This window comes from Marinifilum sp. N1E240 (genome assembly GCF_009295825.1).
GTDB lineage: Bacteria > Bacteroidota > Bacteroidia > Bacteroidales > Marinifilaceae > Marinifilum_A > Marinifilum_A sediminis.
The window spans coordinates 1-57671 of record NZ_WHKF01000009.1; the positions used below are offsets into that span (position 1 = coordinate 1).

46 protein-coding genes, 1 rRNA gene and 1 riboswitch (1 of these 48 running past the window's edge) are annotated in these 57671 nt (G+C 33.8%); of the genes, 30 read left to right on the top strand and 17 right to left on the bottom strand.

The features are described 5' to 3' along the window. The 3 genes from rrf to GCQ56_RS17090 form a co-directional block, all read left to right on the top strand. Positions 1–82: ribosomal RNA gene (gene rrf, locus GCQ56_RS17080) — 5S ribosomal RNA — on the top strand; the annotation flags it as partial. 182 nt (positions 83–264) lie between these two features. After that, positions 265–2229, top strand: coding sequence for a putative porin (locus GCQ56_RS17085; protein ID WP_152735755.1), 1965 nt, complete (start codon positions 265–267; stop codon positions 2227–2229). A 90-nt stretch (positions 2230–2319) separates the two neighbouring features. After that, positions 2320–3744: a transglycosylase SLT domain-containing protein gene (locus GCQ56_RS17090; protein WP_152735756.1), complete on the top strand. Its 1425-nt coding sequence runs from the start codon at positions 2320–2322 to the stop codon at positions 3742–3744. Here the strand turns inward: GCQ56_RS17090 and GCQ56_RS17095 are convergent. From GCQ56_RS17095 to gdhA, 7 genes are all read right to left on the bottom strand, one after another. Continuing rightward, the gene (locus GCQ56_RS17095) at positions 3721–4380 is read right to left on the bottom strand and encodes a CoA pyrophosphatase (RefSeq protein ID WP_152735757.1); all 660 of its coding nucleotides are present in this window, start codon (positions 4378–4380) and stop codon (positions 3721–3723) included. The two genes, GCQ56_RS17090 and GCQ56_RS17095, sit on opposite strands and share 24 nt — an antisense overlap. 108 nt (positions 4381–4488) lie before the next feature. Continuing rightward, complete coding sequence (gatD, locus tag GCQ56_RS17100; RefSeq protein ID WP_152735758.1) at positions 4489–5871, bottom strand: Glu-tRNA(Gln) amidotransferase subunit GatD; 1383 nt, start codon at positions 5869–5871, stop codon at positions 4489–4491. Continuing rightward, positions 5871–7844 carry a Glu-tRNA(Gln) amidotransferase subunit GatE gene (gene gatE / locus GCQ56_RS17105; RefSeq protein ID WP_152735759.1) on the bottom strand — a complete coding sequence of 658 codons (1974 nt, stop codon included), beginning with the start codon at positions 7842–7844 and terminating at the stop codon, positions 5871–5873. The genes gatD and gatE overlap by 1 nt, the downstream gene beginning before the upstream one ends. 91 nt (positions 7845–7935) lie before the next feature. Next, a complete protein-coding gene (locus GCQ56_RS17110; protein WP_152735760.1) occupies positions 7936–8427 on the bottom strand; it encodes a DUF2059 domain-containing protein in 492 nt (163 codons plus the stop codon). Between the two features lie 32 nt (positions 8428–8459). After that, positions 8460–9260, bottom strand: a complete 801-nt coding sequence (gene blaOXA / locus GCQ56_RS17115) for a class D beta-lactamase (RefSeq protein ID WP_152735761.1) — start codon at positions 9258–9260, stop codon at positions 8460–8462. Positions 9261–9264: 4 nt separating this feature from the next. Further along, a complete protein-coding gene (locus tag GCQ56_RS17120) occupies positions 9265–10155 on the bottom strand; it encodes a CPBP family intramembrane glutamic endopeptidase (protein WP_152735762.1) in 891 nt (296 codons plus the stop codon). Positions 10156–10263: 108 nt separating this feature from the next. After that, the gene (gene gdhA / locus GCQ56_RS17125; RefSeq protein WP_152735850.1) at positions 10264–11610 is read right to left on the bottom strand and encodes an NADP-specific glutamate dehydrogenase; all 1347 of its coding nucleotides are present in this window, start codon (positions 11608–11610) and stop codon (positions 10264–10266) included. Positions 11611–11840: 230 nt separating this feature from the next. Between gdhA and GCQ56_RS17130 the strand changes: the two genes are divergently transcribed. Then, positions 11841–15302 carry a PEP/pyruvate-binding domain-containing protein gene (locus GCQ56_RS17130; protein ID WP_227006104.1) on the top strand — a complete coding sequence of 1154 codons (3462 nt, stop codon included), beginning with the start codon at positions 11841–11843 and terminating at the stop codon, positions 15300–15302. On the opposite strand, the gene GCQ56_RS17135 is transcribed toward GCQ56_RS17130, so the two are convergent. Continuing rightward, entirely contained in the window at positions 15299–16543 is a 1245-nt protein-coding gene (locus tag GCQ56_RS17135; RefSeq protein ID WP_152735763.1) for an ABC transporter permease, read from the bottom strand. The two genes, GCQ56_RS17130 and GCQ56_RS17135, sit on opposite strands and share 4 nt — an antisense overlap. A gap of 71 nt (positions 16544–16614) precedes the next feature. Here GCQ56_RS17135 and GCQ56_RS17140 point away from each other — a divergent pair, with 71 nt between their 5' ends. From GCQ56_RS17140 to GCQ56_RS17165, 6 genes are all read left to right on the top strand, one after another. Further along, entirely contained in the window at positions 16615–17814 is a 1200-nt protein-coding gene (locus GCQ56_RS17140) for an exo-beta-N-acetylmuramidase NamZ domain-containing protein (protein WP_152735764.1), read from the top strand. Between the two features lie 136 nt (positions 17815–17950). Further along, positions 17951–18532: a thioredoxin family protein gene (locus GCQ56_RS17145; RefSeq protein ID WP_152735765.1), complete on the top strand. Its 582-nt coding sequence runs from the start codon at positions 17951–17953 to the stop codon at positions 18530–18532. Between the two features lie 116 nt (positions 18533–18648). Next, positions 18649–19149, top strand: coding sequence for a DUF6174 domain-containing protein (locus GCQ56_RS17150; protein ID WP_152735766.1), 501 nt, complete (start codon positions 18649–18651; stop codon positions 19147–19149). 81 nt (positions 19150–19230) lie between these two features. Continuing rightward, positions 19231–19743, top strand: coding sequence for a DUF6174 domain-containing protein (locus tag GCQ56_RS17155; RefSeq protein WP_152735767.1), 513 nt, complete (start codon positions 19231–19233; stop codon positions 19741–19743). 179 nt (positions 19744–19922) lie between these two features. Beyond that, positions 19923–20414 (top strand): TlpA disulfide reductase family protein, encoded by a 492-nt coding sequence (locus GCQ56_RS17160; RefSeq protein ID WP_152735768.1) that lies wholly within the window; start codon positions 19923–19925, stop codon positions 20412–20414. A gap of 31 nt (positions 20415–20445) precedes the next feature. Further along, positions 20446–22044 carry a DUF6029 family protein gene (locus tag GCQ56_RS17165; protein ID WP_152735769.1) on the top strand — a complete coding sequence of 533 codons (1599 nt, stop codon included), beginning with the start codon at positions 20446–20448 and terminating at the stop codon, positions 22042–22044. Positions 22045–22117: 73 nt separating this feature from the next. Here GCQ56_RS17165 and GCQ56_RS17170 read toward each other — a convergent pair whose 3' ends face one another. Continuing rightward, positions 22118–22987: an Omp28-related outer membrane protein gene (locus tag GCQ56_RS17170; RefSeq protein ID WP_152735770.1), complete on the bottom strand. Its 870-nt coding sequence runs from the start codon at positions 22985–22987 to the stop codon at positions 22118–22120. 187 nt (positions 22988–23174) lie between these two features. Next, positions 23175–24374 (bottom strand): pyridoxal phosphate-dependent aminotransferase, encoded by a 1200-nt coding sequence (locus GCQ56_RS17175; protein WP_152735771.1) that lies wholly within the window; start codon positions 24372–24374, stop codon positions 23175–23177. Between the two features lie 394 nt (positions 24375–24768). On the opposite strand from GCQ56_RS17175, the gene GCQ56_RS17180 reads away from it, so the two are divergent. The 10 genes from GCQ56_RS17180 to GCQ56_RS17220 all read left to right on the top strand — a co-directional run bounded on the left by GCQ56_RS17180 (position 24769) and on the right by GCQ56_RS17220 (position 37773). Next, complete coding sequence (locus GCQ56_RS17180) at positions 24769–27390, top strand: valine--tRNA ligase (RefSeq protein WP_152735772.1); 2622 nt, start codon at positions 24769–24771, stop codon at positions 27388–27390. Positions 27391–27541: 151 nt separating this feature from the next. Further along, complete coding sequence (locus tag GCQ56_RS17185; RefSeq protein WP_152735773.1) at positions 27542–27892, top strand: RidA family protein; 351 nt, start codon at positions 27542–27544, stop codon at positions 27890–27892. A gap of 147 nt (positions 27893–28039) precedes the next feature. After that, the gene (locus tag GCQ56_RS17190) at positions 28040–28621 is read left to right on the top strand and encodes a Crp/Fnr family transcriptional regulator (protein WP_152735774.1); all 582 of its coding nucleotides are present in this window, start codon (positions 28040–28042) and stop codon (positions 28619–28621) included. A 78-nt stretch (positions 28622–28699) separates the two neighbouring features. Then, a complete protein-coding gene (locus GCQ56_RS17195; protein ID WP_152735775.1) occupies positions 28700–29548 on the top strand; it encodes an SDR family oxidoreductase in 849 nt (282 codons plus the stop codon). A gap of 172 nt (positions 29549–29720) precedes the next feature. Continuing rightward, a complete protein-coding gene (locus tag GCQ56_RS17200; protein ID WP_152735776.1) occupies positions 29721–30245 on the top strand; it encodes a hypothetical protein in 525 nt (174 codons plus the stop codon). Positions 30246–30415: 170 nt separating this feature from the next. Further along, positions 30416–32740, top strand: coding sequence for a family 20 glycosylhydrolase (locus tag GCQ56_RS17205; protein WP_152735777.1), 2325 nt, complete (start codon positions 30416–30418; stop codon positions 32738–32740). A 342-nt stretch (positions 32741–33082) separates the two neighbouring features. Then, positions 33083–33259 carry a hypothetical protein gene (locus GCQ56_RS20330; RefSeq protein ID WP_193323825.1) on the top strand — a complete coding sequence of 59 codons (177 nt, stop codon included), beginning with the start codon at positions 33083–33085 and terminating at the stop codon, positions 33257–33259. Between the two features lie 177 nt (positions 33260–33436). Next, the gene (locus GCQ56_RS17210) at positions 33437–34774 is read left to right on the top strand and encodes an NAD(P)/FAD-dependent oxidoreductase (RefSeq protein ID WP_152735778.1); all 1338 of its coding nucleotides are present in this window, start codon (positions 33437–33439) and stop codon (positions 34772–34774) included. A 225-nt stretch (positions 34775–34999) separates the two neighbouring features. After that, complete coding sequence (locus tag GCQ56_RS17215; protein WP_152735779.1) at positions 35000–35755, top strand: DUF6515 family protein; 756 nt, start codon at positions 35000–35002, stop codon at positions 35753–35755. A 512-nt stretch (positions 35756–36267) separates the two neighbouring features. Further along, positions 36268–37773, top strand: a complete 1506-nt coding sequence (locus tag GCQ56_RS17220; RefSeq protein WP_152735780.1) for a glutamine synthetase family protein — start codon at positions 36268–36270, stop codon at positions 37771–37773. 130 nt (positions 37774–37903) lie between these two features. Here the strand turns inward: GCQ56_RS17220 and GCQ56_RS17225 are convergent, their stop codons facing one another. After that, positions 37904–38302, bottom strand: a complete 399-nt coding sequence (locus GCQ56_RS17225; protein WP_152735781.1) for a DUF4783 domain-containing protein — start codon at positions 38300–38302, stop codon at positions 37904–37906. Between the two features lie 227 nt (positions 38303–38529). On the opposite strand from GCQ56_RS17225, the gene rlmH reads away from it, so the two are divergent. From rlmH to GCQ56_RS17240, 3 genes are all read left to right on the top strand, one after another. Then, a complete protein-coding gene (gene rlmH, locus GCQ56_RS17230; protein WP_152735782.1) occupies positions 38530–39003 on the top strand; it encodes a 23S rRNA (pseudouridine(1915)-N(3))-methyltransferase RlmH in 474 nt (157 codons plus the stop codon). An 82-nt stretch (positions 39004–39085) separates the two neighbouring features. Beyond that, complete coding sequence (locus tag GCQ56_RS17235) at positions 39086–42748, top strand: HAMP domain-containing sensor histidine kinase (RefSeq protein WP_152735783.1); 3663 nt, start codon at positions 39086–39088, stop codon at positions 42746–42748. Positions 42749–42750: 2 nt separating this feature from the next. Then, the gene (locus tag GCQ56_RS17240; RefSeq protein ID WP_152735784.1) at positions 42751–43527 is read left to right on the top strand and encodes an MBL fold metallo-hydrolase; all 777 of its coding nucleotides are present in this window, start codon (positions 42751–42753) and stop codon (positions 43525–43527) included. Here GCQ56_RS17240 and GCQ56_RS17245 read toward each other — a convergent pair whose 3' ends face one another. The 5 genes from GCQ56_RS17245 to era form a co-directional block, all read right to left on the bottom strand. After that, the gene (locus GCQ56_RS17245; RefSeq protein ID WP_152735785.1) at positions 43528–44121 is read right to left on the bottom strand and encodes a response regulator transcription factor; all 594 of its coding nucleotides are present in this window, start codon (positions 44119–44121) and stop codon (positions 43528–43530) included. A 10-nt stretch (positions 44122–44131) separates the two neighbouring features. Continuing rightward, positions 44132–44860, bottom strand: coding sequence for a hemerythrin domain-containing protein (locus GCQ56_RS17250; protein ID WP_152735786.1), 729 nt, complete (start codon positions 44858–44860; stop codon positions 44132–44134). Positions 44861–45106: 246 nt separating this feature from the next. Beyond that, the gene (locus tag GCQ56_RS17255; protein WP_152735787.1) at positions 45107–46366 is read right to left on the bottom strand and encodes a lipopolysaccharide assembly protein LapB; all 1260 of its coding nucleotides are present in this window, start codon (positions 46364–46366) and stop codon (positions 45107–45109) included. A 131-nt stretch (positions 46367–46497) separates the two neighbouring features. After that, on the bottom strand, positions 46498–47805 hold the full coding sequence (gene der, locus GCQ56_RS17260) for a ribosome biogenesis GTPase Der (RefSeq protein ID WP_152735788.1): 1308 nt from the start codon (positions 47803–47805) through the stop codon (positions 46498–46500). A gap of 52 nt (positions 47806–47857) precedes the next feature. After that, positions 47858–48739: a GTPase Era gene (era, locus tag GCQ56_RS17265; protein WP_152735789.1), complete on the bottom strand. Its 882-nt coding sequence runs from the start codon at positions 48737–48739 to the stop codon at positions 47858–47860. Positions 48740–48929: 190 nt separating this feature from the next. Beyond that, positions 48930–49048, top strand: a riboswitch (FMN riboswitch). Between the two features lie 114 nt (positions 49049–49162). On the opposite strand from era, the gene ribD reads away from it, so the two are divergent. The 4 genes from ribD to ribE are packed head-to-tail and all read left to right on the top strand — an operon-like array spanning position 49163 to position 52686. Continuing rightward, positions 49163–50275: a bifunctional diaminohydroxyphosphoribosylaminopyrimidine deaminase/5-amino-6-(5-phosphoribosylamino)uracil reductase RibD gene (ribD, locus tag GCQ56_RS17270; protein ID WP_152735790.1), complete on the top strand. Its 1113-nt coding sequence runs from the start codon at positions 49163–49165 to the stop codon at positions 50273–50275. Next, positions 50260–50916, top strand: a complete 657-nt coding sequence (locus tag GCQ56_RS17275; RefSeq protein ID WP_152735791.1) for a riboflavin synthase — start codon at positions 50260–50262, stop codon at positions 50914–50916. Before ribD ends, GCQ56_RS17275 begins: the two co-directional genes overlap by 16 nt. 27 nt (positions 50917–50943) lie before the next feature. Next, on the top strand, positions 50944–52191 hold the full coding sequence (locus GCQ56_RS17280; protein WP_152735792.1) for a bifunctional 3,4-dihydroxy-2-butanone-4-phosphate synthase/GTP cyclohydrolase II: 1248 nt from the start codon (positions 50944–50946) through the stop codon (positions 52189–52191). Between the two features lie 33 nt (positions 52192–52224). Next, positions 52225–52686, top strand: coding sequence for a 6,7-dimethyl-8-ribityllumazine synthase (gene ribE, locus GCQ56_RS17285; protein WP_152735793.1), 462 nt, complete (start codon positions 52225–52227; stop codon positions 52684–52686). Positions 52687–52748: 62 nt separating this feature from the next. Here the strand turns inward: ribE and GCQ56_RS17290 are convergent, their stop codons facing one another. Beyond that, positions 52749–54119, bottom strand: a complete 1371-nt coding sequence (locus GCQ56_RS17290) for a pseudouridine synthase (protein ID WP_152735794.1) — start codon at positions 54117–54119, stop codon at positions 52749–52751. Positions 54120–54325: 206 nt separating this feature from the next. Between GCQ56_RS17290 and glmM the strand changes: the two genes are divergently transcribed. The 3 genes from glmM to GCQ56_RS17305 all read left to right on the top strand — a co-directional run. Beyond that, positions 54326–55714 (top strand): phosphoglucosamine mutase, encoded by a 1389-nt coding sequence (glmM, locus tag GCQ56_RS17295; RefSeq protein WP_152735795.1) that lies wholly within the window; start codon positions 54326–54328, stop codon positions 55712–55714. A 438-nt stretch (positions 55715–56152) separates the two neighbouring features. Next, entirely contained in the window at positions 56153–57091 is a 939-nt protein-coding gene (mdh, locus tag GCQ56_RS17300; protein ID WP_152735796.1) for a malate dehydrogenase, read from the top strand. A 166-nt stretch (positions 57092–57257) separates the two neighbouring features. Beyond that, positions 57258–57671, top strand: partial view of a retropepsin-like aspartic protease gene (locus GCQ56_RS17305; protein ID WP_152735797.1) — the 5' portion only. It continues 12 nt past the right edge of the window; 414 of the gene's 426 nt are visible here — the first part of the coding sequence; its start codon is at positions 57258–57260; the stop codon falls past the right edge of the window.

Genomic DNA, 57671 nt, shown 5'->3' on the forward strand with positions numbered 1-57671 from the left:
TCTTCCCATTCCGAACAGAGAAGTTAAGCCCGTTAGCGCCGATGGTACTGCAGAAATGTGGGAGAGTAGGTCGACGCCAACCTTTAAAAAGAGTCTTATTCCAAATGGAGTAAGACTCTTTTTTATATGCATTTATTTAATATTTGGTTTATTAAATTCTACTTATACGGAAAATACATCCGTTAACTCTTACTTAAGGTTTTTTAACCTATATTTTCCAACAATTTACTTGAGTTTTATCCACTTTGTTTATCTTTGTAGGCTATGAAACAATATTTCATAATATTAGTATTTGTATTTGCTTTAACCAATAGTTTGGTAGCACAGAAAACTATTGGAAGTAGACCTAGTGCAGGACAATCTAAGGGGGCATCCCAGGATGATCAAAACCAACTTGATAGTTTGGGTTATAATGTTGAATCCGTAATTAGAGCTTGGAAACTTTCTAATTTTGCAACAATAAAAAAATCAATTGAGCTTGATACCATTCTAGGTGAAATTCAAAATTACAATCCGATTTATCAAAAAAGTATATCTAATTCTTATCTTGGAAACCTTGGTTCTGCCTATCAGAGTAATGTTTTTATTGATAGAGTTACGGATGACTCATTTTTGTTTTTTAAGCCGTACAGAGCTTATATTATGAAACCGGAAGATGTTATATTTTTTAATACAACCACTCCATATACAAAACTATCTTACGAAACTGGTGGTCCAAAAGGACAGTCGGAGAATTTACTGAGAGCGATGCAGACTCAGAATATAAATCCATATTGGAATTTTGGTATAAATTATGACTTGATTTCTAGTGATGGTCAATATCAGAATCAGAAAACCAAACTTTATGATTTTACTTTATTCTCATCATACAAAAAACGTGAGTACGGATTTGATATTGTTCTTAATACAAATCGAATGAGTATTGAGGAGAATGGTGGGGTTTTTAGAGATTCGTTAATTACAGATACGAATGAGGATGCAGAAAATATTCAGGTTAATCTTGACCAGGCAAGTAGTAGATTGACTAATTTTAATTTTTTCATGAATCACTCCTATGGTATCGGTAAGGAAACTGAGCTTGTTCATGAAGAGGATACTACTTATTCTTATGCCATAGATTTATTTTATTCTTTGGATTACGAAAGTAATAGCTGGAGATATAAAGATGATAATTTGACAACTGATTTTTACGATCAAAAACTTTTAGATCAATCTGCTACTTTCGATAAGGTTGAACAAACTACGTTAAGAAATACTTTTCAAATCGTATTTAATGAAAATGAGAATAAATGGATTCGTTTAGGTGCCAGATTTGGTATTATCAATGAATTCACCAATTACAATTTAAGAAGAAATGTGAGTCAATACTCTTGGCAGCAGCAGGATGAAAAAATTCACAACAATCAATTGCTTGTTAATTTTTTCAGTAAATCTGGTAAATCAATTAACTGGAATGCTATGGGGACTTATTATTTTGAAGGATATAAGCAAAATGATTTTAAATTGAACTATGAACTAACGAAGTGGATTGGTGATAAAATTGAAAAACATGGATTCTTAGTAAATGGTAAATTAGAGTCAAAAACTTCTGATTTTATTTTGGAAGAATACTATGGAAATCATCAAAGTTGGAAAACTGGCTTCGATAAAACTACCAGTTTGCAAGTGGGTTTGGAATATTTTAATAAGAAATACAATTTTAAAATTGGTGCGAATTTTACTCAGTTAGATAACTATACTTATTTCAATTTAAATGCTCTTCCGGAACAAACGAATAGTGGAATATCCGTTTTCACAGGATATCTTGAGAAAAAATTTAAACTCGGTAACTTTCATCTAAACCAAAAGTTGGTTGGTCAAAATAGTACTAATGAAAATATTTTACCGCTACCAAGTTTATCTATTTACAGTAATAACTATTATAAAAATGAATTTTTCAATGGCGCATTAGGCTTTCAAGCAGGTATAGCCGTTCGATATAATACAGCCTTTTATGCTCCTGATTACATGCCCTCAACAGGACAGTTTTATTTACAGAACGAGAAAGAGTTAGGCGATTATCCGAAGATTGACTTGTATGTTAATTTTAGGATTAAAAGAACGCGAATCTTTGTTATGTACGAGCACGCCAATTCTTCTATTGGTAGCAAAAATTATTTTACTACTAATCATTACCCAATAAATCCAGCTATGCTAAAGTATGGCTTGGTTTGGACATTTTACAATTAAGAATTCTTAAAAATAACCAAGAATTTATATCAAATAATCTTGGTTTGAGACCTGATAATTTCTAATTTAATATTAGAAAGGGAGAATTATATGCCACAATTAAAATATATAAAACTTGTTATACCTTTGATTTTCATGGTATTTCTTCAGACTTGCAATCAGCATAGGAAAATGGCTGAAATGCAAATGCAAGAGAAACCAATCGTGGAATTAAAGCATGTAAAGTTACGTGGAAAACTGCGGGTTATAACCGATTACAATTCCACAAACTACTTTATATATAAAGGTAGAACCATGGGATTTCAGTACGAGATGTTGCAGGCTTTAGCCAAACATCTTGGGGTGAAATTAGAATTGACTGTTAATAATGATCTGCTTTCTTCTTTTAAATCATTAGAAAATGGAGAAGTTGATGTGTTGGGTATGAATTTGGCAGTTACCAAAGATAGAATGGATAGGTTCAATTTTACAGTACCTCACAGCCAGTCCAGACAAGTATTGATTCAATTAAAAGATTCAATACAGTCTAGCTCTTATATTTCAAGCCAGAATCAATTGGTGGGTAAGCACATTCATGTATCAGAGGCTTCTTCTTTCGAAGAACGACTTGAAAGTCTATCACAAGAACTTGGTAAAGAGATTCTAGTTGAAACGGAAAAATTAGAAGTTGAACAGTTAATATCTAAAGTAGCTAAAGGTGAAATTAAATTTACTATTGCCGATGAAAATGTAGCAATGGTAAATCAAGCATATTATCCTGAAATAGACATTAAGACACCTGTTAGTTTCCCACAAAATTTGGCTTGGGCTCTGCGTAAAGGAACAAATCACTTAACCCAGGATATAAACATGTGGTTAATTGATTTTCAAAAATCCAGAGAATACAAGCGTATTTATAGAAAGTATTTCAGAAGCTCAAGGATTGAGGAAATGTTATTAAGTGAATATTTTACTTTAAAGAGTGGGAAAATATCTGAGTATGATGAATTGTTGAAAGAAAAATCTAAAATTGTTGGTTGGGACTGGAGATTGTTGTCTGCTTTGGTTTATCAAGAATCTAATTTCAATCCTAAGGCTAGATCATGGGTTGGCGCTTTTGGTTTGATGCAATTGATGCCAGAAACAGCTTATAGATACGATGTAGACTCTTTATCATCAGCTAGAGATAATGTGGATGCTGGAGTTAAATATCTAAAATATTTGGAAGGAAAATTAGATAAAACACTTGATGATAAAACAGATCGTCTACAATTCTTATTAGCCTCTTATAATGTTGGATTAGGTCATATTTTAGATGCCCGACGTTTGGCAGTAAAGAATGGTAAAAATCCTGATCAGTGGAAAGGTAGTGTAGATTATTACTTATTGAATAAAGCCAAACCTGAATTTTATAATGATCCAGTTGTAAAATATGGATATTGTAGGGGAGAAGAACCATATCTGTACGTCACAAAAATTTTAGATCGTTACGCTCATTATAAAAATATGGCATTAATTGATCAGACCGGCTCTTAAAAAAATTTCTCGAAGTTCTGATAGAATCATTGCTGTTGCACCCCAAACTTTATGACCTTTTGCATTGAAGTAAGCTGCATGTATGGTCATTCCATTTTTATCGAAATTAAATTCATTAATATTATCAATTGATAATAGTTTTTGAATAGGCATTTCAATAATTTCTTCCACTTCAAATTGATTTAATTTGAAATCGGGTTTCTCTTCACAATAGCCTATTACAGGAAGAACCATGAAGTTACTTACAGGAATGTAAAGCTCGGTTAAGGAGCCTAGAATTTTTATTTTTTTACTATCAACACCAAGTTCTTCATTTGTTTCACGAATTGCAGTTGCAGTTCTGTTTGTATCACTTTTTTCGGTTTTACCTCCTGGAAGACTAATTTGCCCACTATGACTTGTATTTCCTGTCGTTCTTTTTATAAATGGAAGATATATTTGCCCTTCTTTAGGGTAGAAAAGTAGCAAAACACTACTGTCTCTTGCAATATTTGGGTCGCTTTTTTTTAAAGCATGCTCACGAATAGATGGTGACATTTTTTTTTGAGCATCGAAGCCAGGAAGACCATTTTTAAGCTCAGTATTAATTGCTTCAGTGAATTTTTGTAAATCAATTTTTGTGTCCAATATATTCATAAATTTCATTTTCTAATCTTACTTAAAGATAGGTATAAAGTTACCCCAAATGTCAACATATCATTAATCTTTATATTAAAAAACCCGGCTGTTAAACCGGGTTGAGAATTATTTTCTAAAATTTTTGACGAATTGTTCAACCTCCGGAACACCTCCCTGGTACAACAAATATCCATTATATGGTTCTCGTTTTGTGATTTCATCATTAATAGGTGTTTCCATAATTTTAATTACCTCTTCACGATCGTTGGTTTGTCCCAATGCCCAACCAAGTTTAATGTAAGCTGCTTCAGGTAGCATATTGTCCAAAGGAATTACACCCATTGCCATTAAATCACGACCAGTATCGTAAACAAACATATGTGTGTAACCCCATAGAGTTTGTACAGTCATAAAAATATTAACTCCTTTTTCTACTGCTCGTTTTATTGCTGGATAAACGGGTTTATTTACATGTCCTAATCCGGTTCCTGCTATTATTATCCCTTTGTATCCGCAATCAACTAAAGCGTCAATAACATCTGGTTGCATGTTAGGATAATAATACAGAATGGTAACCTTTTCTTCGAAAAATGGCAAAATTGTTACATTCTTATCTTTTCTTCTATGATTGTATTTTTTCTTGATAGGTTTTACTCCTTTTCTGGTTACAGTTGCTAGAGGTGTATCTCCTAGTGTTCGAAAAGTTGAACGATAACTGGAGTGCATTTTTCTTACTCTGGTGCCTCGATGAAGGAAACCATATTCGTCTGAAGTAGGTCCAAACATACAAACCATTACTTCCGCAATATCACCATGCCCAGCAGCCACTGCTGAATGCATAAGATTAAGTGCAGCATCGGAAGAAGGACGATCTGATGATCGTTGAGAACCAACTAATACAATTGGAACAGGTGAGTTTTGAACCATGTAAGTTAAAGCCGCTGCTGTATGATGTAATGTATCAGTACCGTGTGCAATAATAATTCCATCAATGCCATTTTCAATTTCTTTGCCAATAGCAATTGCTAGAGCAATATATTGCTTTGGTCCCATATTTTCACTGAAAACAGCAAAAACCTTTTCTGTTGTTAGGTTGCAGATATCGGCTAATTCAGGTACCGAACCGTATAATTCCCCTGGAGAAAATGCTGGAATTACAGCTCCTGTCCTATAATCTAAACGTGAAGCTATTGTTCCTCCGGTACCAAATAATTTTACAGCTGGTTGACCTTCAGTGTAAGGAAACTCTTTTTCGGGTACTTTATAATTGGCTTTTTTATAGCCAGTTTCTTTCATTTCCTGAATGGTATTCACATTTATTCCAATATTATATCCTGTAGATATTTTAAGAACAATGTGTTGATCATCATCATTTTCAGCACGAGGTAATATGGTACCGTCAAATTCTCCTCTAGTTGTTAATATGTGCGTTTTACCCCACACTCTTACATTGTATTTTTTTAGGGTTGCTAGTGCTTTTCCCTTATATCCTTGAAACAAATCTTCCATTATTGCAGACGTTTATCAATGATTTGACGTAAATCTCTTAATTCAATATTCCCAATAGCTTGTTTGTGCAATTGACCCATAATCCAGTTGGCAGCATCTTTTTTCTCTTCAGATTTTCGAATGTCTTTGTATTTTTCAGCTAAGAAATCGATAGGCGCTGCTAATTCTTCCATACTTCGCTTTTTAAATTTTAAGGCTGTAAGCATTGAATTGAATTCCATTTTTGGGTGATCATACAAAATTGGAAGTAAATATCTTGCAATATTCGGATGTAATTTTTGTTCATGAATAAACTTAAAAAGACCAATTAACTTGCGATTATTGAGTTCGGCATTTGTTCTTTTCTTGCCAACAATATTTTTAAATGTGTGACCGAAAAAGATGGAAATTCTTTTTGGATCAAATTTAAAGCGAGTATAAATTTCTTCAATTACTGGATATAAATTCTTACTCAAAATAAAATGATAAGCATCTACAGGAACTCCCCATTTTATTAATAAATCGATTCTATCTGATGTGTCTTGAGGCAGATCTTTTCGTAATTCGTCAATATATGTGTCTGATAATGATATTGGTGCAGAATCGGTGTCAGGATACATTCTATCAGCACCAGGTAATACTCTTTCAAAGATAGTTGTACCATCAATTAGAGATTTTCTTGTTTCATTTGGTACACCATCGAACACCATCAGGCAACGTTCTTCAATAGTTTCTATTGCAGTTTTAACATCTGCTTCGTCACCCCAAATAATTAATTGAGCATCTTCATTAGTTGCCTGTAATTCACTTTTTATTTTATTGAAATCATCTTTGGATAATGGAAAATCATCTTGTTCGTTGTGAATCATATTTGGCAATTCCAAACAAGCTATAACCTTTAATCTTTGAGATATTTCATTTGCAAATACTTGTCCTGGTTGAGTAAAGTGAGATAATAATCCTTTAAACTTAGCTAAGTTTATGGCAACAATTTTATGCTTTTTATCTTTACAATCTACCAGTGGCTGATAAGAGAAATTGAAATCATGAATATCCAGTTCAGTGTATTTTATTTTCCAATCTTCTTTTGTTATTCTTTCTAATAATAGTTTTCGGATATGCAATAAAGCCCATTGACGAAAAGCTTCGTTGTGTGACAATTCAGGAATCCATTTGTTGTGAGCAACGCCTTTAATTTCAACTCTGGATCCTCCTCTGCAGCTCACATTAACATCTTCACGTCCAGCTCCCATTCCTGTTCGAACCAATCCCGTACTTCTGTTTAAAAATCTAATGTACTCAGCAGCTTCACGAAGTTCGTCCGGAGTATTTAATTCAGGAGCGGTTACCGTTTCAATTAAAGGAGTGCCTAATCTATCGGTTTTGTACCATCTTTCATGAGCAATATCTGCTATTTCACGACAAGAATCTTCTTCGATACTAAGCTGAATGATATTTACCTTTTTATTACTAAGTTGTATGTGTCCATTAACACCTAGAATCGCTGTTCTTTGAAAGCCAGTAGGAATACTGCCATCAAGATATTGCTTTCTAGTGATGTGCACTTCACCAACTATATTCAATTTGCACATAAGAGATATTTTTAGAGCAATCCCCAATGCTTCATGATTGATTTTAAAAGGTGGTGTGTCATCTACTTCGTAGGTACAAGCAGTCTCGTTGTTGATTCGGTATATAATGTTCTTACGGGTTTTAAATTCCATAAGAGCAGTACCATCGTATCCGCCTAGTTCGCTCATTGCAGGTCGCATGTGGCGAATTACTTCAGCATCGTAATCTTCATTTGTTTGGAAAACTCCGCAAGGACAATGGCAAAACAACTTTTCTTTGGTTGCAAGTTGTTGGTGAACTTCTAAACCCGACATAAAGCCAATTCGGCGGTAATCTTCAGGTTTTGCATACCTGCGATCTACATAACCAATTTGTTGTCGGGAGAGTTCGTAATTTGAGTTGGGTTTAATCTTTGTACTCATTTTGGGCTTAGGTTATTTTTAACCGTAAAAAGTACAAATTTTAAAAAGTTTAAGAAATGATTTAATTCAGGTTTAATATTTTATAATAAAACTACTGCATGAATGGTAGTCTTATTTTATAGCCTTTATTCTCGATATCATCGTGGATTTTTTTACCTATAGTCTGTCCCCAAATCATACCTGCCTGCATGCTTTCATTGGTAATTTCGGGTATTTTTTCAGCAATTCTTTTGCCAGCTTCAGATTCAAAAAAAGCTATCATTGCTCGAACATCTTCATGCGAAAGATTTTTTTTATATACTGGAACAATCATTTCCATTAAATCATCAATTGATGTATTTAAAAACTCTTTTTCAGCTTTTTGCCAATATTCAGAAGGAATATTAGATTCCTGCGATTTAAAATGAATAATCATTGTTTTTACAGATTGTTCGAAACTAGCAGAGGATCCGTTAATTTGAAAAAGATGCTTAATATCTTTTGTAAAAGCATCATCACCATTTTTATTATTGGCATGAGTAACTCCAGAAAAAAATAGTAGAACTAAGGAGATTATGAGAATTGGTTTTAGATTTTTCATCATTTTGTGATTTGATTGATTACAAAAATCAAAAATTATTTCGTTAAATACAATAAATCAGTTATTTGTTTAGTAATTAACTTTCGCTTAGCTGCATCCTGTTTAGATTTAATATCCATATTTAGTGCGAAAAAATAAACATTATCATTTTTTTCGATGTAACCTACATACCAACCAATTTGACGTTCTACTCTTACTGCCCAACCAGTTTTTGCTCGAATCGTGTAGTTGGGTTTTTTCTCAACAATCATGATATCTTTTACTATTTCCTGATTTTGTTTTGAAAAAGGCAGTTCTTTCAAATAAAGACGTTTTAAAAAATCAATTTGTTGATTTGCACTTATTCGAATTTCACCATTCAACCAAAAAGTATCAATATTACCTCCTATATTTTTATTTCCATAGTTGGCAGTTTTCACCCAATGTAACATCCTATCCTCACCAATACGTCTTGCTAATTCCTGATATAACCAAACCACCGAATATTTTATGCCTGATTTTAAATTGTGATCTCTATTCCATTCATTTATGAAGCGTTTTTTACCATCCCATTTAATGATTTCATTTTCATCTTTAATAACTTCAGTTTCCAATGCAATCATCGAATTAATGATTTTAAATGTCGAAGCTGGCAAAAAAACTGAATCTAATCGTACAGAATTATAACTCAATGATTTGTTGTTTTTAAAATCTTGAATGATAAAACATCCTTTAGTATTTTCTTTCTCAAAAATCTTTAGAATATCATTTGTCGTGAATTGTTCCAGAACTGATTTTTTCTGAACATCACAACCGATAAATGTTAATAATACGGATAGAAGGATAATATTTCTCATGAATTTAAGCTCTTAACAATTGATAATCTTGTTTTTTGTAGATAAACCAAAATAGGATAATACATGCTGAACAAAGCAAGCTGGCAAGTAAAGATCCTTCGAAACCAAATTTACCACCTGTAAGTAATTCGCTTCCAGTTATGGTTTGAGAAATTAAAGTGTCTGTATTTGTTCCGCTAACTTCGAAACCAAAAATCGGTCCTTGAAAAAAGTTCCAGCTAAAATGTAGAGCTATGGGAAACCAAAGATTCTTTGTGAAAATATAGCTGATTCCTAAAAGCAATCCAGCTAACAAGATATTTGTAATTCCTAGAAATGAAACATTAGGGTTAAATAGATGCATTACTGTGAATAAGAGTGCTGATAAAAGTAGTGCTAAGTAACGATTCATAGAATCCATAAAATTGGGAAGAATATATCCGCGAACAAATACCTCTTCATTAATAGAAACCAAGATAAAAATTAGAATACTTTGAAATAAACTAATGAAATTAAAATTTATTGCAGTAATACTTAGGTTTCCATTTATCCATAATATTAAGGTTCCTATTCCCATTAGTAATGAACCTGTGAGTAGACCGTACAAGATATCCTTACTTCTGTTTTTAAGCGAGAAACCTATATCATTTAGTTCTCTTCTATCTATAAATCGAGTGAAAATCCAAACAATAGTCAAAGTACCTATAGTACCAAAAAACTGAACAATCAACATTTTACTTTGTTCTAGTATTGTTTGACTTATCGAAGATTCATTTATTAATGAATCGATAATTAGTTTGCTTATTACTTTTCCTACTAGCAAGAATATAATTGTAACAATTAGGAAGGGTATAATAATAAGTAAGGCACGTAACCAGCCTTTTTTAATTGCTGGGTTTTGGATTGATTCATTCATGATTTAGTAAATTGATTAGTTGTTTGTAAAGTTAACAAAACAGATATATCATTTAATAAAAAAAGCTTGCTTCTTTTGAAGCAAGCTTAAATTATATTCAAGAACTATTTATACAATTCCTTGAGACATCATTGCATTGGCAACTTTAACAAAGCCTCCAATGTTGGCTCCATTAACGTAATTCACAAAACCATTAGATGATTTTCCAAATTTTACGCAAGTGGTATGAATATCTTTCATGATGCGTTTTAAATGGTTATCAACTTCATCACGAGTCCAACTAATGCGCATTGCATTTTGCGACATTTCAAGACCAGAAACAGCAACTCCACCGGCATTAGCCGCTTTACCTGGTCCATAAAGAATTTCATTTTCCAAATAAACTTCAACAGCCTCAGGTGTTGAAGGCATATTTGCACCTTCCGAAACACAAATACATCCATTTTCAATTAATGTTTTTGCTTCTTCTTCATTAATTTCATTTTGAGTTGCACTAGGTAAAGCAACATCACATTTAACTCCCCAAGGTCTCTCTCCAGGGAAATATCCAACTTTGTATTTGTTGGCATACTCTTCAATACGACCTCGTTTTACATTTTTAAGACGCATTACAAAAGCTAGTTTTTCACCATCAATTCCATCAGGATCGTAAATAAAACCAGATGAATCTGATAATGTAACCACCTTTCCTCCAAGTTCATTTACTTTTTCGACAGTAAACTGAGCTACATTTCCAGAACCTGAAACAGTAACAATTTTATCTTTAAGGCTATCACCTTTAGCCATTAACATTTCCTGTGCAAAATAGACATTACCATATCCAGTTGCTTCAGGACGTATTAAACTTCCACCCCATTCAGCACCTTTACCAGTTAAAACACCAGTAAATTCATTGCGAAGACGCTTGTACTGTCCAAACATAAAACCAATTTCGCGACCGCCAACACCAATATCGCCGGCAGGAACATCGGTATTCGGACCAATGTGTTTGCAAAGTTCTGTCATAAAACTCTGGCAAAAACGCATTACTTCGCCGTCTGATTTTTGTTTCGGATCAAAGTCAGATCCACCTTTACCACCTCCCATTGGAAGCGTTGTTAAACTATTTTTAAAAACTTGTTCGAAGGCAAGGAATTTAAGAATTCCCAAATTTACAGTTGGGTGAAAGCGGAGACCACCTTTATAAGGTCCAATAGCACTATTCATCTCAACTCTGTAGCCTCGGTTTACTTGAACTTCTCCTCTGTCGTCAACCCATGGAACTCTAAAAATTAACACTCTTTCTGGCTCGGAGATGCGCTCCAGAATTTTGGCAGTTTTGTACTTTGGATTTTCTTCAAGAAAAGGAAGTAAGGATTCAACTACTTCGTGAACAGCCTGATGGAATTCAATTTCTCCTGGAGTTCTGTTGATCAGATTGTCCATAAATTCCTTGCTGGAAGGGGCTTTTAACATGGTTGTCATGGTAAAAAATGTTTAAGTTAGACATGATTCATTTTGGGTGTAATTAGAAAGTAGCCTTTTGGATAACTACTTACTCTATTAAAGGTATGAAAGAAATCATTTAAGGTCAAGCTGTTAGATCTCGTTTAATTTTTTTAAATTTAGAAGAGCCCACAAATAGTACACGAGTCAGGAAAATTGAGCTTTAATTTTTATTGTATCTACGTAAGAAACCCAAAACTATGAGTTCAGAAGTTGATAAAACACCAGGAATCAATAAGATATTAGCCGAAAATATTGAGCGTTTGAAAGAATTGGCTGCAATTAATCAAACTACCGGCATTATTAAAGAAGGAAAATCAATAGAAGACACACTTCAGCAAATCTGTTTTATCCTGCCTCGTGCCTGGCAATATCCAGAGTTTACAGTTGCCAGAATTATTTTTGATGGACAGGAATATTTGAGTTCAGGTTTTCGTTTGTCGCAATGGACAATGACTCAGGAATTCATGAGTATTGATAATAGAAGTGGTAGAATTGAAATTTGTTACGTAAAGAAGTTTCCAACTATCGATGAAGGTCCATTCTTGAAGGAGGAGCGGCATTTGGTAGAAAATTTAGCTCATATTATTGTGGGTTATATCAATAGTGAAACAGGAAAACAACTATTGTCGAGAGTTAAGGAAGATATTGACGATACTAAAAAAGAAATAGTTGGTCCGTATGTTCCCGTAACCAATAGAAAATTACTCCAGAACTTTCTGAATAAAAATAATGCAGATAGGGATATTTATCATGATTTGATGCCTTTTAAGGTGAAAGAAATTTTATTGGTAGCAAACCTGTACGATGCATACTGTATTGAAAGGGAGGGTAAATTTTCGGAGCAAATTTTAGGTGAGTATCATCAATTAAATTTGACATCAATGCCTAGGGTGACAGGAGTTTCCACTCTTGAAGAAACTATGGAGCAACTGCATACTAAGCATTTTGATATGATTATTTTAATGGTTGGTGTGGATAAGAATACTCCTATTGAATATAGCGAAAGAATTAAAAAAGAGTTCCCTTACATCTCAATTTTCCTTCTTCTTAACAATGATGCAGATATTGCTCTTTTTGAAGAACAAAGAACAGAATTAACAGGTGTGGATAAAATATTCGTGTGGAATGGAGAGTCTCAGGTGTTTTTTGCCATGATTAAATCTCTTGAAGATAAGGTTAATGTAGATAATGACACTAAAATTGGTCTCTCGAGAGTTATTTTGTTGGTTGAAGATTCTGCGAAATATTATTCAAGATATATGCCAATGTTGTATCAAAGTGTATTGGCACAAACACAACGAATAATTGATGATGTAAGCACTGATGCACAATACAAGATTCTTAGATTAAGGGCACGACCAAAAATACTTTTAGCTTCGAATTACGAGGAAGCCATGAATATCTATCATAAGTTTCGAGAGTTTTTACTGTGTTTAATATCTGATGTGAAATTTAAAAAGGAAGGAGTATTCGAAGAAGATGCAGGTATTCAGTTGGTAAAGGAAATAAAAGGGGTTTATCCAAATTTACCTGTAATACTGCAATCATCAGATGTAACAAATGCAGCTTTTGCCTTTAAATTGAAATGTAGTTTTATCAATAAGAATTCTGAAACATTACGTCATGATATTCGATTATTTATTCGTCAGTTTTTAGGCTTTGGCGATTTTGTTTACAAAGATGCCGATGGAAATGAAATTGCTACCGCTAAATCATTAAAAGAGTTTGAAGAATATTTGTATCATATTCCAGCAGAATCATTGGTTTATCATGCCAATAAAAATCATTTTTCGCTTTGGTTAATGGCTCGTGGAGAGATTCGCATTGCTAAAATGATTGCGCCCTATAACATCAGCGATTTTAAATCGGCTGAAGATGTAAGGGATTACCTGATTAATGTGATTCAGAATTATCGTAACGAAAAAAATAAAGGTAAGGTTGTTGAGTTTAATACAGATCATATTTTAAATGCACATAATATTGTTACTCTATCGACAGGATCATTAGGAGGTAAAGGTAGAGGATTAGCCTTTATTAATTCTATGCTTTTCAATTTAGATTTAAGCAGGTATGTAAAAGATATCAATATAAAAGCTCCGATGACGGCTGTGATTGGTGTGGATGAATATGAATCATTTTTGGATCGAAATAACCTGTTGGATAAGACGAAAGAAATATATGATTTCAAGGAAGTTCAACAACTATTTTTAGTTTCGGATCTCACCATTCGTTTGGTTCAAAAAATTAGAATCTTGCTCATGAATTTTGATCAGCCTTTGGCAATTCGATCTTCTGGCTTGTTTGAGGATTCATTATTACAACCTGTTGCGGGAGTTTTTCAAACCTATTTGGTACCAAATAATCATCCTGATTTAAACCAACGAGTAAAGCAGGTTACTGATGCCATAAAGCTAGTTTATGCGTCAATTTTCTCCGAAGAATCTCGAGCAAATGTAAATGCTTTAAATTATAAGATTGAAGAGGAAAAAATGGCGGTAGTCATTCAGGAAGTGGTGGGAAACAGATATAAAGATGCCTTCTATCCGCACATTTCAGGAGTAGCACAGTCTTACAATTATTATCCTTTTGGGCATATGAAACCTGAGGAAGGATATGCTGTTATAGCTGTCGGTTTGGGTAAATATGTGGTTGATGGAGAAAAAGCTTTCCGTTTTTCACCAGTTTTTCCTACTATAGAGAACAATTCTCCTAAGGATCAGTTTAAGAATTCTCAGGTTGAGTTTTATGCTGTGGATTTAAAGAAACAGGATATTGATTTAATGGAAGGAGAAACGGCAGGTTTAATTCGTTTGGATATAGACGATGCAGAAGAACATGGAAACCTGATGCACTGTGCGTCGGTCTACAATTCAGTAAATGATACGATAAGTCCGGGATTGGATGCTTATGGTCCAAGAATTATCAATTTTGCAAATATTCTAAAGTACGATTATATTCCTTTGGCAAAAACCATCGAAATGGTTCTGGATATTGTAAAAGAAGCTATGGGGTCGCCGATAGAGATTGAATTTGCTGTTGATTTAAGTAAGGATAAAGATGGTAAGGCTTCTTTTTACCTGTTGCAGATAAAACCTTTAATAGGGAATGTTGACGATTACAATGTGAAATTAGAAGAGGTGGATAGAAATAAGCTTCTTCTTCTATCTGAAATGAGTATGGGAAATGGTTTGGTTGATGATGTAGTGGATGTAATTTACATTTCTCCAGATCAATTTCATAAGGATATGACACTGGATATTGCATCGGTTATTTCATCGGTGAATGAGAAAATGAGGTATCAGAACAAGAATTATATTCTTATTGGACCAGGACGATGGGGAACCCGTGACAGATGGATTGGTATCCCGGTAAAATGGAATGATATTTCCAGTGCCAAACTAATTGTAGAAACCAGCTTTGAGGATTATCCTTTGGAAGCATCGTCGGGCTCGCATTTTTTCCACAATGTAACTTCGATGAATATTGGCTATTGTTCCATTCATCATCACTCTGAGACTTCTTTTGTTGATTACGATTTACTAAGAAAACAAGATTTAGTAGCCGAGTATGGCGCTGTAAAACATATACGATTCAAAAAGCCTTTAACTATTAAAATGGATGGTAAAAAACGATTGGCAATTGCCAATTGGAACTCTTAATCGAATTGTATTGCTTTTGAAGGACTGATTTTTGTAATCAGATATGATGGAATTAAAAGCATAGATACGGTTGCAATTAAACTGCCAATATTTAAGAGTATAAGATGACTTAATTTGAGATTTATTGGAACTGTTTCAACGTAATAACTTGTAGGATCAAGAGGAATGATTTTAAAATAGTGTTGTATCAAGCAAATTGAAATGCCAATTACATTGCCCCAAATCATTCCTTTTCCAATAATCATTGAAGCTTGGTAAAGAAAAACTTTTCGGATAGACCAATTTGCTGTTCCCAGAGCTTTTAAGACGCCAATCATACTGGTTTTTTCAAGAATAATAATTAGTAATCCCGATATCATGTTAAACCCTGCAACTAAAATCATTAAACCTAATATTACCCAAACATTAATATTCAGCATTTCGAGCCAACTAAAAATTTGAGGATATTTTCTATCAATACTCCTTACTTTTAAACTTGCGCCATCATCGGTGAACGAGCTGGCAGTAAATCCTTTTACTAAATGGGTAAGTTCCGATAATTCTTTAAAATCATCAATGAAAATCTCATATCCACTAACTTCATGATCTTCCCAATCATTCAATTTTTGGATATGACGCATATCACAAATCAGAAAAAGTTTATCTAATTCTTCTATTCCTGTATTGTAAATACCGGTAACGGTAAATCTTCTTTGTCGAGGTGGTTGCTGAATAAAATACACCGACAATTTATCGCCAATATTTAAATTTAATAGAGAAGATAATTTTTCTGAAATTAAGATGTCATTGCTTTTTGTGCTATCAGGCAGTTGAATTGTATTTCCAGCAACTAGATGCTTTTTAAAAAAATCCCAATCGTAATCTTTGGCAACTCCATTTAAAACAATTCCTTGAATTTCTGTTTTTGTTTTTAAAATTCCAGGTTTTGTGGCAAAGGTTTGAATGTGACGAATTCCTCCTACATTTTCAATTGATTTGGTATCTATTAGGTTCTTGTCAATTGGTTGAGTTTCGAAGGAAGAATTGTTATCGTAATTGGTAACCTGTATGTGAGAGCCAAAACCGATCACTTTATTCTTAATTTCCGATTTAAAACCAGTAACAATAGCAACTGCTAAAATCATTACACAGATCCCAAGAGAAATACTAACTTTAGCAATACTTATAATAGGATGAGAAATGTTTTTTTCTCCCTTTTCAGCAGATGTAATCTTTTTGGCTATAAACAGTTCTAGGTTCAAATTGAAATTATTTTTGTTGAGAATAACACAAAAGTAGTAATTTCATGTTAACCTAATGGAAAATTAATAAAATGAAGACTTTTTTAAGATATAATTTGATTGCCTTATTATTGTTAGTGAATTCTTTTGCTTACTCCTGCACTACGGAATTAGAGAAAAAAATTGATTGTGGAGCCGATAATACTGTCGAATATTTGCCTTTATTAAAAGATAAAAAAATTGCAATTGTAGCCAATCCATCATCTTTAATTAAGAATGAACACTTGGTGGATTATTTAATTGCCAAGAATGTTAAAATCAAAAAAATATTTAGTCCGGAACATGGTTTTAGAGGGAAAGCTGATGCTGGAGAGAAAATTAAAAATGCAAAAGATAAATTAACAGGAATTCAAATTGTATCGCTTTATGGTAAGCATTTTAAACCATCAATTTCAGATGTTAGAGGTATTGATATGATGCTTTTCGATCTGCAGGATGTTGGCGTGCGTTTTTATACCTACATATCTACTTTACATTACGTGATGGAGATTTGTGCCGAGCAAAATATTCCTTTAATTGTACTGGATAGACCTAATCCTAATGCACATTATATCGATGGACCAGTTTTAGACATGCAATATTCTTCCTTTGTAGGAATGCACCCTGTACCTATTGTATATGGTATGACTATTGGCGAATATGCCAAAATGATTAATGGAGAAAAATGGTTGAAAAATGGTGTTCAGTGCGATTTAAAGGTTATTGCTTGTAAAAATTGGAATCGAGGTCAGAAATACCATTTGCCAGTTAAACCTTCTCCTAATTTGCCAAATTCGTTGTCAATAACACTATATCCATCTTTGTGTTTTTTCGAGGGAACATCTGTTAGTGCAGGTCGTGGAACCGATCATCCATTTCAATGTTATGGTCATCCATTTATGAATGAATCTTATTTTACTTTTACACCTAGAAGTATACCTGGAGCAAGCAAATACCCAAAATTTAAAGGTGAAAAATGCAATGGATTTGATTTACGATTGATGAATGAAGATTCTTTTAGAAATAGGAAGAAATTGGATTTGTCTTTTTTAATGACTGCCTATTCGCAATTAAAAGAAAAAGAGAAGTTTTTCAATGCTTTTTTTAGGAATTTAGCAGGAACAAATCAGTTAAAACAACAGCTTGAAAAAGGAATTTCAGAAGAGGAAATAAGAGAAAGTTGGAGTGAAGGTTTGAATAATTTCAAAATTATTAGAAGCAAGTATCTTATTTATTCTGAGGTGAAAAATTAATATAGAATTCAATTCATACATAGAGTTTTAAACAATTAATGTAGTTGTAAAATTCGTAAAATTCAGATCTAATAATTTAGAACTTATCAAAATAATCGGTAAATTTAAGGGAGTAACAACCGAAAATTGAAAGAAAATGGCATTTACCTTACAAATTGGCGATATCGCTCCGGAATTTAATTTGATAGCAACAGATGGGATTAAATATAAATTATCTGATTTTAAATCTTCGAAACTTTTGGTTGTATTTTTTACCTGCAATCATTGTCCTTATGTTATAGGTTCAGATGAAGATACCAGGGCAATTGCTGAAAAATATATGCCTCACGGTGTTGAATTTATTGGAATCAATTCGAATTCACCTAACACTTACGAAGAAGATGATTACGATCATATGGTAACCCGAATGGAGGAAAATGAATTTCCATGGGTTTATTTATACGACGAATCACAGGAGGTTGCCGTTAATTATGGTGCATTAAGAACGCCTCATTATTACCTTTTCGATAGTGATAGGAAATTGATATATACAGGAAGAGCTGTTGATAATCCAAAGGATACATCTAAAGTTCAAGTTCGGGATTTGGAAAGAGCTATTGATGAATATTTAGCCGGGGAAAAAGTTTCGAAACCTGTTACTAATCCAATTGGCTGTAATGTGAAATGGGATGGAAAAGACAAACACTGGATGCCAGCAGACGCTTGCGATTTATTGTAGGAAATTTTTATAAAAAATTGAAGCAGTACTTTTAGTACTGCTTTTTTTGTGAGCAAGCGCAACCAAATCAATTGTTTAGCATCTAATAAATAATTTAACCAACCAAATTAATAATCATGAAAACCAAACTTCTATTGATTTACCTGTTAATCCTTCCTGTTTTGATTATTTCTTGCGAAAGTGAAGGTGATATAAAGATTGTTGAATTTAATGAAGGGGAATTTTTAAGCAATAGAGAGAAGTGGAACAATTTAAAACTTCAGAATTATTCTTATGAGTATTCTAATTCAGGCTATTCTTATACCGGGATATCATCACATGTAAAAGTGATTGTTTCAAATGGAAATGAAATTAGTGTGAGTGAATTAAAAGAGAATGGAATTCAAGATCCAGATAAATATATAATTAATGATTTATTTGAAGAAATAGAAGCTAAATATCAAACTGATGGTATGCTTGATGAATCCAATGAGGTATATCTTGAAGAAATTGAAATACAGTATGATGGACAATTTTATTATCCTATTGAAATACATTACATATATCATATTCCCGATGGAATGGTTGGAGTTTGGAATATGCACCAATACATTAGCAATTTTGTCTTTGAAGATTAAAAAGAAAATTTAAGTAGCTCATGTTTAAATGGAATTCGATTATTCTGCATATAAGTAATTTAACCAACCAAATTAATAATCATGAAAACCAAACTTCTATTATTTTGTACGTTATTTCTTTCTGTTCTGATCATGTCATGCGATGATAATGATGATGAAAAATTCGAAGCACTTTTAGATGATGGAATCCCAGAAAAGGTTGTGTTTGATGAAAAGACACATCTAGAAAATTTAGAAAAGTGGAATGATCTAAACCTGCAGAATTATTCTTATGAATTTGGATATTCTCCAGAAATGGATTTTAAAATAGAAGTAAGAAGTGGTGAGGTAGATGATGTAGAAATATTGGGTTCACCTACTCCAAATTATCTAACAATTAATCAAATTTTTCAGGAGATTAAAGATGCTTATCCTGAAAATGGAGAGATTAAATTGGTTGAAGGAGACATTTCCTACCTTAAGGAGATCAAAGTAGTCTACAATAGTGAATATTTATACCCGGAAGAGGTGAAGTTTATTTATGGTGTTACAGAACCTGTTGAGATTGATGGTTTCTTTCATAGATTTATAAGTAATTTCCAACTCGAAGAATAATTAATAAACTGAAAAATATAGATGGCTCCATGAAAATGGAGCCTTTTTTATTGTGCTTAATATTCTAAATATTAAAAATGAACTTATAAGAACATTCTACTGCATTATTATGAGTTGGTTTAAATTCAGGTTAAAAAATATTATATTCAAACCTTAAATTAACCTTTTTAATTATTGATATGAAGAAACTTACTTTAACGCTATTGCTAATTGGGATAGCAATAGTTAGCACTTTGGCGCAAAAAAAAATGCCGGAAACTGCAGTTAAAACACTGGCGGGAGAGAGTGTTAATGCAAATCAATTTACTAATGATGGAAAACCAATTGTAATAAGCTTTTGGGCAACATGGTGTAAACCCTGTTTAAGTGAATTGTCGGCCTTTAACGACGAATATGAAGATTGGTTTGAAGAGACCGGTGTAAAAATTATTGCAGTTTCGATTGATGATGCGCGAACAAGTGCACGTGTAAAAAGCTTGGTTTTAGGAAAAGATTGGCCGTTTGAGGTTTATTTAGATTCTAATCAGGACTTAAAGAGAGCCTTAAACATTGTAAACGTACCTCATACTTTAATTTTAAATGGAGAAGGAGAAATTGTATGGGAACATACAACTTATAATCCAGGAAGCGAAGAGGAGATAATTGAGCAAGTGCGCCAATTGATAAAGTAAATCAACACAAATAAATTTAATATCTAACCAAATGAATAGAATATACATCTGCCTTTTAGTTATTCTAACAATCACAAGTAGTTCTCTTTTTTCACAAGAAAAAGGGACTTTGTCAGGAAGTTTCGAAAGTAATAATCAAATATATAGAGATGATAGCAAAATTGGAGCTAGAGCACCTAAAGACAATTTTGGATCAAACAATTACTTAAAGTTGAATTACAATTATGGAAAATTTCAAGCTGGAATTCAGTATGAAGCCTATTTACCTCCATTATTGGGATATGATTTTAATTTAGATGATGAAGGAATAGTGCACAAATATGTTTCCTATCAAGATAAAGATTTGGCGATAACAGTTGGTAACTTTTATGAGCAATTTGGAAGCGGCTTACTTTTTAGAGCATGGGAAGATCGACAATTGGGTTTAAACAATTCTCTTGAAGGTGTTAATATTAGGTTTAAGCCTACTAATTATATCAGTTTAAAAGCTGTATATGGAAAACAACGCAAATATTTCGATACTGGAGAGGGAAAAATTAGAGGAATTGACGGAGAGTTAAACGTGCTGGAAGGATTGGAAATTGAAGGGAATTCGATCTTGATTGTAGGTGGAGGATATATAAATAGATATCAGGATTATACTGGTCCCGTAGAAGATTTCCCGTCAAGTGTAAATGCTTGGTCCGCAAGAGTTGATTTTTCTTCTGGGAAAAGTGCTCTTCAAGTTGAATACGTGAATAAAGGTGAAGATGGAAGTTCGGCAACTCCTCAAATAATATCAAAAGGAGAAGCTTTGCTGGCTAATTATAGTTACACTCAGAAGGGTTTAGGTTTAAATTTCTCATTTAGAAGATTGGAAAATATGACCTTTAGATCGGAAAGAGAAGCTGTTAATAACGAGTTGTTTGTGAATTATTTGCCAGCCAATACAAAGCAGCATAAATACAGTTTGGCTAATTTATACCCATATTCGACACAAGCAATGGGCGAAATTGGTGGTCAGGTAGATTTTGTATACACCATTAAGAAAAAATCAGCTTTGGGTGGAAAATATGGAACGAGAATTTCTTTAAACTATTCGCATTACAATAAGTTGGAAGGAACACAAGTTGATGGTGTGTTTTATAAGGATTCGGAATTTTTAGGTTTTGATGGCACCAAATTGTATCGTGATTTTAATGTTGAAATTCAAAAGAAGTGGTCGAAACGCTTCAAATCTTACTTTACGTTCATGAATCTTGAGTACAATAAAAGTGTAATTGAAGGTGGTGATAAAGGTTTGGTGAAAGCTAAGGTATTTGTATCTGACCTGCAGTATAAATTGAAAAAAGGAAAAGCAATACGAGCAGAATTTCAATATTTAAATACAAAGCAAGACATGCAAGATTGGATTGCCGGGACTTTGGAATACAATATTGGTAGTCGTTGGTCCTTCTTTGTTTCAGATATGTACAATTCTGGTAAAACAGATGTTCATTATATCAACTTAGGAGGTAGCTATGTGAAAAAATCTACTCGATTTTCTTTGAGTTATGGAAGACAAAAAGAAGGTTTACTTTGTGTAGGAGGTGTTTGTAGAATGGTACCTGCAGCAAGTGGTTTTAGCTTTAGTTTGAGTAAAAGTTTTTAAGAATTGAATCATAAGAAAAAAGAGCTGTTTGATCATTCAAACAGCTCTTTTTGTATATTTATACCTAGAAACTCTAGTCAAAAGCTTGATTAGAACCTATTTTAACGATTTGAGCATTTAATACATTCTTACCACCTTTTTCAACTACAAAAGCGACAATGTAACAATTCTCTTTCTTGTAATTTTCCAAACTGATTTCAAAATCAGCTTCACATATTTTACCTGCTTTGGTATAATCTTCAGGAATAACATCTCCATATACATCTGTTGCCGATTTTCTAAGAACATTAGCATGCTCGAAATCAATAATAGGATTTCCTTTTTGGTAATATGGAGAATTACCTTCATCATTATAATAATTGGCTTGATTAGCTAGAACCTTATCTTCAACGAGATAAATTACGTAATCAACACTTTTAGAAATGTCAGCACTAAACCCAATTTGAATTTTACCTTTTACCATTTCATTTTCAATGTCTGTAAGTAAGGCTATACCCAAATCTATATCTTTAGAAAGATTGCTTTGAAGATCATTGTATTTTTCAGTCCATGTTTTTAATCGATTTACTTTTGCGGTAGGAAAACCTGTAATATTAAATTTTTCAAGCATGTTTTTTACATGAGTATAACCCATATCACTATCATCGTGAATTCCAATTCCAATAACATTACTATTTTTATAAACTGCATCTTCCATTGCATGTGCAACTCTCGGACAATAACCACACCAAGTTCCTGTGTAATCTTCTAGAAGTATTTTTGTTGTGAAGGCTGAGGGAGCTACTTCGGTGCTTAATGTCACATTCGTATTTGTTCTGGAAATGGATGGTGTAGGATCCGGATCTGGAGTAATTGAGTCATCATCGCTACTGCTACTACAAGAACTTGTAAAAAGTCCTAAAATTAGAATGGCTGGCAGAAACCATTGTTTAAAATTTTTCATGTGATTGATTAGTGTTAATTAATAATAAATTAATTCTCTTTGTCTTAAAAATAAGAACAAAACTTTAGAAGACAAATTATTGGGATTTTTTGTGGATAAAATCAGCGGAACTTACTATTTGGTTAATCTGCATAAAAAAACGACCCCAATATTTGGAGTCGTTTAATGATATAATATTTTGTATTAATTACAATGTTCTGCCAGGATATACTTTTAAAGCAGCATCCAAAGTTTCCATTGCGTTAGCCAAATCTTCTTTCTTTAATACGTAAGCAATACGAACTTCGTTTTTACCTAAACCTGCAGTTGCATAGAATCCTGTAGCAGGAGCAACCATTACAGTTTGGTTGTTGTGTTCGAATTCTTCCAAAATCCACTGTGCAAATTTATCTGCATCGTCAATTGGAAGTTTTACAACAGTGTAAAAAGCTCCCTTTGGAAGAGGACAATAAACACCTTCCATTTTATTTAAAGCTTCTACCATAAAATCACGACGAGCGATATATTCATCGTAAACTTCGTCGAAATATTCTTTTGGAGTATCTAATGATGCTTCAGCAGCAATTTGTCCAAAAGCAGGAGGACATAAACGAGCTTGAGCAAATTTCATTGCAGTGTCAATTACCTCTTTGTTTTTGGTAATCATAGCACCAATACGCACACCACATTCAGAGTAACGTTTCGACACAGAATCCATCATTACAACATTCTGCTCAATACCTTCCAGATTCATTGCTGAGAAATGCTCTTCTCCACCATAACAGAATTCACGATAAACTTCATCAGAGAACAAGAATAAGTCATGCTTGATAACCAATTCGCGTAATTGATTCAATTCCTCTTTAGAGTACAAGTAACCTGTTGGGTTGTTAGGATTACAAATAACAATAGCCTTTGTCTTAGGAGTCATCAATTTTTCAAACTCTTCAATTGCAGGTAAGGCAAAATCGTTTTCGATATTTGATGTAATTGGCACAACTTTAACACCAGCAGCAATAGCAAAACCATTGTAGTTGGCATAGAATGGCTCTGGAATTAAAACTTCATCACCAGGATTTAAACAAGTCATTAAAGCAAAAGTAATTGCTTCAGAACCTCCAGTGGTAATCAACATTTCATTCTCATTAACATCAATACCAATATTTTGGTACATTTTTGCCAATTTCTTACGATAAGAAATATTACCCGCTGAGTGAGAATATTCAATTACTTTCTCAGTACAGTTTCTGATTGCATCCATTGCAACCTCAGGAGTTTTAATATCTGGCTGACCGATGTTCAAGTGATAAACAGTTCTGCCTTTAGCTTTTGCGCCTTCTGCATAAGGAACCAACTTACGAATTGGTGACTCAGGCATCAATCTTCCTTTGTCTGAAATTTGTGGCATTTGTTGTGTGTTTAAGTTTTTGGTTTAATAAAAATAAAGTGCCTAGAATACTTAAAGTGCCTAGAATACTTAGAGTTATATCGGAAGATAAAATCATTTCAATTTATAACTTTAAGTACTTGTAAATACATTAAGTACTTAGAAACTCGATTCTGCCAAAAGTATATAAAAAACTAGGTAAAAAAAATGATTTTTCATGCTTTTCAACATCGCTTTAAAAATCTGACTTTTAGGAAGTCGCAGTCTTTTATTTCCAAGTATGAAACTATTCCAGTCTGATATTTATTTATTCACTCATTTTATTGTCATTCAGTGAAGTAATATCCCACAGAATTTCTTAATTTTGAGCCAAATTTTTTTGAAAATATAGAATTAATAAAATATAGTTAAACAAATGGAAATCCCAACTAAGTACAATCCTGCAGAATCGGAGGACAAGTGGTATAAGTATTGGATGGATAAAGGATTCTTCCACTCAGTACCAGACGAGAGAGAGGCGTATACAATTGTAATTCCGCCACCAAACGTCACCGGTGTGTTACACATGGGGCATATGCTAAACAATACAATTCAAGATGTATTGGTCCGCAGAGCCAGATTGCAGGGAAAGAATGTCTGTTGGGTACCAGGAACCGATCATGCATCAATTGCGACAGAAGCTAAGGTTGTAAACAAACTTAGAGAAGAAGGTATTTCTAAGGAGGACATTACTCGCGATGAGTTTATGGAACATGCCTGGGAATGGAAAGAGAAGCACGGTGGTATTATTTTGGAGCAGCTTAAGAAATTAGGTGCTTCATGTGATTGGGAACGTACTGCTTTTACCATGGATGAATCTCTTTACGATTCAGTAATCGATGTATTTATCGATCTGTATAATAAGGATAAAATCTATCGTGGTGTTCGTATGGTAAACTGGGATCCATCTGCACAGACAGCTGTTTCTGATGAGGAGGTAATCCATAAAGAATTACAATCGAAACTTTATTATTTAAGATATCAGGTTGAAGGTACTGAGGAGTACATTACTATTGCAACAACTCGTCCTGAAACTATTCTTGGTGATACTGCAGTTTGTATCAACCCAAAAGATGAGCGTTTTGCTCACTTAAGAGGCAAGCGTTGTATCGTACCTTTGGTAAATCGTTCTATTCCTATTATTGAGGATGAGTACGTAGATATGGAGTTTGGTACGGGAGCGTTAAAAATAACTCCTGCTCACGATATTCATGACTACGAAATTGGTGATCGTCATAATCTTGAGTCGATCGATATTTTCAACGATAATGGTACCATGAGTGAAGCTGCACAGCTTTATATTGGTAAAGATCGTTTCGAAGTTCGTGACTTGATTCTTCCAGATCTTGAGAAAGCAGGAAACTTGGTTAAGATTGAAGACTATGTGAACAAAGTTGGTTTCTCTGAACGTACTGATGCTGTTATTGAGCCGAAGTTGAGTATGCAGTGGTTCCTAAATATGAAGGAATTGGCTGAGCCAGCTTTGGAGCACGTAATGAATGACGATATTCAGTTGCACCCGGCTAAGTTCAAGAACACTTACCGTCATTGGATGGAAAATGTAAAAGATTGGTGTATTTCTCGTCAATTATGGTGGGGACAGCGTATTCCTGTTTATTACTTGCCAGAAGGTGGTTATGTAGTTGCTAAAACTATTGAAGAAGCTCTTGTTGCAGCTACGGCTAAAACAGGAAAATCATATAAAGCAGAAGATTTACGTCAGGATGAGGATGTATTAGATACATGGTTCTCTTCATGGTTGTGGCCTCTTTCTGTATTTGATGGTATTCGTAATCCTGAAAATGAGGAGATCAAATACTATTACCCAACTAACGATTTGGTTTCAGGACCAGATATTCTATTCTTCTGGATTGCTCGTATGGTAATTGCAGGATATGAATACAGAGGTGAAAAACCATTTTCTAACGTTTATTTGACTGGTATTGTTCGTGATGAAATAGGACGTAAGATGTCTAAGTCATTAGGAAACTCGCCAGATCCATTAGATCTAATTGCAAAATATGGTGCTGATGGTGTTCGTGTAGGTATGTTATTGTGTTCGCCAGCTGGTGGAGACTTGCTTTTCAACGAGAACTTACCTGAGCAGGGACGTAACTTTACAACTAAGATTTGGAATGCTTTCCGTTTGGTGAAAGGTTGGGAAGTTGCCGATATCGAGCAACCAGAATATGCACGAATTGCAACTGAAGTATTCCATGCTCGTTTGAACAGCACAATGGAGCAACTGGATGAGCAGTTCAAGCAATATCGTATCAGCGAGGCTTTAATGACTGTTTATACTTTATTCCGCGATGAATTCTCATCATGGTATTTAGAAATGGTGAAGCCAGCTTATCAGCAGCCAATCGATAAGAAAACTTTCGATTCAACGGTTGCTCTTTTCGAGAAGTTGATGCAATTATTGCACCCATTCATGCCATTCTTAACAGAGGAAATTTGGCAGTTACTTGCCGACCGTACCGATGAGGATAGCATTATGGTTTCAGTTATGCCTAAACCAGATTCTTATGATGATGATTTGTTAGCGAAGTTTGAGCAGGTTAAAGAAGTGATTGTAGCCGTTCGTAACATCCGTAAGCAGAAGAATATTGCCTTTAAGGAAGTTTTAGAAATGAACTACAAAGCGAAAGGAGATAATTACGATGCTTCTTTCGATTGTGTTGTGGCTAAAATGTGTAACCTGAAAGAGATCTCAACTGCAAATGGCGAAATGGCTGGTGCAATGTCGTTCATTGTAAATGCAATTGAGTATTTCATTCCTCTTGGCGATTTGGTTAACGTTGAAGAAGAAATCAAGAAGATGGAAGATGAGTTGAAATATACTCAAGGTTTCCTTAAATCAGTTCAGAAGAAAATGAGCAACGAGCGTTTTGTAAACAATGCTCCTGCAAAAGTAATCGAGATTGAGAAAAAGAAAATGGCTGATGCTGAAGCTAAAATTAAGGTTTTAGAAGATCGTATTGCCAGTATGAAGTAAGAAGAGATTAACTTTTATATATTAATGCCGTTTCAATTATTTGGAACGGCATTTTATTTATTGGGAATTAATTACTGATATCTGATGAGTGCTTTCTGTTCACTGATATTTCTTATCTTCGTCGCACAAAATAACTTAAACATTTACCAAAATGACAATCAAAAGAATGGATTCGACTCCAAGAATGAGTCGTATTGTAGAACACGGGGATACTATTTATTTGTGTGGACAAACTGCAAAAGATGCTAATACAGATATTAAGGAGCAAACCGTTACAACATTAGAGAAAGTAGAAGAACTATTAGAAAAAGCAGGGTCGGATAAAAAACACATCCTTTCTGTAACTATCTATGTTCGCGACATGAAAGATTTCGCAGCTATGAATGAAGTTTGGGATGCGTGGGTAGTTGATGGATATCAACCAGCACGAGCTTGTGTTGAAGCTCGTATGGCTCGTCCTGAATTATTGGTAGAAATGTCGGTTGTAGCTGCTAAGAGATAAGAGAAGGTTTAAAATTCTATATGAATCCAGGTTTCATTTTGAGACCTGGATTTTTTATGCAGTAATTATAGAGCTTTGGATTATTGAAAATGCAATTCTTATCTTGCAGTTAAGAATGAAATGACATCAAATAAATAAGCTAGCTGTATGTTTGAGAAATTTGTGGCATTAATTAGTCAGTATGCATCTCTTAACAAGGAGGAAGTAGAATTTGCAAGAAAGAATTTTCCAATAAAAAGCTATTCTAAGAATGAAATGATTTCTAATGAAGGGGAAATCTCACAATCCATCTATTTTGTATTGGAAGGTTGCGTTCGACTTTTTTATAATGTGGATGGAAAAGAAAAGACAGCATTTTTCTATACAGAAGGAAAGTTTCTTTGTGCCAATGAAAGTTTTTTGAAGAATACACCTGCTAAAGAAAATTTTCAGGCGCTAGAAGACACCACGGTCGTGATATTTCATAAATCAATTAATGTGGAGATTGTTAAAAAGTTCTCGAATTTTGAGATGATTGAACGTTTGGCATTAATAGATGAACTAATTACCAGTAATAGGATTGTTGAATCTTTTATCTCAAAATCGCCAGAAGAAAGATACCTTGAATTGTTAGAATCTAATATGGATCTATTTCAAAGAGTTCATCAACAATATATCGCTTCATACCTAGGTATATCCCCAGAATCACTTAGTAGAATAAGAAAAAGAATTGCGAAAACTTCCCGCTGATCGTTCTTAACCAAAGTCAAGAGAATTAAAAATTGTCGTTATTAGTTTTGTAATAGAGATAAAACAAAATATATCGACATGAAACCAAAGAGAGTTTTATTAGCTGGGGCAACAGGATACCTTGGCAGATACATCGCGAGTTTATTATTGGATAATGGCTATTGTGGGCGATTAATTGTTCGAAACAAACAAAAAGCTTGTTTCGATGAGCGAATGTTTGAGGTTGTTGAAGCAGAAATCACAAAATCACAAACACTGGCTAGTATTTGTAATAGTGTTGACATTGTAATAAGTACAGTTGGTATTACAAGGCAAAAAGATGGTCTAACCTATATGGATGTTGACTATCAGGCTAACGTAAATCTCTTGGAAGAAGCCAAAAGAAATGGTGTTAAAAAATTCATATATGTTTCTGTTTTTAATGGAGAGAAGCTTCGAAATTTAAAAATATGCGAAGCAAAAGAGAAATTTACAGATTGTCTTAAGGTATCAGACTTAGATTATTGTATCATCCGTCCCAATGGGTTTTTCTCTGACATGGGTGATTTTTTAAAAATGGCTGAAAAGGGGACAATTTATTTATTTGGAGATGGTACACTTAAATTGAACCCAATTCATGGGGAAGATTTGGCAAGAGTTTGTCTTGACGCAATTGAAAGCACCCAAAAAGAAATTAATGTAGGTGGTCCCGATTTATTCTCTCATAAGGAAATAGCAGAATTAGCTTTTAATGCATTAAATAAGAAGGGTAAGATTTCTCATTTGCCAGACTGGATTAGAAGATTTGTAATTTCGTTTTTAAGAGTTTTTACTTCCTCAAAAACATATGGTCCATTTGAATTTTTCCTCACAACAATGGGGATACAAATGAGTGCTCCTAAGTATGGAAGACGACATTTGAAAGACTTCTTCAATAAATCATGTTAGTAGTAGAATAAAAAAGATTGGCGAAGGCAGATCGTTCTTAACCAAAGTCAAGAGTATTGCAAAATCTGCAATGTACTTTTGCTTAAGTCTTAGAACAAAGATCAGTACGAATTGATAAAGAGAAATTTCAGGAATTGTACTGTTGATTTATCCATCATTAAAACAATAAAAAATGAATGCTTTTATAAGAGAATTTTTAGGTGAAAATCCTACAAAAAAAGATGTGTTAACAATTTTAGGAATTACTTTTCTATTAATGGGAGCAATTGGGTTTGTAAATTGGTCTGAGTTATCACAATTACCTATATGGAAGACAATAATATTTTTGCTAATGTTGTTCGATATTTTTGCAGGAGCGATAGGCAATTTTACATTGTCGACCCAATTGTGGTATAAAAATAAACCGAAGAAAAGAGTGATGTTCTATTTTGAGCATATGATTCATATTGGGTTATTAATTCTATCAATAGGGAATTTATGGTATTGTGTAGGTCTTTTGGCTTATACAATTGTTGCCGGACTTTTTGTTAATTATACAAAGGCTATGAAACAGCAAGAAATTAATGCAGCATCTGTTATTTGTATTGGTTTGATCATCTTCTATGTTGTGTTTCCTCCCGTTCAATTATTAATTTGGTTACCAGCAGTATTTTTGATTAAACTAATAATGGGGTTTTCTGTCAGAAGAGAGAGATAGAGGAAATAAATTCATAAAGTAAATATCCGATATGTAACTGGTTTGCATTTCGGATTTTTTTATCTGAATTCGTAGCAGTTTCAAGGGTGTTAGAAATTACTTACATTTATGTTCGTTAAGAATAAAATCCTAGTTTTTATTTATATACCTGAAACCTATAAATTAAAGTAATGAAAAACCATTTCATAATTCTTACCTGTGCTCTCTTTCTTATTATTTCAGCTTGTAATCAGAAAGAATCTAAGACTTATCCAGTATCAATAATTCCTGCACCAGTCGAATTGCAAATCCATACTGGTGGTTTTCAGATTGATGCAAACACATCTGTTTGGATATCAGAAAATAATGAGGAGATAAACGAACAAACTAAGGTTTTTCTCTCTCAGTTAAGAAATGCAACGGGTTATCCTCTTGAAATTACAGATAAGGTTCAAGATGGAAATGTGATTGAGTTGATGATCGATAGAAAAGTTAGTGAAAATCCTGAAGCTTATATTCTTGAGGTAAATTCTGATAAAATAAAACTTAGCGGAAGTTCTAAAAGAGGTGTATTTATAGGAACACAAAGTATTAGACAGCTACTACCAAAAGAGATTGAATTAAAGAATTCAAGTATTACCAATTGGATTATCCCTAATGTTTTAATTAAAGATGAGCCAAGATTTGCATGGCGTGGGATGCATTTCGATGTATCTCGTCATTTCTTTTCGAAAGAATACATTAAGCGTTTTCTTGATTATATGGCATTGTATAAGATGAATAGGTTTCATTGGCATTTAACCGATGATCAGGGTTGGAGAATAGAAATTAAGAAATATCCTGAATTAACAGCTAATGGCGCTTTTCGTGAAGCAAACAATCACGATAAGGAATGCATGAAACGTGCAAAGGAAAATCCAGATTTTGAGATTACTCCTGAATTTTATCAAGAGATCAATGGAAAGAAACTTTATGGCGGATTTTATACACAGGAGGATATAAAAGAGATTGTGGCTTATGCCACTGCTCGCAATATCATGGTTGTACCTGAAATTGATATGCCAGGACATTTTAAAGCTGCTATTGATAATTATTCGGATGTTTCCTGTTTTGGAAAACCAGATTGGGGGCATACATTCTCTTCTCCACTTTGTGCAGGGAACGAAAAAGCTTACCAATTGGTTGAAGATATCTTGACTGAAGTTATGGAACTGTTTCCATCTCCGTATGTGCATATTGGTGCAGATGAGGTTGAGAAAACCAACTGGAAAAAATGTAAGAAGTGCCAGGCTAAAATCAAGAGTGAAAAACTCTCTGATGAGCATGAATTGCAAAGCTATTTTGTTCATCGTATCGAAAAGTTCATTAATTCTAAGGGTAAAAAAATGATTGGTTGGGATGAAATTCTTGAAGGAGGAATGAGCGAAAGTGCTACAATGATGTATTGGAGAGGATGGATTCCTGATGTTCCAAATAAAGCAGTACAGCAAGGAAATGATGTGATCATGTCACCAACTACTCATTGCTATTTCGATCATCAACAAGACAAAGGAACTTTGGAACATTTATACAGTTTTGAACCAGTCCCAGAAGGATTAACTGAAGAGGAAGCAAGTCATATATTAGGAGGACAGGGAAATATATGGACCGAATATATTCCTTCAGAAGCAAGAGCTGATTATATGGCAATGCCTAGAATTATTGCCCTTTCAGAAACTTTGTGGACACCAAAAGATGAGAAGAATTGGGATGGTTTTTTTAATAGAATGGGGTCTCATTTTGATCGATTGGATATTATGGGTGTAAATTATCGAATTCCTGATATTGGGGGGCTCTATGATTCGCAGGTATTTATAAGTACTGATACAATCCAATTAACATCTCAGATCGAAAATCAGGAAATAAGATATACTTTGGATGGAACAAAGCCAACTAAAAATTCTCAATTGTATGTTGGTGCAATCGCAATTAATGAAACCACAAGCTTTGCAGCTAGACCTTTTAGTAAAGCAGGAATTGGTGGGGATGTGCTTACAGCTAATTTTAATAAGCAAAAGCCATTCGTACCGGTTGAACTAGATTCTGCTAAACCAGGAGTAGAATGTATTTATTTTGAAGGAAATAGTTGGGGTGGTGTATCTGATATTGGTGTTAAAGATATTGAAAAAGGTAAATACCTATTACCTGGGATAGATTTGCCCGAGGCAGCTAAGAATAGAAAAACTAGTTTTGCATTAAAGTATAGAACCTACTTGAAAATAGAAAAGGATGATGTATATACTTTTTCTTTACTATGCGATGATGCAGGTGTGTTAAGAATTGGAGGAAAGCTTGTTATAGATAATGATGGAATGCATGCTCCTAAACTAAAAACCGGTCAAATTGCTTTAGCTAAAGGCTTTCATCTTTTGGACTTAGATTATATTGAAGGAGGTGGAGGTGGAACTCTGCAACTTAAAATGCTTGATAACAATAAAACTTTTAAAGAGATTGATCCCTCTGTTTTATATCATTAATGGTATATAGATATACAGGTTAAAAATAGTAAAGCGGGTTGCAAGTTCATTTTGTAACCCGTTTTTTATTTATTGAATAGATACCATTTATTTCTATCGATGTACTCGAGAGACCTGCCAATGTTCTTGTGAGACCTGTTAAAGTAGCCCTCATTGTTAATAAGTGCACCGTAAGACCTGCCATCTGCATCGTCAGACCTGCCATCAGCAAGCTCATTGTTAATATCTGCACCGTCAGTCTTGATAACCGCACCGTCAGACCTGTCATCTGCATGATAAGACTAAGTAAATGCAGCGTATATATTGATATCTGCAAGCTACATGTTAATAAATGCATTGCAGATGGAAGGTCTCACCATCCATTTTTCTGATCTGAGAAAACCATTTGTAGATATAAGCATTCCAATGGGAGAAGTGATGGTGCACTTGCCAGGTCTCACGATAAAATTGACTTTAATTAGTTATCCATTCATTGGTTTAAACCTTCCATTGGTTAAAAATTGGTTCCTGATTTGGTAAATGAACTGGAATTTTATTGCTCTTAGAATAAATTTTCCCTCGCAATCGGTTGAAATTTCAAGTGTATTAGAATATTAAAGAAATAATTCTTTAATTTGTAAAAGATAAAAGAGTCTTAAATCTGAATAAATAGGATTTAGTCTTATATCTAATGATTTACTTATTACAAATACAGAAATGGATACCATAAAACACATACCCGAAAATGGGAAAACAAGAATAGTAATTATTGGAGGTGGTTTTGCCGGATTAAAATTGGCAAGACAATTGGCCAAAACAAAATATCAGGTGGTGGTGATTGATAAAAATAATTTTCATCAGTTTCAACCCTTATTTTATCAGGTGGCAACTTCGGGGCTTGAGCCAAGTTCAATAGCATTTCCCTTGCGAAAAATTTTTCAGAAGCGTAGCAATGTTCATTTCAGAATGGCAGATCTGTTAGAAGTGAATCCCAATACTCAGGAGATTTATACAACATTAGGAAAGTTAAAGTACGATCATTTGGTTTTGGCAACTGGTGTTGATACAAATTATTTTGGGAATAAGAATATTGAGGAATTTGCAATTCCAATGAAGTCGGTTTCTGAGGCAATATTCTTAAGGAATTCAATTTTAAGAAACTACGAAAAAGCTTTAAACGAATCGGATCCCCAAAAGGCAGCAAATTACATGAATATTGTATTGGTGGGAGGAGGTCCAACTGGTGTTGAGTTAGCTGGAGCTTTGGCTGAAATGAAAAGTGAAATCTTACCAAAAGATTATCCCGAATTGGATTTTAGCTTGATGAATGTTTACCTCTTTGAGGCATCGGATCGATTATTGAATGGTATGTCGGACAAGGCATCGACTAAAGCAAAAGCTTATTTGGAGAAATTAGGCGTAATTGTAAAGACAGAAGCAAGAGTTGCCGATTATGATGGATTAAAAATTAGTTTGGCGGATAATGAGGAATTCTTTTCCTATACTCTGGTGTGGGCAGCAGGAGTTATAGCTCGTCCAATAAGGGGTATATCCGAAATTGCAGCAACAAGAGGAGGAAGACTTCGTGTAGACTTATTTAATAAGATTGCTGGATTCAAAAATGTGTATGCAATAGGTGATTTAGCATTTCAACAGGAAGGTGATTTTCAGAATGGACATCCACAGGTTGCACAGGTTGGCTTACAGCAAGCTGGAAATTTGGCTAAAAATCTTAAAAAAATAGTGTCAGGTGAAAAGATGAAGCCTTTTCATTATATGGATAGAGGATCATTAGCTACAATTGGGAAAAATTTAGCCGTTGCAGATTTACCTGGAATGAAAATGCAAGGATTTATTGCTTGGGTACTTTGGTTGTTCGTTCATTTAATGGCAATTGTTGGTGTGAAAAACCGATTCTTTATTTTAATCAACTGGGTTTGGAATTATTTTACTTCCGATCAGTCATTACGAGTATTGATTCGACCCAAAAAAAGAAGTTTTACCGATAGAGCTAGCAAAAAGCATAAGAAATCAACTACAATCAATTTAAATTAGAAAATATACAAGTGTGAAAAGCATTGAATTCGAGAGGATTTGATGCTTTTTTGTTTTTGGCACAAGCTTTGCAACTTCTTCGTTAAAGTAAACCGGTAAACTACTTTACAAGATTCATCCCTACCAGAGGATGGCACTAAATTTAGCCTTAAACATTTACATTGTATCTGTTTTACTCTTGTTCTGCAAGAACACATTGGCTTTTCACATTTAAAAGTTAACGCCATGAGAAAATCCGCATTTTATAAGATGATAACCGGTATAGTACTGGGATCAGCAATAATAGCATCGAGTTATACAGTTAGTGCGCAAAGAAGATCGAATGATGACAATAAATATCGATACGAAGAGCGTAATAAAACAAAGCGATTAAGAGAAAACAATCATAAGGATAAGCACAATAAGAGTAATTATTCTGATAGAAAACGACATTCTCATGATCATTCATACAGAGGAAAAAAGAACAAATCTAGTCATTACAGGCACTCTCAATCAAAGCATTATAACAAGCATCATAAAAACCATGATTCCTATAATAATGGACATTATTCCAGTAAGCATTATAGCAAACATCATCACGGGTACCATTATAAGCACAATCATAAGCATCATTACAAGCATGTTTATCCACATCATAAGTATCGTCATTATTACAATGATTACGGTCACAATTGTTATCATCATTCAAGATATGGTGATGTTGTTGTAAGATTTGCCTGTGAACCAGTTGTGATTCGACACAGACATGGAGATTTCTATTTTTCAGATGGTTTTTATTATCGATTTTATCCAGAAATAGGATTTGTAGTGGTTGATCCTCCTAGTTCAATCTATTTTTCTAATATCCCGGACAATTGTCACAGAATTACTCATCATGGGAATGTTTACTATTCGAATGGAAAACAGTGTTTTGTGAGACACAGAAAAGGGTTTAGGCTAGTTTCTGCACCTTCGGGGATACATTTATCATTTAGATTTTAAAAAAAACAATAAAACTTAACAGTATTAAAAATGAAAATAATGTAATGGATTCAAAAATGAGGGGTGTGGTTCTAAAATGAGTAAAAAATCTCTTTAAAAAAATCAAAAATACACCCCTTGAGATAGAAAAATGACGTTTTGAGGATAGGTTGGGTTAAAATGGGGTACTTTTGAAAAGTAATTTTTTCTTTATAGATCATACTCCTCCATTTTAGATGGTAAGATTAGAAAAACAATACTTTTTAATTTCGATACTATTCTTAATTTGGGGGTGTTGTGAAAATCTTTAAATTTTACACTTGAAAACGTTTTCGGAAAGCTGTTGCAAAACAGCTTTTTTTAGTTTCTAAAAGTACGGTATTATTCGTGTAAGTGTCTGATATTAATGATTTTTCGGCGATTTTGATAGCTTGAATCTAAATGTTACTTACTTTTTGGAAATCCGCTTTAATCTCGGCTATTTTATCCTCAGAGAACTAAAAATTACAACAAACATTATAAATAGGGATATCATGACAAGTGAAAATTATTTATTGGATCCGAACAAGCTAGTTAAATATTTACAGAAGCCAAGTTGCGAGTTTACAAAGGAAGATTTGATTAAGTATATTGTTGAGAACAATATTGAAATGATCAACTTTCGATATGTAGCTGAAGATGGTAAATTAAAGACCTTGAATTTTATTATTACAGGTGCTGATCACCTTGATAGTATATTATCAACAGGAGAAAGAGTAGATGGATCGAGTTTATTCTCATTTATAGGTGCAGGATCGAGCGACTTGTATGTTATTCCAAGATTTAAAACTGCATTTGTGAACCCATTCTCAGAAACTCCAAGTTTGGATATTCTTTGTTCATTCTACACTGCAGAAGGAAAACCTCTTGAAAGTGCACCAGAGTATATTTTAAAGAAAGCTAACAACTCTTTCACCAACGCAACTGGACTAAAATTCAAAGCTATGGGTGAGTTGGAATACTATATTAAAAGTGAAAACCACACATTGTATCCTGATGTAGATCAGAAAGGATATCATAGCTCGCAACCATTTACAAAATGGGAAGCTTTAAGAAAAGAAGCTATGGTTTTGATTGCACAATGTGGTGGTAAAATTAAATACGGTCACTCTGAAGTTGGAAGTTTTACTACCGGAGATGATGGTTACGAACAGCACGAGATTGAATTCTTGCCTGTTGATCCTGAAGAGGCAGTTGAGCAATTGATTATTGCAAAGTGGATCGTAAGAATGCTTGCTAATCGTGAAGGTGCTTTGGTAAGTTGGGCTCCAAAAATTACTGTTGGTAAGGCTGGTAGTGGTCTTCATATTCACATGTTGGTTGAGAAAGATGGTAAAAACATCTGTATTGAGAATGGAAAATTAGGTGATACAGCTAAGAAAATGATTGCTGGAATCATGGATCTTTCAGGTGCATTAACTGCTTTTGGAAATACTATTCCTACTTCATATTTACGTTTGGTTCCTCACCAGGAAGCACCAACTTACGTATGTTGGGGAGATCGTAACCGTTCTGTATTGGTTCGTGTACCTCTGGGATGGGTTGGAGCATCGGATATGATTAAGGATGTTAATCCACAACAAGCTGCTGATCCAAGAGATTTCTCAAGTAAACAAACATTTGAATTTAGAGTGCCAGATGGATCTGCAGATATCTATTTGCTAATGGCAGGTTTAATTGTTTCATGTCAACATGGTTTGGAAATGCAAGGAAGTCTTGAGATGGCTGAAGAGTTGTATGCAGATGTTGATATTTTTGCTGCAGATTATAAGGAGAAGTTAGATCAATTGAAGCAATTACCAACATGTTGTTGGGAAAGTGCAGACTCTCTTGTAGAGAAGCGTGAAATTTTCGAAAAGAATGGAATCTTCCCTGAAGGAACAGTTAATGCTATTGTGAAGAATCTTAAAAAGTATGAAGACAATGGCTTGAACGACCGTATTCTAGGAAAAGTAGATAAGATAATGGAGATTGTAGACAAGTACATCCATTGTATGTAAGAATTTAGATTAGATATTAGTTATACTTTGAAGGTCCTGTAATTATTTACAGGGCTTTTTTTATATGGAATACATTTTAATAAAACAAATTAGTATAAAAAAAGACCCCAAAAAATTGGAGTCTGTAATTTTAATCTTTTTCGATATTCAATTGATGAACAATGAATTTTCCATTTTGATTTTTAAGTAGAAAACTAACTCTAAATTTTCCTTTTCTGGTTTGCAGATCTCCCGTAACATATCTGGCTCCAGGTTTTCCACCAGTATGCTTTCTGTTAAATCCTGTAGGAGGAAATTCTCTAAAGAATTTCGCCATGATCTGTTTTGCCTGCGATTTACTATAGCTCGCTTCCTTATCCTGAATAGATAATGCAACTCTGTCGCCAAAGAAATTAGCAAGTTGATTGCTATTGCCCTGCTTAAATGCAGATATCAACTCTCTTGGTAAATCATTTTGATTCTGAGATAAAGCATTAGACAAATTGCCTAATATAAGAATCCCAATAAATATGTATTTAATAATTCTCATCTGAATAGTTTTAATCCAATATCATTTACCTTTACACAAATTCTGTGCGAAAAACATATCGCAAGATAAAAAAAATCTCATCGCCAACCTGAATGTGTGAGAGTTATTCATTATTATGATTCTCATTTTGATTGTACTTTTATTTGATACGGATAGGTGATGGCTTATTATCTGATCATAAGTGTTTGTGTTGATCTTGTAATTAAAAATAGTAAAATTAGATAGAAATGAAAATTACACTTCTTGTTATTGGTAAGACTGATAAGGATTTTGTTAAGAAAGGGATAGAGGAATATCAAAAAAGATTGGTGCATTATCTTCCTTTCGAATTGAAAATAATTCCTGATTTGAAGAATACAAAAAACTTATCTGAAAATCAGCAAAAACAAAAGGAGGGAGAATTAATATTAGATAAAATAAAATCTTCTGATACCTTAATTTTATTGGACGAAAATGGAAAAGAATTTTCTTCGGTAGGTTTTTCGAAGTATGTTGAGCAAAAAATGATAGGTGGAATAAAGAATCTGGTTTTTGTAATTGGAGGACCTTATGGTTTCTCTGATGAGGTCTATAAAAAAGCTCAGGGGAAGATTTCCTTATCGAAAATGACCTATTCTCATCAAATGATTAGAATGATTTTTATTGAACAGTTGTATCGTGCAATGACAATCATAAAAGGAGAACCTTATCATCATGTTTGATGATTTGAATGAATTATGCTAATTTGTGAGTGTTTAGCATGAAATTTGTAAATCATATCAGGAATTTCAAAAACTCTCTCAATTGAAAAAAAATAAACTTCTCAAATATTTATTAGGATTTTCTGCGCTGGTATTTTTATTTCTAGCCATTTCAACAACATACTTATTTAATCGACAGGATAGCCTAAAACTATCGGCAGAGCGTATACAGCAAGTATTTAAGAAGAAAGAACTCTTACTTAAAAAAGACCTGCGTGAACTTCAAAATGGAATAGGAGGAGGAGGTAGTTTAAGTAAATATGAGAATTTTTCGGAATTTGAGAAGGATCTTAAAAAGGATGGTTTCGTTCTTCTTGGAATGAAACAAGATAGTTTGGTTTTTTGGAGTGATAATTCCTTTATTCTTCCACGACATTTTACTCTAAAAAGCATAAGTTCACCTGTGGTTCGTATGCCCAATGGATGGTACTTCGTGCAAAAGAACAAACAGGATTCCATTGATCTTTATGGATTACTTTTACTTAAAAAAATCTATCCATACCAAAATAAATTTCTAAGAAATAGTTTCGATGAGGAGTTTAAAACACCAGCAAAGTATTCTATTTCATTAGACAAGGAGAGTGGTGAGCCAATTTTTGATAATTCTGGAAAGTATTTGTTTTCGTTAACGAAAGGAGATTTTGGTTTTGAACCCGAAAAGGTTAATAATAAAATAGGAGCTTTATTTGCTGCATTTTTCTGTGTATTGTTAATTTTCTTAAGTGTTTTGATTCGTGATATTCGAAATGTTAAGCTTGGATTTACAACTCTTGCAGTTTATGGTATTGTGTTATTTTTATCGCGCTATTTCATGTTGCTTTGGAGTTTTCCAAGTGTGCTTTCCGAACTTGAATTATTTTCTCCTCTTCATTTTGCCAGCTCGTTCTTTTTTCCATCATTAGGCGATTTTGTGATTAATGTTCTATTCTTGTATGCCTTTGTTTACACTTATTCTGCTTATTCGTTAAAGAATAATATAAGCAAAGGATTAAAACAACATTGGTGTTTGATTTATATTATATGTCATGTTTTGTTGTTTTGGATTTTGTATTGTTGGAGTGTAAAACAAATTGGCAGTCTAGTAGTTGATTCCAGTTTTAGTTTGCAGATGTTTGTGTTCCAGGATAAAGGAATATACGTTTTTACAGGCTTTGTAACACTTATTTTACTGTTGTATTCATTAGGGCATTTTGCATATTTGATAGGAGAAATGGCAAAACACCAATGGAGCAGAAATAAGTATTTTGCTTATTTATTTCTAATATCTGTTCCAGCAGGTATCATTTCTTATTTTTTCGAAGCGGAGAATAAGGGTGTCATCTTTTTTCTTTTCCCCGTTGTCTTATTGCTTTTTACCGGATTTGTTGCCTACCGGGAGGATAAAAATGGAAAATATTCGTTTTTCATTTTATTATTGTTGCTGGTTTCCATAGCAATTAATAATCAGATTAATGTTTTTTCGGAGAAAAAGGAGGTGCAAAATAGGTTGGTTGCAGCCATGAATTTATCAACCGAATACGATCCTACCTCTGAAAACCTGTTGGTTGATATGCAAAGTAAAATGGATATTGATATTGAGCTAAGAATGCTTTGTAATCGACCATTTAGGAACGAGATGCAGATCATGAAGCATATTCAAAATAAATATTTTTCAGGATTTTGGGAGCAGTATCATTTGCAAGTCACAATTTGTAACGACAGTGATGATTTGAATATAGAACCAGATAATGAAATTCGAAACTGTTTTGATTTTTTCCAGGAAATGATTCTTAAATCTGGTGAGTCCATTCCAAATACCAATTTCTATTATTTGAATGAATTCGACGGAATGGTTTCTTATCTTGGTGTTATCACTTCTAAATCATTGAGGAATGAGTCTGTTAAAATTTATATCCGATTGGATTCTAAAGTTGGAGACGAAGGCTTGGGATATCCAGATTTGCTGCTTGACGAAAAAGTGGCTCTTCGAAAACGAAATACAGAATATTCATTTGCAAAATACAGTGATGGCAAATTAATTACATCATCGGGTGCTTTTACTTACTATATGAACAGTAAGGTTTTCGATGGGAAAAAAGACAATACCTACAGATTAGAATTGGATGGATACGATCATTTGGTCTATAAATTTGAGAACAATATTGTTGTTGTGAGTTATCAGGCAATAACCTGGTATAATAAGGCGATTACCATTCCATATCTTTTTGTACTATTTTATTTATTTGGTCTTATCATTTGGTTATTTGAGAAGTATCCTTGGAGGTTTAAATTTAATATGAGCTTTAAATATAGAATTCAATATTCTATAGTAGGCTTGTTGATGATATTTTTCTTGTTATTGGGCGGTGGAACTGTATATTATACTATCGAGCGCTCAAAGGAGCTGAATAATCAGAAATTGCAGGATAAGCTTGAGCTTGTTAAGCGGGAAGTTATCCTGAGTTTAAATAATGATATAAATGTTGATTTCTTATCAGATAGATTACAACGATTATCTTCTTTGATTTATGCAGACATTCATCTTTATGATCCTTCTGGAAGGTTGATAACTTCATCTCGTCCTGAAATATTTGAGAAGAATTTGCAAAATACTAAGATGAATTTTGCTGCTTATTTTCAGCTTTTTTTTCAGGAAAAAACCAAATTTATTCATCACGAGGAAATTGGAAGTATGTCATATTTATCAGCATATGAATCCATTGTAAATGAAGATAATGAATTGATAGCTTTTGTAAATCTTCCCTATTTTCTAAAAAGTCAGGATCTAGAAAAGGAAATGTTTAACTTGGTTTTAGCAGGTGTGAATCTTCATGTCTTCATGATTTTATTTGCCATATTTTTATCGGTATTCATATCTAATAAAATTACTTACCCATTAAGAATGATCCAAAATAAATTAAAAGCAACTCGTTTTGGTTCCTATGGTGATAAAATTGAATACACTAAGGATGACGAAATTGGAAATTTGGTAAATGAGTACAATCAAATGTTGACCGAATTGGAAGAAAGTGCAGAGCTTTTGGCGCGTTCTGAACGGGAATCTGCATGGAGAGAAATGGCCCGACAAATTGCTCATGAAATTAAGAATCCTCTTACGCCAATGAAACTTAGCATACAATTTATGCAAAAGAGGTTCGAAGAGAAATCTGAGAATAGAGAAGAGCATTTAAAACAGGTTAGCAAAACATTAATCGAGCAAATCAATGCACTTTCATCAATTGCAACAGCCTTTTCTAATTTTGCGAAAATGCCGACTGCTAAAAACGAACAATTGAATTTAATAGATATACTTCAGCATGTGATATCATTGTTTAGAAATGATAGTTTTGATTTGAAATTGCAATTAAATGATATAGAAAATGCTGATGTGTTTGTTGATAGAGAGCAGTTTGTACGTGTTTTTGTGAATTTAATAAACAATGCCATCCAATCTATTCCGGATGATAGAGAAGGGCAGATTGTTATTGAAATAGAGGAGCAGAAAGAATACTATCAGGCTTCTGTTATTGATAATGGGCTTGGAATTAAGAGTGAGGTTAAAGAGAAATTATTTTATCCTAATTTCACCACTAAATCGGGTGGAATGGGACTTGGCTTGGCTATCGTAAAAAATATTGTAGAAAACGCCAAAGGCAAAATTTGGGTTGAATCTGAAGAGAATGTTGGTTCATGCTTTTTTGTGAAAATTCCTAAATATAAATTGTAAACATGAATATTAAAGTATTGCTTGATAATACAGCTAAATCGGGATTTGAATCGGTTCACGGATTTTCCTTACTGATTGAAGCAGATAAAAAAATCTTGTTTGATCTTGGACCCAATGAATTGTTTAGAAAGAATGCAGCAAAATTGGGAGAGGATTTAACGGATGTAGAAACTGTGGTTTTAAGCCACGGACATTGGGATCATGGTGATGGTTTGGCTTATTTGAATGGAAAGCAATTGATTTTACATCCAGATTCATTTACAAGGCGTAGTGGAAAGATAAATGGGACTAATGTTGGTTTGTCTTTTTCAAGAGAAGATATTCAAAAGGATTATGAGATTCTTGAATGCAAAGAACCATATTGGATTTCGGGAAGTATAGTTTTCCTGGGTGAAATTCCACGAGAAAATGATTTTGAATCAAAAGATACTTCTTTTGTATTATCGGATGGATCCTCCGATTTTGTATTAGATGATTCAGCTATTGTTATTAAATCGGATAAGGGATTAGTCGTAATTAGTGGTTGTGCACATTCAGGTATTTGCAATACTGTTTCATATGCACAGAAAGTTTGCAATACAGAACAAGTTTATGCTGTTTTGGGTGGATTTCACTTGAGAAAGTTAGACCAAGTGACTCAGAAAACCATTGAATTTTTATGCCAGCAAAAAGTAGAACTTGTTGGACCAACTCATTGTACTGGATTTAAAGTTCGAGATGAATTTAAAAAACACTTGAGTGTGCTTGATTTAAATGCTGGAGATCAAATTGAATTGTAGTTATTTTACTTCATCCATTGAAATGATATTGTGTAAAATAGCATAAACCGTTAATCCTGAAACTGATTTAATACTCAGTTTTTGAGTGATGTTTTTACGATGAGTAACCACAGTATGAATGCTAATAAACAATTGATCAGCAATTTCCTTATTGGTTAAGCCTAAGGCAATATGCTTCAGAATATTCTTTTCCCGAGTACTTAAAGTATCATTCGATTTATCATCGTTTTTATTTTTTTGGATACCACCCACTATTTCCTGTAAAATATCCAGAATTCTATTTTCAGTATCCTTATAAAAAATATGAGCATCTGCCTTATATTCTTCACTGGTGCTTGGAGAATCCGAAATTAGAACCAATCGTAATTTATTCCCATTTACAAATGATTGCTTTAAATCCTCACAATCTGATTGTAGCATGTCAGGATTTGCAATCAAAATTTCTGGTTTGATTTTATTCACAATTTCGCACAACTCGTCCTTACTATCGATAGTTTGAATGACTTCTGTGTTTTCTAGTTTTTGCAAAACAGAACGCAAGCCTTTTCGTATCAAACAAGAGTTTTCAGCGATGAGTATAGAGATTCTAGGCATAGATGAGGAGTTAGAATAGGTTTTTAATGGATTTTTCCATCAGAATAATTTTTGGAATTAGAACCTTGTCCTCAATTCTGGAATGATAATTCAAATCTTCCTCAAGCCTAAATAAATCCTGAATAATTGAATGATATAAAGTTACGTTTGCAGGTGGAGTAAGGTATTTGATCATTATGGTTCTTAAATCCATTAATTTTTCCTCCACATCATCGTGACCTTCTTCGTATTTCTCAATTGAGAAAGAATCGAAAATTTGTTGATTTTTATCCGAAAAGTCTTGTTTTTTAATGATCTCATCAACAGTTAATACGTAAGGGAAAACGACATCTTCCTCGTGCATTATGTGAGCGGTAAGTTCTGTTTTATAGCCCTCAAAGAAGTTTCGAATTAATTCGATGTATTTTTTGTCCTCGGTATCTTCCGAAGCTAAAGAGAATATTTTTTGTTCTATCTCACTTAAAGTGGTATTCAAATAACTTGCATGCGTCATTTTAAGATAAGCCACAATGTCCTTAACAGGAATGGTTTGCAATTCTTCTTTTGGGAAATAATCCTGATCGTGATAAGCATTTACTAGTTGAAGAAAAAAGTTCAGATCAACTGCATTCTCCTGACACACATCATTCACAGTTTTGTCTCCAAAACCCAAATTAATACCAAATCTATGAATTACCGGAATTAGCATGTAATTCATTTGAATCACATCAGCCAATTTCATATTTTCTTTTATGCGCATGCTCTAAATATTTTTAATCAATCTAAATTAATAAAAATTTAGAGATTTTTCGAGAGGTTGACAAATAAGCAATCGAAAACCGAAACCAAATGAAGAATTAACACTAAAAAAGAAATATTATGGCAAAAGATTTCTTGTATTTCAATTGGTCTCAGTTGTCGGGAGCATGTTTTTTATGTCATTACAAATGTAGAATGTAAGCTTACTTGTTGCAATACCAATATGTAGGTATAATTACAATTTACTTTACTTTTCGAAATGTATTTTCTCTTTGATATGAAGAATTCGTGATTTTGCGTATTCATATCTTTCATCACCCTTATTTTCGGTTTCCCGCATATATTGGGCATAGTATTTTAATGCCTCTTCCTTATTATCTCCATACTCCTCATAAGTGGTTGCGATCTCATATAGCACTTCTATATTTCTACCATCCAGCTTAAAATGTTTTTGGTATTGATCTACTGCTTTTTCAAACTCACGATTTGAATTGTAAGCTTTAGCTAAATGTAAATGCATTGATGCTTTAATAGGTAAAGTTACGTAGGCAATAGCATTTTCGAGATATTTAATTCCTTTAATATCATCGTGTAAACGCGAATAACATACACCTTTATAAAAATTGATCATCGGATCTTTTTCAAATGTTTCTCCGCATGTATTAAAAGATTTAATTGCCAATTTGTATTTTCTGGTTTGCATGTAGCATATTCCCAATTGTTTAAAATCTGGAAGTTTAAGTTTCTTTCTTTCTTTCAGGTCTAATAGTATAGGAAGAGCATTTTCATACCATTCTAAGCCAATTAGTGTTTGAGCTTTTTTCTTTAAAATCATGTGATTATTAGGAAAACTATTTAAGCCATTGTTTGCATAGGTTAATGCTTGGTCGTAGGCTGACATTTCGTAAAACTTCTGAATAATGTGTAGAACAACAGATAAATCTTTTGGATTGAGATCGTAAGAGATAAGATATGCCGCCAAAGATCCTATATAATCTTGTGTTCGATTTTTTAAATTACCTATTTGTTTGTGTAGGTAAGGGTTCAAAGAATCTCTTTCTACTAATTTGTTATAAATGGCAAGACCTTCATTATAATCATTAAGAGTAGTATTGGTTTTAGCCAATAATAGATTTCCTTGATAATGCATGGAATCTATTTTTTGTAGTTTTAATAACTCATGTTTGGCTGCAGGATAATTTCCCGAAGAATAGAGACAGCTGCTATAGTTGTATAGAGTTGCAACTGAATTTGGGTTTAAATCAAGTGCTTTCTGGTAATTCTCAATAGCCGATTTATTTTGATTCAAATTTTGATATACTTTTCCAAGACGGAAATACCATTTACTATCTGTACTGTCTTTTTTCACTAACTGTTTTAGTAAAGGTATGGCACTTTTGTACTGTCCCGAAAATAGTAGTTGATCTACTTTATTAGTTCTTTGTGAATATGCATTGAAGGTTAGGAATATACTAACCAGGGTAAGGCTAAAAATTAATCTTCTCATTGGGCTTTTTAGTTATAATTATCATATAAATATAACTAAAAAGTTAGTTTTTAAAAAATTATTTCGGTGAGAATAAAAATAGCCGACTCAGAAGTTCTGAATCGGCTAGTGAAATTGCAATGTTTAGCAATCTATTTTTTTCTCATGAAAATCTGAATAGGTACTCCGGTAAACGACCAGTTTTTTCTAATCTGATTTTCAAGATATCTTTTGTATGGATCTTTAATGTACTGAGGTAGATTACAGTAGAAGGCAAAAGTTGGAGCTAAAGTAGGTAGCTGTGTTACATACTTAATTTTAATGAACTTTCCTTTTACCGAAGGAGGTGTAAATGTAGCAATTGCTTCAAGCATTACTCTGTTCAATTCCGAAGTGATAATTTTACGAACACGATTCTCGTATACTTCAAGAGCAGCTTCCAATACATTTAACAATCGTTGCTTTTCAGTTGCTGATGTAAATATAATTGGCACATCGTTGAAAGGAGCAATTCGATTACGAATTTGTTCTTCGAAATCTTTCATGGTATTGGTCTCTTTTTCGATCAAATCCCATTTGTTAACCATGATTACTGCACCTTTACGGTTTTTAATAATCAAATCGAAAATTGCTAAATCTTGAGCTTCAACACCACGAGTTGCATCCAGAATCATAACACAAACGTCGGCAGTTTCGATGGTTCTGATCGAACGCATTACCGAGTAAAATTCTAAATTCTCGTTTACTTTTGGTTTTTTACGAACACCAGCCGTATCCACCAACATAAAATCATGTCCGAATTTTTGGAAACGAGTATGAATAGAATCTCTTGTAGTTCCTGCAACGTCGGTAACGATATTTCTTTCAACACCAATTAAAGCATTAACTGTTGATGATTTACCAACATTAGGACGACCTACAAAAGCAATTCTAGGTAAATCTGTATTTTCCTCTTCTGGCTTCTCTTCGAATGCTTCAACAACAGCATCCAGTAAATCTCCAGTTCCCGATCCGTTAACCGATGAAATTGGGAAAACTACTTCGCCAATACCTACCGAGTAAAATTCGTTAGCAGCAAAAATTAATTCACTGTTGTCAGCTTTATTGGCAACTAAGTGAACTTTTTTATCTGTACGGCGAAGAATACGAGCTACGGCTTCGTCTAAATCTGTAAGTCCATGTTGTACATCCAAAACAAACAGAATAGAATCTGCTTCCTCGATTGCAAGCATTACCTGCTTACGGATTTCTTCATCAAATACATCTTCAGAGTTGAAGGAATATCCTCCAGTATCAATTACCGAAAATTCTTGCCCGTTCCAGTCCGCTTTCCCATAATTTCGGTCACGCGTAACACCAGCAGTTTCGTTTACGATAGCTTGTCTTGTTCCTGTTAGTCGGTTAAATAATGTAGATTTTCCAACATTTGGACGACCTACGATTGCAACGATATTGCTCATTTTTTATTATCTGTTATCTGTAAACGGTATCAAATGATAGCCGTTAATTTCATTATTGCTGATAGCCGAAGCCTTTCAACTTATTTTCTTTATTTCTCCAGTCCTTGGCAACTTTCACATACAATTTCAGGAAAACTTTCTTTCCAAAAAATGCTTCCATGTCTTTTCTTGCTTCGGTACCTACTTTTTTAAGCGCTTTTCCTTGATGACCAATAATAATTCCTTTCTGAGAAGTTCTTTCAACATTAATTACTGCCATAATATTGATAATTTTGGGCTCATCTTTAAATTCTTCTACTTCAACCTCTACAGCGTAAGGAATTTCTTTTTCGTAATTGGTCAAAACCTTTTCACGAATGATTTCATTTACAAAGAAACGAGAAGGAAGATCAGTCATTTCATCCTTAGCAAAGTAAGGAGGTCCTTCCGGTAAAAGCTCTAAAATTCTATCAAATAAATTGGATACATTAAAATTCTCTTTGGCTGACATTGGGAAAATCTCAGCTTTAGGAAGCTTTTCTTTCCAAACATCCATCATTTCAACCAATTTTTCCTGATTGGTTAAATCGATTTTATTGAGAATTAAAATCACAGGCTTGTCTGTGTTTTGTACCTTCTTTAAAAAATCCTCATTCTTGTCGATAGTCTCCACTACATCGGTCACATATAATATAATGTCAGCATCTACCAATGCAGAAGTAGAAAACTTCATCATCGACTCTTGAAGTTTGTAGTTGGGTTTCAATACTCCAGGGGTATCCGAATATACAATCTGAAAATCATCACCATTCACAATTCCTTTAATACGATGACGAGTGGTCTGCGATTTCGAAGTGATAATCGAGATGCGTTCGCCAACCAAATTATTCATTAAGGTTGATTTTCCTACGTTCGGATTTCCTATGATATTTACAAAACCTGACTTATGAGGCATACTTACTCCAATTTAGTGATTTAAAAATTTTTGCAAAGATAGAATAATTAATATCATTTACGAAAATGTGTAAAAATCATTAGTTTAGGGCGACATATTAAATAGCAGTTTTTACTCATTTGTTTTTAAATACTAAAACTTTATATTTGTAGCAGAAACAGTGCTTAAAAACTCTGTTTCAATATATTTATTGTTTCTTCAGGGCAGGGTGAAATTCCCGACCGGCGGTGATAGTCCGCGAATCTGTAACAAGATTGAACTGGTGTGATTCCAGTACCGACAGTACAGTCTGGATGGGAGAAGAAAAACAATTGATCGATTTGATTAATTCATGCCAATGGAAAGATTTTTTTCATTTGGTGAACCTATAATAAATGCCCTGAATAGTTTAAGAACTGTTCAGGGCTTTTTGTTTTTATGCAGATGAGTAAAGATTACGATTACATGCAAATGGCTTTCGAGCTTGCCAAAAAAGGAATTGGACAAGTAAATCCAAACCCTTTGGTAGGTGCTGTCATTGTAAAGAACGATGAGGTAATTGGAGAAGGCTACCATGAATATTACGGTGGACCTCATGCTGAAGTGAATGCTTTTCGTTCTTCAAAAGAATCGGTAGAAGGTGCTACAATGTACGTAACATTGGAACCTTGTTCTCATTATGGCAAAACACCTCCATGTGCCGAAGCAATTGTAAAAAACAAAATAGGTAAGGTTGTGATTGGGATGTTGGATCCAAATCCTTTGGTGGCGGGCAGGGGAGTTAAGATTTTAGAGGAGAATGGAATTGATGTTGATTTTGGCTATTTGTGTGAAGAATTGACCGAAATGAATCGAGTTTTCTTAAAATATATCCAAACCAGATCACCTTATGTAGTGATGAAAACGGCTATGACATTGGATGGGAAAATTGCCAGTAGAACTGGAGATTCTCGCTGGGTGTCGAACGAAAAGTCGAGAGCCAGAGTGCATGAGTTGAGAAATGAATTGTCTGCAATAATGGTTGGTGTTGATACGGTGATTGCCGATGATCCAATGCTAACTACCAGATTAAAAGATAAAGAAGGCAGAAATCCAATTCGGATTGTTGTTGATAGTAGTTTGAGAACTCCTTTGAATGCGAAGATTTTAAATTCCAGCAATGAAGCTAAAACAATAATAGTTGTTACTGATGTTGCTGATTCAGATAAAATTAAAGCAGTAGAAGAGATAGGAAATAAGGTGTTTGTTGTTGATTCTTTAAACGGTCGAGTTGATCTGTCAAAATTGATGGTGAAATTGGGAGAAGATGGAATTGACGGAATTTTATTGGAAGGTGGAGCTACTCTTAATTACTCAGCCTTGGAAACTGGAATTGTAGACGAAGTAATTTCTTTTATTGCACCAAAAATTATTGGTGGTGTAGAAGCAAAATCACCAGTAAGTGGTATAGGGATTGAATTGATGAAAAACGCAATTGAGTTGAATGATATAAAAATTGATCAGTTTGATCAAGATCTGATGTTAACAGGAAAAGTAAAAAAATGTTTACAGGATTAATTGAAGAAATAGGAAGTATTAAGTCCATACAAAAAGGTGGAAAAGCGATACGATTAAGTATTTCGGCTCATGAAATTATGGATGACGTGAAACTTGGCGACAGTATTGCAACAAATGGGATTTGTTTAACTGTTGTGAGTTTCGATTCTAAAGGCTTTTCGGCAGATGTAATGCCAGAAACAATGAGTAGAACCAATTTTGGATTGCTTGCTGCAGGTAGCAGAGTGAATTTAGAAAGAGCTGTTCGTGTAGGTGATCGTTTAGGTGGTCATATGGTTAGCGGACATGTTGATGGATTGGGCGAAGTTGTAGGAAAAGAGCAAGACGATAATGCCATTTGGGTAAGTATTGCAGCCCCGAAAAATATATTGAAATATGTAATCGAAAAAGGATCGATTGCTATTGATGGTATCAGCTTGACTGTGGCATATGTGGATGAGAAAATCTTTAAAGTTTCGATAATTCCACTGACTCAAGAGGATACTACATTAACATCGAAAAAGCCAGGCGAAAAGGTGAATTTAGAATGTGATATGACAGCAAAATATATTGAGAAATTCATGTTTCACAGAGATGATGAAACAACAGATAAGCAATCGAATATTTCGATGGATTTTTTGAAAGAGAACGGATTTGCATAATTGAAAACAAACAACAATACATAAACTATGAATTTTCATACTATTGAAGAAGCGATTGAAGACATCAGACAAGGGAAGATGATTGTAGTGGTGGATGATGAAGATCGTGAAAATGAAGGTGATTTGTTAATGGCTGCCGAAAAGGTTACTCCGGAGGCAATCAATTTTATGGCTCGTCAAGCAGGTGGATTAATTTGTATGCCAATTGTAAAAGAGAGGTTAGATGAATTAGATATCGACATGATGGTGTACAATAATACGGATGCAAAGCAAACTGCTTTCACCGTTAGTATTGATGCAGCGGATTGTACTACTGGAATTTCTGCTCATGAACGTGCTCATACCATTTTAAAAGTTTTCGATAAGGAAGCAAAGCCTGAAGATTTTACTCGTCCGGGACATATTTTTCCTCTAGTAGCTCGTAAAAATGGAGTATTGGTTCGCGCTGGTCATACTGAAGCTGCAGTGGATTTGGCTCGTATGGCTGGTTTGTATCCTGCTGGAGTGATTTGCGAAATCATGAATGAAGATGGCTCAATGGCTCGTGTTCCTCAATTAAAGGAATATATTGCCAAGCATGATCTGAAGATGATTACAATTGCTGATTTGATTGAGTATCGTCGCCAGACTGAAAGCATGATTGAAAAAGTAACTGAGACAGACATGCCTACCAAGCATGGAGATTTTAGAGCTCATGGTTATATCAATAAAATAACTGGAGAACATCATGTTGCTTTGGTAAAAGGTGATGTGAATACTGATGAATCAGTTTTAACACGTGTTCATTCTGAATGTTTAACGGGAGATGCTTTTGGATCATTAAGATGTGATTGTGGTGACCAATTGCAGGAAGCAATGAAAAGAATTAATGATGCCGGAAGTGGTGTTTTATTATATATGCGACAAGAAGGACGTGGTATTGGTTTAATTAATAAACTTCGTGCTTATCAACTGCAGGATATGGGAATGGATACTGTAGAAGCAAATTTAGCCTTAGGCTTTAAAGCTGACTTGCGTGATTATGGTATTGGTGCCGCTATTCTTGCTGATTTGGGAGTAAAGAATTTGAAGTTGATGACTAATAATCCTCTTAAAGTTGCCGGTTTAAAAGGATATGGAATCAAGATTGTAGATCGTGAAGAAATAGAAATGTCGCATCACGAGAAAAACGAGTTTTACATGATGACCAAAATGAAAAAAATGGGTCATATGTTGCATCAGGATGTGAAGTGGAATCTTCAGAATGATGACAAGAAAGTAAAAAGAGTGAAATAATTTGAATAAAATAACAGTAAAACAAGATATAAGATGAATACTATTGAAGGTAAATTAATCGCTGAAGGCTTAAAATTTGGAATCGTAGCTGGTCGTTTTAATGAGTTTATTGGAAGTAAATTATTAGGTGGTGCATTAGATGCTATTAACCGTCACGGAGCATCGGAAGATGATGTTGATGTTGCATGGGTTCCAGGTGCATTCGAAATTCCATTGGTTGCTAAAAAAATGGTAAAAAGTGGAAAGTACGATGCAGTAATCTGTTTAGGAGCTGTAATCAAAGGTTCTACTCCTCACTTCGACTATGTTTCAAGCGAGGTTACTAAAGGTGTTGCCAGTGTATCATTGGATACTGAAGTACCAGTTATTTTTGGTGTTTTAACCACTGATTCTATCGAACAAGCTATTGAGCGTGCAGGAACAAAAGCAGGTAACAAAGGATTCGAAGCAGCAGTTTCAGCTATCGAAATGGCTAATTTATTAAAGCAATTTTAATCTGGATAAGCGGATTTTGAGATAAAAAAAACCGATGATTTTACTCATCGGTTTTTTTTGCTTTAGAAGTTTTTCAACATCCTAACTTCTTCTTCTGAAAGGAATCTCCATTTTCCTCTTGGTATATTTTTTTTCGTAATTCCTGCAAAAAACACTCGGTCCAGTTTTTCTACTTCATAACCTAAATGTTCGAAAATACGACGAACAATTCTGTTTCTTCCAGAATGAATTTCGATTCCAACTTGAGTTTTGTCTTTTTGATCAGCAAAGCTAATTGCATCAGCTTTAATTTCACCATCTTCAAGCTCTAAACCTTTTGAAACCATATCTAATTCTTCCTGAGTAATTTCACGATCAAGGAATACATGATAGATTTTTTTCTTGTTGTAACTTGGGTGAGTTAAACGCTTGGTTAAATCCCCATCATTGGTGAAAAGCAAAACGCCAGTTGTCATTCGGTCCAATCTTCCAACCGGATAAACTCTTTCGTCGCAAGCATTTTTGATTAAATCGATAACAGTTTTACGTCCCATTGGATCATCCAATGTGGTCACAAAATCTTTTGGCTTGTTTAAAACGATGTATACTTTAGCTTCTGGCTGAAGCAGTATTCCATCCATGCAAACCTTGTCCTTCAGATTAACCTTAGTTCCAACTTCAGTAACAATATTACCGTTCACTGTTACTCTTCCATCAGCAATTCTAATGTCAGCTTCTCTTCTCGAGCAAGCACCAGTATTGGAAATGTATTTGTTCAAACGTAAAATACCATCAACAGGACCCATCATTTTGGCATGTGCAAGTTGTTTCTTCTTGCTGTAATGCTTTTTTTGAAGAACATCCTTCTTTGGCTTATTTTTAAATCTGTTTGCTCTTTTTTCTTCTAGCTCTTTTTCCGATATCTCATCCAATTCTCTCTTATTATCTGAGAATTTCCCTCGTCCTCTTTCATCTCTACGGTTTCTTGGATTCCAATCTCTCTTAGATCTTCTTGAATCTCTTGAAAAATCATCCTGCGAAGAATCTGAAAATGGTTTTCTATCTCCATCTTCCATGCGGAAATTTTTGTCAAATTTTCTTTTGCCTTTGAAAGAGCGCTCACCATCCTCATTGTTTCTTCTATAGTTCGAATCACGCCCTCTTTCGAATCTAGGTTTCGATTCATCTCTATTCGATCTTCTAGAATCTCTTGAAAAATTATCTTCCGAAGAATCTGAAAATGGTTTTCTATCTCCTTCTTTCTTGCGGTAGTCTTTGTCGAATTTTCTTTTGCCTCTAAAAATTCGATCTCCATCTTCTTTGCCTCTCCTGGAATCTGAACCATTCTCTCTTTCAAACCTAGGTTTCGACTCTTCAGAGTTTCTATTACTGTATCTTTTTGATCCAAATGAAGATCTCTCTCTACTTGGTTTACCTTTTCTATTATCTTCCATTTCTGAATAAATGATCAATGTTCTGAACCTGCAAAGGTATTAATAATCAAAGAATATATTAATTGTGTAGATAATAAATTTAAATTAAAAGGAGTGATGCATGAATTTGTTTTACTAATTTTGGATTTCAAAAGTTAAACAGTCTTACAAAGCTGTTATTATTTTGATCTTAAATTGATCTGTGAACATTAAACGAAACATATAAAATGACATTAATTAAATCAATTTCGGGAATCCGAGGTACTATTGGAGGTCAAGTTGGAGATGGCTTGAGTCCTCTTGATGTGGTGAAATTTTCAGCAGCTTATGGAACATGGGCTATACGTAGACATAATGGAACTAAAATAAAAGTGGTTGTTGGTCGTGATGCTCGTATTTCAGGCGAAATGGTTGACAAATTAGTTGTTGGAACATTAATGGGGCTTGGTATTGATGTAATTGAAATTGGATTGGCATCTACACCTACTACAGAATTGGCAGTAACGGAAGAAAATGCTCATGGAGGTATTATTCTTACAGCAAGTCATAACCCAAAACAATGGAATGCGCTTAAATTATTGAACGAAAAGGGTGAATTCTTGAATGATGATGATGGAAAATTAGTTCTTTCTATTGCAGATAGAGAAGATTTTCAATTTGCCGAAGTAGATGATTTAGGAAAAGTAACTTATGTTGATGATTACAATCAAAAGCACATTGATCATGTAATGTCATTGGATTTGGTAGATGTTGAGGCAATAAAGAAAGCTAATTTTTCTGTTGCTATTGATGCGGTAAATTCGGTTGGTGGAATTGCAATTCCTCAATTGTTAAAAGCATTAGGTGTGCAAAATGTTGTAGAATTGTACTGTGAGCCAAATGGACAATTCCCTCATAATCCGGAACCACTTCCTGAGAATTTGACTGAAATTGCGAATGTAATGAAGCAAGGAAAAGCTGATTTAGGTTTTGTGGTGGATCCTGATGTAGATCGATTGGCAATTGTGAATGAAGATGGAAGCATGTTTGGTGAAGAGTATACTTTGGTAGCTTGTGCGGATTACGTGTTGGCTAATACTCCTGGAAATACGGTATCAAACCTTTCTTCAACCAGAGCTCTTCGCGATGTAACCGAGAAACACAATGGAAGCTACGAAGCATCAGCAGTAGGTGAGGTAAATGTGGTGACTAAGATGAAAGCTAGCAATGCTATTATTGGTGGTGAAGGTAACGGTGGTATTATTTATCCAGAGAGTCATTATGGTAGAGATGCATTGGTTGGTGTAGCTTTATTTTTAACTCACTTGGCAAAAACTGGTAAAAAAGCATCTGAGCTGAGAGCGAGCTATCCAAACTATTTTATTTCTAAAAATAAGATACAATTAACACCGGAAATTGATGTTGATGCTGTTTTGGTAGCTATGAAAGAAAAATATCAACATGAAAATGTAAACGATATTGATGGTGTAAAAATTGATTTTGCCAATGAATGGGTTCATTTGAGAAAATCTAATACCGAACCAATCATTCGTATTTATTCGGAGAGTGAAAATGAAAAAACAGCTAATGAATTAGCTGAAAAAATCATTTCAGAGATAAAAGAAATAATAAAATAGATCTTTAGAGATTTTGTTATGAAAAGTGTAGCCGGTTTTCCGGCTACACTTTTTTTCTTTATAAAAGAAAAATTTCCGTAATCGTTTGCGTTTTATTCAGCCTGCACTTTAAGCGGTGAAAAATCTTTTTTTCACCTCAGTTTTCCTTCTCTATTTTTAATGGAATTTTGCACCAAACCAAGGCGTGTATTAACAGACCCGAATATCGTTTATTGCATGAAAGTCTTGTATGGGTGTTTTTACCCAATTTTCAAATCTCTAAATATATCAGAAAGTAGATGTTTATTTTCAATTTTTTATATATTTAAGGAATACTGTTGAAAAGCAGGTCTTTTTCTAAATTATAATTCGGCAATCTGTCTATATTTGTCGGTGTAATAAAGAAAAAATTCCTCATTAAGAAACGAATATAATTATATAATCAAAGATTAAAGCCTTATGAAAATTACCGTTGTAGGTGCAGGAAATGTGGGAGCAACCTGTGCAAATTGCATTGCTCAAAAAGAATTGGCAAACGAAGTAATTCTTGTAGATATTAAAGAAGGATTGGCAGAAGGAAAAGCCCTTGATATGTGGCAGACAGCTCCTATCAATTACTATGATACAAGAGTAAAAGGTGTAACTAATGATTATTCTGCGACAGCTGGTTCTGAAGTGGTTGTAATTACTTCTGGTTTACCACGTAAACCTGGTATGAGTCGTGATGACTTAATTTCAATTAATGCAGGTATTGTAAAATCTGTAACTGAAAATGTAATTCAGCACTCTCCAGATGCTATTATTATCATTGTATCTAATCCATTAGATGTAATGACTTATGCAGCTTTCTTGACTGCTAAAAAAGCATCGAACAAAGTATTTGGTATGGCTGGTGTATTGGATACAGCTCGTTACCGCGCATTCCTTGCGGAAGAATTAAATGTATCGCCTAAGGATATTCAGGCATTGCTAATGGGTGGTCACGGTGATACTATGGTTCCACTTCCACGTTATACTACAGTTGCTGGTATTCCTGTAACCGATTTGATCGAAGAAGACAAATTGAATGCAATTATCGAAAGAACTAAATTTGGTGGTGGTGAGTTGGTGAACCTTATGGGAACATCTGCTTGGTATGCTCCAGGTGCTGCTGCTGCTCAAATGGTAGAAGCTATTGTTCGCGATCAGAAGAGAATTTTCCCTGTTTGTGCATTACTAAACGGAGAGTACGGTTTGAAAGATATCTACTTAGGAGTTCCTGTAAAACTTGGAAAGAACGGTATCGAAGAAATTATCGAAGTTAAATTAAACGAAGCTGAGATGGAATTGTTGAAAGATTCAGCAGAAGCCGTTAAATCAGTGATGAAAGTTTTAGATGAAATGAATATTATTGCCTAATCAATTCATTTTATTAAAGGTAGGAGGTTGTCTCGTTTGAGATGACCTCTTTTTTTGTGCTTTTTTGTAGCTTTTTTAATCAAAATTTGTTTTTGATTTTGTTTACCAATAGTAGTGTAAATGTCTCTTGTTTTGGTATATTTGCTATCCTTTGTAAATACAGATAATGAAAATAGAGATTCCCATAGAGATTGTTGAGCTTGAAACGAACAGTTTTCATCTTTTGATAAGATGTAAGATAAATTCTTCTCAGGAAGGTGATTTGGTGATTGATACAGGTGCATCTAAAACAGTTTTGGATAAAAACTTTGTAGATGTGTATCAAAAAACAGAACAGGAAGAATCTGAAATGCAATCCAGAGGATTAGGGGAAGGAAGTATCGACACCGAAATGGCTAAAATTGAAAATTTTCAGCTCGGGAGTTTACTAGTTAATGATTTTTCATGCGCACTTATCGATTTATCAGGAATTAACGACATGTATCAGCAATATTGCCAACGCAAAATTTGTGGATTACTAGGAAGTGATTTTTTGTTGAATCATAAAGGAATTATTAATTATGATACCAAAATTTTACAA

What these genes read in the sequence shown, in the direction of transcription:
- GCQ56_RS17085 (WP_152735755.1), top strand. Translation starts at nt 265, where the DNA reads ATGAAACAATATTTCATAATATTAGTATTTGTATTTGCTTTAACCAAT.
- GCQ56_RS17090 (WP_152735756.1), top strand. Translation starts at nt 2,320, where the DNA reads ATGCCACAATTAAAATATATAAAACTTGTTATACCTTTGATTTTCATG.
- GCQ56_RS17095 (WP_152735757.1), bottom strand. Translation starts at nt 4,380, where the DNA reads ATGAATATATTGGACACAAAAATTGATTTACAAAAATTCACTGAAGCA.
- gatD (WP_152735758.1), bottom strand. Translation starts at nt 5,871, where the DNA reads ATGGAAGATTTGTTTCAAGGATATAAGGGAAAAGCACTAGCAACCCTA.
- gatE (WP_152735759.1), bottom strand. Translation starts at nt 7,844, where the DNA reads ATGAGTACAAAGATTAAACCCAACTCAAATTACGAACTCTCCCGACAA.
- GCQ56_RS17110 (WP_152735760.1), bottom strand. Translation starts at nt 8,427, where the DNA reads ATGATGAAAAATCTAAAACCAATTCTCATAATCTCCTTAGTTCTACTA.
- blaOXA (WP_152735761.1), bottom strand. Translation starts at nt 9,260, where the DNA reads ATGAGAAATATTATCCTTCTATCCGTATTATTAACATTTATCGGTTGT.
- GCQ56_RS17120 (WP_152735762.1), bottom strand. Translation starts at nt 10,155, where the DNA reads ATGAATGAATCAATCCAAAACCCAGCAATTAAAAAAGGCTGGTTACGT.
- gdhA (WP_152735850.1), bottom strand. Translation starts at nt 11,610, where the DNA reads ATGTTAAAAGCCCCTTCCAGCAAGGAATTTATGGACAATCTGATCAAC.
- GCQ56_RS17130 (WP_227006104.1), top strand. Translation starts at nt 11,841, where the DNA reads ATGAGTTCAGAAGTTGATAAAACACCAGGAATCAATAAGATATTAGCC.
- GCQ56_RS17140 (WP_152735764.1), top strand. Translation starts at nt 16,615, where the DNA reads ATGAAGACTTTTTTAAGATATAATTTGATTGCCTTATTATTGTTAGTG.
- GCQ56_RS17145 (WP_152735765.1), top strand. Translation starts at nt 17,951, where the DNA reads ATGGCATTTACCTTACAAATTGGCGATATCGCTCCGGAATTTAATTTG.
- GCQ56_RS17150 (WP_152735766.1), top strand. Translation starts at nt 18,649, where the DNA reads ATGAAAACCAAACTTCTATTGATTTACCTGTTAATCCTTCCTGTTTTG.
- GCQ56_RS17155 (WP_152735767.1), top strand. Translation starts at nt 19,231, where the DNA reads ATGAAAACCAAACTTCTATTATTTTGTACGTTATTTCTTTCTGTTCTG.
- GCQ56_RS17160 (WP_152735768.1), top strand. Translation starts at nt 19,923, where the DNA reads ATGAAGAAACTTACTTTAACGCTATTGCTAATTGGGATAGCAATAGTT.
- GCQ56_RS17165 (WP_152735769.1), top strand. Translation starts at nt 20,446, where the DNA reads ATGAATAGAATATACATCTGCCTTTTAGTTATTCTAACAATCACAAGT.
- GCQ56_RS17170 (WP_152735770.1), bottom strand. Translation starts at nt 22,987, where the DNA reads ATGAAAAATTTTAAACAATGGTTTCTGCCAGCCATTCTAATTTTAGGA.
- GCQ56_RS17175 (WP_152735771.1), bottom strand. Translation starts at nt 24,374, where the DNA reads ATGCCACAAATTTCAGACAAAGGAAGATTGATGCCTGAGTCACCAATT.
- GCQ56_RS17180 (WP_152735772.1), top strand. Translation starts at nt 24,769, where the DNA reads ATGGAAATCCCAACTAAGTACAATCCTGCAGAATCGGAGGACAAGTGG.
- GCQ56_RS17185 (WP_152735773.1), top strand. Translation starts at nt 27,542, where the DNA reads ATGACAATCAAAAGAATGGATTCGACTCCAAGAATGAGTCGTATTGTA.
- GCQ56_RS17190 (WP_152735774.1), top strand. Translation starts at nt 28,040, where the DNA reads ATGTTTGAGAAATTTGTGGCATTAATTAGTCAGTATGCATCTCTTAAC.
- GCQ56_RS17195 (WP_152735775.1), top strand. Translation starts at nt 28,700, where the DNA reads ATGAAACCAAAGAGAGTTTTATTAGCTGGGGCAACAGGATACCTTGGC.
- GCQ56_RS17200 (WP_152735776.1), top strand. Translation starts at nt 29,721, where the DNA reads ATGAATGCTTTTATAAGAGAATTTTTAGGTGAAAATCCTACAAAAAAA.
- GCQ56_RS17205 (WP_152735777.1), top strand. Translation starts at nt 30,416, where the DNA reads ATGAAAAACCATTTCATAATTCTTACCTGTGCTCTCTTTCTTATTATT.
- GCQ56_RS20330 (WP_193323825.1), top strand. Translation starts at nt 33,083, where the DNA reads ATGGAAGGTCTCACCATCCATTTTTCTGATCTGAGAAAACCATTTGTA.
- GCQ56_RS17210 (WP_152735778.1), top strand. Translation starts at nt 33,437, where the DNA reads ATGGATACCATAAAACACATACCCGAAAATGGGAAAACAAGAATAGTA.
- GCQ56_RS17215 (WP_152735779.1), top strand. Translation starts at nt 35,000, where the DNA reads ATGAGAAAATCCGCATTTTATAAGATGATAACCGGTATAGTACTGGGA.
- GCQ56_RS17220 (WP_152735780.1), top strand. Translation starts at nt 36,268, where the DNA reads ATGACAAGTGAAAATTATTTATTGGATCCGAACAAGCTAGTTAAATAT.
- GCQ56_RS17225 (WP_152735781.1), bottom strand. Translation starts at nt 38,302, where the DNA reads ATGAGAATTATTAAATACATATTTATTGGGATTCTTATATTAGGCAAT.
- rlmH (WP_152735782.1), top strand. Translation starts at nt 38,530, where the DNA reads ATGAAAATTACACTTCTTGTTATTGGTAAGACTGATAAGGATTTTGTT.
- GCQ56_RS17240 (WP_152735784.1), top strand. Translation starts at nt 42,751, where the DNA reads ATGAATATTAAAGTATTGCTTGATAATACAGCTAAATCGGGATTTGAA.
- GCQ56_RS17245 (WP_152735785.1), bottom strand. Translation starts at nt 44,121, where the DNA reads ATGCCTAGAATCTCTATACTCATCGCTGAAAACTCTTGTTTGATACGA.
- GCQ56_RS17250 (WP_152735786.1), bottom strand. Translation starts at nt 44,860, where the DNA reads ATGCGCATAAAAGAAAATATGAAATTGGCTGATGTGATTCAAATGAAT.
- GCQ56_RS17255 (WP_152735787.1), bottom strand. Translation starts at nt 46,366, where the DNA reads ATGAGAAGATTAATTTTTAGCCTTACCCTGGTTAGTATATTCCTAACC.
- der (WP_152735788.1), bottom strand. Translation starts at nt 47,805, where the DNA reads ATGAGCAATATCGTTGCAATCGTAGGTCGTCCAAATGTTGGAAAATCT.
- era (WP_152735789.1), bottom strand. Translation starts at nt 48,739, where the DNA reads ATGCCTCATAAGTCAGGTTTTGTAAATATCATAGGAAATCCGAACGTA.
- ribD (WP_152735790.1), top strand. Translation starts at nt 49,163, where the DNA reads ATGAGTAAAGATTACGATTACATGCAAATGGCTTTCGAGCTTGCCAAA.
- GCQ56_RS17275 (WP_152735791.1), top strand. Translation starts at nt 50,260, where the DNA reads ATGTTTACAGGATTAATTGAAGAAATAGGAAGTATTAAGTCCATACAA.
- GCQ56_RS17280 (WP_152735792.1), top strand. Translation starts at nt 50,944, where the DNA reads ATGAATTTTCATACTATTGAAGAAGCGATTGAAGACATCAGACAAGGG.
- ribE (WP_152735793.1), top strand. Translation starts at nt 52,225, where the DNA reads ATGAATACTATTGAAGGTAAATTAATCGCTGAAGGCTTAAAATTTGGA.
- GCQ56_RS17290 (WP_152735794.1), bottom strand. Translation starts at nt 54,119, where the DNA reads ATGGAAGATAATAGAAAAGGTAAACCAAGTAGAGAGAGATCTTCATTT.
- glmM (WP_152735795.1), top strand. Translation starts at nt 54,326, where the DNA reads ATGACATTAATTAAATCAATTTCGGGAATCCGAGGTACTATTGGAGGT.
- mdh (WP_152735796.1), top strand. Translation starts at nt 56,153, where the DNA reads ATGAAAATTACCGTTGTAGGTGCAGGAAATGTGGGAGCAACCTGTGCA.